This window comes from Curtobacterium sp. MCSS17_006, from assembly GCF_003234215.1.
GTDB lineage: Bacteria > Actinomycetota > Actinomycetes > Actinomycetales > Microbacteriaceae > Curtobacterium > Curtobacterium flaccumfaciens.
Genome location: NZ_QKSO01000021.1, coordinates 1 through 42,373, shown reverse-complemented (window position 1 = coordinate 42,373; position 42,373 = coordinate 1). Strand labels below are relative to the sequence as shown.

40 protein-coding genes are annotated in these 42,373 nt (G+C 71.2%); 21 read left to right on the top strand and 19 right to left on the bottom strand.

From position 1 onward, the window contains the following. The 3 genes from DEJ21_RS16940 to DEJ21_RS16930 form a co-directional block, all read right to left on the bottom strand. Positions 1-953, bottom strand: a 953-nt coding sequence (locus tag DEJ21_RS16940) for an acyl-CoA desaturase (RefSeq protein ID WP_111225395.1), incomplete at its 3' end; no start/stop codon positions are given. Between the two features lie 134 nt (positions 954-1,087). Further along, a complete protein-coding gene (locus DEJ21_RS16935; RefSeq protein WP_111225394.1) occupies positions 1,088-2,131 on the bottom strand; it encodes an AraC family transcriptional regulator in 1,044 nt (347 codons plus the stop codon). After that, positions 2,125-2,457 carry a hypothetical protein gene (locus tag DEJ21_RS16930; RefSeq protein WP_111225393.1) on the bottom strand — a complete coding sequence of 111 codons (333 nt, stop codon included), beginning with the start codon at positions 2,455-2,457 and terminating at the stop codon, positions 2,125-2,127. Before DEJ21_RS16930 ends, DEJ21_RS16935 begins: the two co-directional genes overlap by 7 nt. Positions 2,458-2,639: 182 nt before the next feature. Between DEJ21_RS16930 and DEJ21_RS16925 the strand changes: the two genes are divergently transcribed. From DEJ21_RS16925 to DEJ21_RS16910, 4 genes are read left to right on the top strand one after another with little or no spacing between them, the layout of a single operon-like run. Further along, positions 2,640-3,428: a helix-turn-helix domain-containing protein gene (locus DEJ21_RS16925; RefSeq protein WP_111225392.1), complete on the top strand. Its 789-nt coding sequence runs from the start codon at positions 2,640-2,642 to the stop codon at positions 3,426-3,428. Beyond that, entirely contained in the window at positions 3,421-4,134 is a 714-nt protein-coding gene (locus DEJ21_RS16920) for a GAF and ANTAR domain-containing protein (protein ID WP_111092393.1), read from the top strand. The genes DEJ21_RS16925 and DEJ21_RS16920 overlap by 8 nt, the downstream gene beginning before the upstream one ends. Further along, positions 4,131-4,844: a GAF and ANTAR domain-containing protein gene (locus DEJ21_RS16915; protein ID WP_111225391.1), complete on the top strand. Its 714-nt coding sequence runs from the start codon at positions 4,131-4,133 to the stop codon at positions 4,842-4,844. Before DEJ21_RS16920 ends, DEJ21_RS16915 begins: the two co-directional genes overlap by 4 nt. A gap of 54 nt (positions 4,845-4,898) precedes the next feature. Further along, complete coding sequence (locus DEJ21_RS16910) at positions 4,899-5,945, top strand: LacI family DNA-binding transcriptional regulator (RefSeq protein WP_111225390.1); 1,047 nt, start codon at positions 4,899-4,901, stop codon at positions 5,943-5,945. Between the two features lie 69 nt (positions 5,946-6,014). Here the strand turns inward: DEJ21_RS16910 and DEJ21_RS16905 are convergent, their stop codons facing one another. The 4 genes from DEJ21_RS16905 to DEJ21_RS16890 are packed head-to-tail and all read right to left on the bottom strand — an operon-like array spanning position 6,015 to position 11,697. Next, positions 6,015-8,510, bottom strand: a complete 2,496-nt coding sequence (locus DEJ21_RS16905) for a TIM-barrel domain-containing protein (protein ID WP_111225389.1) — start codon at positions 8,508-8,510, stop codon at positions 6,015-6,017. 10 nt (positions 8,511-8,520) lie between these two features. Further along, complete coding sequence (locus DEJ21_RS16900; protein ID WP_111225388.1) at positions 8,521-9,432, bottom strand: carbohydrate ABC transporter permease; 912 nt, start codon at positions 9,430-9,432, stop codon at positions 8,521-8,523. Beyond that, positions 9,429-10,400, bottom strand: a complete 972-nt coding sequence (locus DEJ21_RS16895) for a carbohydrate ABC transporter permease (protein WP_111225387.1) — start codon at positions 10,398-10,400, stop codon at positions 9,429-9,431. Before DEJ21_RS16895 ends, DEJ21_RS16900 begins: the two co-directional genes overlap by 4 nt. 25 nt (positions 10,401-10,425) lie before the next feature. Continuing rightward, positions 10,426-11,697: an ABC transporter substrate-binding protein gene (locus DEJ21_RS16890; protein ID WP_111225386.1), complete on the bottom strand. Its 1,272-nt coding sequence runs from the start codon at positions 11,695-11,697 to the stop codon at positions 10,426-10,428. Between the two features lie 367 nt (positions 11,698-12,064). Here DEJ21_RS16890 and DEJ21_RS16885 point away from each other — a divergent pair, with 367 nt between their 5' ends. Together DEJ21_RS16885 and DEJ21_RS16880 are read left to right on the top strand one after the other, a co-directional pair. Beyond that, complete coding sequence (locus DEJ21_RS16885) at positions 12,065-12,349, top strand: YrhK family protein (RefSeq protein ID WP_111225385.1); 285 nt, start codon at positions 12,065-12,067, stop codon at positions 12,347-12,349. A 54-nt stretch (positions 12,350-12,403) separates the two neighbouring features. Beyond that, complete coding sequence (locus DEJ21_RS16880; protein ID WP_258375129.1) at positions 12,404-14,233, top strand: BCCT family transporter; 1,830 nt, start codon at positions 12,404-12,406, stop codon at positions 14,231-14,233. 160 nt (positions 14,234-14,393) lie between these two features. On the opposite strand, the gene DEJ21_RS16875 is transcribed toward DEJ21_RS16880, so the two are convergent. Then, positions 14,394-15,548, bottom strand: a complete 1,155-nt coding sequence (locus DEJ21_RS16875) for a low temperature requirement protein A (protein WP_181435946.1) — start codon at positions 15,546-15,548, stop codon at positions 14,394-14,396. A 151-nt stretch (positions 15,549-15,699) separates the two neighbouring features. Between DEJ21_RS16875 and DEJ21_RS16870 the strand changes: the two genes are divergently transcribed. From DEJ21_RS16870 to DEJ21_RS16855, 4 genes are all read left to right on the top strand, one after another. Continuing rightward, on the top strand, positions 15,700-21,171 hold the full coding sequence (locus DEJ21_RS16870) for a discoidin domain-containing protein (RefSeq protein WP_111225383.1): 5,472 nt from the start codon (positions 15,700-15,702) through the stop codon (positions 21,169-21,171). Between the two features lie 59 nt (positions 21,172-21,230). After that, positions 21,231-21,587 (top strand): nuclear transport factor 2 family protein, encoded by a 357-nt coding sequence (locus tag DEJ21_RS16865; protein WP_071252423.1) that lies wholly within the window; start codon positions 21,231-21,233, stop codon positions 21,585-21,587. 177 nt (positions 21,588-21,764) lie between these two features. Then, a complete protein-coding gene (locus DEJ21_RS16860; protein WP_146247829.1) occupies positions 21,765-22,034 on the top strand; it encodes a hypothetical protein in 270 nt (89 codons plus the stop codon). Continuing rightward, positions 22,031-22,345: a hypothetical protein gene (locus DEJ21_RS16855; RefSeq protein ID WP_111225381.1), complete on the top strand. Its 315-nt coding sequence runs from the start codon at positions 22,031-22,033 to the stop codon at positions 22,343-22,345. Before DEJ21_RS16860 ends, DEJ21_RS16855 begins: the two co-directional genes overlap by 4 nt. On the opposite strand, the gene DEJ21_RS16850 is transcribed toward DEJ21_RS16855, so the two are convergent. Both DEJ21_RS16850 and DEJ21_RS16845 read right to left on the bottom strand, forming a co-directional pair. After that, positions 22,314-23,234 carry an NmrA family NAD(P)-binding protein gene (locus DEJ21_RS16850; RefSeq protein WP_111225380.1) on the bottom strand — a complete coding sequence of 307 codons (921 nt, stop codon included), beginning with the start codon at positions 23,232-23,234 and terminating at the stop codon, positions 22,314-22,316. The genes DEJ21_RS16855 and DEJ21_RS16850 overlap by 32 nt on opposite strands. Continuing rightward, the gene (locus DEJ21_RS16845; RefSeq protein ID WP_111225379.1) at positions 23,231-23,824 is read right to left on the bottom strand and encodes a MarR family winged helix-turn-helix transcriptional regulator; all 594 of its coding nucleotides are present in this window, start codon (positions 23,822-23,824) and stop codon (positions 23,231-23,233) included. Before DEJ21_RS16845 ends, DEJ21_RS16850 begins: the two co-directional genes overlap by 4 nt. A gap of 93 nt (positions 23,825-23,917) precedes the next feature. On the opposite strand from DEJ21_RS16845, the gene DEJ21_RS16840 reads away from it, so the two are divergent. Next, complete coding sequence (locus tag DEJ21_RS16840) at positions 23,918-25,099, top strand: epoxide hydrolase family protein (RefSeq protein ID WP_111225378.1); 1,182 nt, start codon at positions 23,918-23,920, stop codon at positions 25,097-25,099. A 4-nt stretch (positions 25,100-25,103) separates the two neighbouring features. On the opposite strand, the gene DEJ21_RS16835 is transcribed toward DEJ21_RS16840, so the two are convergent. Then, the gene (locus tag DEJ21_RS16835) at positions 25,104-25,670 is read right to left on the bottom strand and encodes a TetR/AcrR family transcriptional regulator (RefSeq protein ID WP_111225377.1); all 567 of its coding nucleotides are present in this window, start codon (positions 25,668-25,670) and stop codon (positions 25,104-25,106) included. A 78-nt stretch (positions 25,671-25,748) separates the two neighbouring features. Between DEJ21_RS16835 and DEJ21_RS16830 the strand changes: the two genes are divergently transcribed. The 8 genes from DEJ21_RS16830 to DEJ21_RS16795 all read left to right on the top strand — a co-directional run bounded on the left by DEJ21_RS16830 (position 25,749) and on the right by DEJ21_RS16795 (position 32,862). Further along, positions 25,749-26,684, top strand: a complete 936-nt coding sequence (locus DEJ21_RS16830) for a ketopantoate reductase family protein (protein WP_111225376.1) — start codon at positions 25,749-25,751, stop codon at positions 26,682-26,684. A gap of 116 nt (positions 26,685-26,800) precedes the next feature. Next, on the top strand, positions 26,801-27,973 hold the full coding sequence (locus DEJ21_RS16825; RefSeq protein WP_111046552.1) for an ROK family transcriptional regulator: 1,173 nt from the start codon (positions 26,801-26,803) through the stop codon (positions 27,971-27,973). A 206-nt stretch (positions 27,974-28,179) separates the two neighbouring features. Then, positions 28,180-29,295 (top strand): sugar ABC transporter substrate-binding protein, encoded by a 1,116-nt coding sequence (locus DEJ21_RS16820; RefSeq protein WP_111033134.1) that lies wholly within the window; start codon positions 28,180-28,182, stop codon positions 29,293-29,295. Between the two features lie 129 nt (positions 29,296-29,424). Next, positions 29,425-30,189 (top strand): ATP-binding cassette domain-containing protein, encoded by a 765-nt coding sequence (locus tag DEJ21_RS16815; RefSeq protein ID WP_111038920.1) that lies wholly within the window; start codon positions 29,425-29,427, stop codon positions 30,187-30,189. Further along, positions 30,186-31,454, top strand: a complete 1,269-nt coding sequence (locus tag DEJ21_RS16810; RefSeq protein ID WP_071404281.1) for a sugar ABC transporter permease — start codon at positions 30,186-30,188, stop codon at positions 31,452-31,454. The genes DEJ21_RS16815 and DEJ21_RS16810 overlap by 4 nt, the downstream gene beginning before the upstream one ends. 135 nt (positions 31,455-31,589) lie before the next feature. After that, positions 31,590-32,204, top strand: a complete 615-nt coding sequence (locus DEJ21_RS16805) for a TetR/AcrR family transcriptional regulator (protein ID WP_111225375.1) — start codon at positions 31,590-31,592, stop codon at positions 32,202-32,204. Next, positions 32,201-32,548 carry a multidrug efflux SMR transporter gene (locus tag DEJ21_RS16800; RefSeq protein WP_111225374.1) on the top strand — a complete coding sequence of 116 codons (348 nt, stop codon included), beginning with the start codon at positions 32,201-32,203 and terminating at the stop codon, positions 32,546-32,548. The genes DEJ21_RS16805 and DEJ21_RS16800 overlap by 4 nt, the downstream gene beginning before the upstream one ends. Further along, positions 32,548-32,862, top strand: coding sequence for a multidrug efflux SMR transporter (locus DEJ21_RS16795; RefSeq protein WP_111225373.1), 315 nt, complete (start codon positions 32,548-32,550; stop codon positions 32,860-32,862). Before DEJ21_RS16800 ends, DEJ21_RS16795 begins: the two co-directional genes overlap by 1 nt. 24 nt (positions 32,863-32,886) lie before the next feature. On the opposite strand, the gene DEJ21_RS16790 is transcribed toward DEJ21_RS16795, so the two are convergent. The 5 genes from DEJ21_RS16790 to DEJ21_RS16770 all read right to left on the bottom strand — a co-directional run bounded on the left by DEJ21_RS16790 (position 32,887) and on the right by DEJ21_RS16770 (position 36,852). Further along, positions 32,887-33,894, bottom strand: a complete 1,008-nt coding sequence (locus DEJ21_RS16790) for an SPFH domain-containing protein (protein WP_152377666.1) — start codon at positions 33,892-33,894, stop codon at positions 32,887-32,889. A 217-nt stretch (positions 33,895-34,111) separates the two neighbouring features. Then, positions 34,112-34,945 carry an acyl-CoA thioester hydrolase/BAAT C-terminal domain-containing protein gene (locus DEJ21_RS16785; RefSeq protein ID WP_181435945.1) on the bottom strand — a complete coding sequence of 278 codons (834 nt, stop codon included), beginning with the start codon at positions 34,943-34,945 and terminating at the stop codon, positions 34,112-34,114. Positions 34,946-34,967: 22 nt separating this feature from the next. Next, positions 34,968-35,336 carry an SdpI family protein gene (locus tag DEJ21_RS16780; RefSeq protein WP_111225370.1) on the bottom strand — a complete coding sequence of 123 codons (369 nt, stop codon included), beginning with the start codon at positions 35,334-35,336 and terminating at the stop codon, positions 34,968-34,970. A gap of 50 nt (positions 35,337-35,386) precedes the next feature. Next, entirely contained in the window at positions 35,387-35,989 is a 603-nt protein-coding gene (locus DEJ21_RS16775) for a hypothetical protein (RefSeq protein WP_146247828.1), read from the bottom strand. Next, a complete protein-coding gene (locus DEJ21_RS16770; protein WP_181435944.1) occupies positions 35,986-36,852 on the bottom strand; it encodes an SMP-30/gluconolactonase/LRE family protein in 867 nt (288 codons plus the stop codon). Before DEJ21_RS16770 ends, DEJ21_RS16775 begins: the two co-directional genes overlap by 4 nt. A gap of 57 nt (positions 36,853-36,909) precedes the next feature. Between DEJ21_RS16770 and DEJ21_RS16765 the strand changes: the two genes are divergently transcribed. After that, entirely contained in the window at positions 36,910-37,941 is a 1,032-nt protein-coding gene (locus DEJ21_RS16765; protein WP_111225367.1) for an LLM class flavin-dependent oxidoreductase, read from the top strand. Between the two features lie 101 nt (positions 37,942-38,042). On the opposite strand, the gene DEJ21_RS16760 is transcribed toward DEJ21_RS16765, so the two are convergent. The 3 genes from DEJ21_RS16760 to DEJ21_RS16750 all read right to left on the bottom strand — a co-directional run bounded on the left by DEJ21_RS16760 (position 38,043) and on the right by DEJ21_RS16750 (position 40,623). Then, positions 38,043-39,257, bottom strand: coding sequence for a glycosyl transferase (locus DEJ21_RS16760; protein WP_027464806.1), 1,215 nt, complete (start codon positions 39,255-39,257; stop codon positions 38,043-38,045). After that, on the bottom strand, positions 39,254-40,066 hold the full coding sequence (locus DEJ21_RS16755) for a mannosyl-3-phosphoglycerate phosphatase (RefSeq protein ID WP_111225396.1): 813 nt from the start codon (positions 40,064-40,066) through the stop codon (positions 39,254-39,256). Before DEJ21_RS16755 ends, DEJ21_RS16760 begins: the two co-directional genes overlap by 4 nt. A gap of 170 nt (positions 40,067-40,236) precedes the next feature. After that, positions 40,237-40,623 carry a MerR family transcriptional regulator gene (locus DEJ21_RS16750; RefSeq protein ID WP_111024475.1) on the bottom strand — a complete coding sequence of 129 codons (387 nt, stop codon included), beginning with the start codon at positions 40,621-40,623 and terminating at the stop codon, positions 40,237-40,239. Positions 40,624-40,835: 212 nt separating this feature from the next. Here DEJ21_RS16750 and DEJ21_RS16745 point away from each other — a divergent pair, with 212 nt between their 5' ends. Beyond that, positions 40,836-42,353: a SulP family inorganic anion transporter gene (locus DEJ21_RS16745; protein WP_111225366.1), complete on the top strand. Its 1,518-nt coding sequence runs from the start codon at positions 40,836-40,838 to the stop codon at positions 42,351-42,353. The last annotated feature ends 20 nt before the right edge of the window (positions 42,354-42,373 follow it).

Below are 42,373 nucleotides of genomic sequence, written 5' to 3'. Positions count from 1 at the left end.
AGGCGGGCCTGCTTCAGCGCCGGACGCGGCATCGACGGGAACAGGTGGTGCTCGACCTGGTAGTTCAGGCCACCCATCAGGAACGACACCCACCAGCCGCCACGGATGTTGCGCGAGGTGCGCACCTGGCGGGAGAAGAAGTCGACCTTCGCGTCGTGGGCGATGGTCGGCATGCCCTTGTGGTTCGGGGCGAACGAGGCGCCCATCATCACGCCGAACACGGCCAGCTGCACCCCGAGGAACGCACACGCCATCCCGAACGGCAGGAACCAGAACACCACCGTCAGGTAGATCGCGAACCGCGCCACGAGCAGGGCGCCTTCGATGAGGCGGTGCTTCTTGTCGGCCTTGGTGCCGTTGCCGGTGACGATGGACATCACGGCGTAGCGGTGCAGGTTCAGACCCTCGAGCGTGAGGAGGGGGAAGAACAGCCACCCCTGGAAGCGCATGAAGGTCTTCATCGCGCCACCCTTGACGGCGGCGGCGTCCTCCGGCAGGAACCGGATGCCGTCGGGGGCGATGTCGGGGTCCTTGCCGACGGTGTTCGGGTTGCCGTGGTGGCGGGTGTGCTTGTTCATCCACCACGAGTAGCTGAGGCCCACGAGGAACGTGCCGAGCCAGCGGCCCGCCCGGTCGTTCCACTTCTGGGACTCGAACACCTGACGGTGCGCGGCCTCGTGCGACAGGAACGCGAACTGCGTGAACAGCACGCCCAGCGCACCGGCCACGATCAGCTGGAACCACGAGTCACCCAGGAACGCGAACGCGACCCAGGTGAGGGCGAGGCTGCCGACGAGTGCGCCGAACAGTGCCCAGTAGAAACCGGTACGACGGCGCAGCAGGCCGTTCTCCTTCACCTGCGCCAGGAGCGCGGAGTAGGTCGAGGTGCCCTTGCGGGCCCCCGTAGCGGGACGAGTGCGGGTGTAACCCGGAGCGAGCGGAGTGGTGGTCATGTGGACCGCCTTCCGGTACGGATCGGTCCTTCAACCGGTTCGAGGGAGTTCACGCGATTGCGCTTGCGGCGACCCTAGGGGCCGAACTTGCGTGTTCACCGTGGTGTCCGGAACACGTTGCGCACCGCACGAACTCAGCCCGCGTGGCGCTCCGGACCGTCTGCGCACCGGCCGGACGATGCACGCAACGTCTGCCCCGGGTACTCCCCGAACCGGCGGAAGTACGTGCCCGAGAACCGCCCCAGGTGCCGGAACCCCCAGGCCATCGCGGCCTCGCTCACACTCGTCTCGTGCCGGCTGCTGGACTCCAGTGCCGCGCGCACCCGATCGAGCCGCATCCGCAGCAGGAACGTCATCGGCGAGACCCCGTGTTCCCGCATGAACGCCGTCTGCAGGGTCCGCGGACTCACGCCCACGGCGTCGCAGATGTCGGCGAGGCACAGCGTCCGATCGCAGTGTCCGTCGAGGTAGGCCTCGGCGAGCTCGACCGTCGACGGCGTCACGGCACGGCGGAGGACCGCGGCCGTCCGCACCCCGAAGGCTCCGAGCACGGCCTCGACCAGCGCGACCTGGGCGGCGCTCCGAGTGCCCGAGGTGAACCCGTCGCGAGTCGCCGTGACCGCCACCTGCTCGACGCACCGGCGCAGGTGTTCGAGGGCCGCGACGGCGGGCTCGGCACCCCGGGTCGGCAGCCCCGGCGCTGCTGCTCCCAGCGACGAGCACACCTGGTCGAGGAGCGTCCGGTCGATGCTCACGAGCTGCAGCGTGCCCTTCGGGGCGTGCACGGAGAACTCCCCCGAGGTCGGCATCAGGACGGGCGTGCCGGGTCGGGTCTCGAGGACGACGCCGTCCTCGACGGCGATGCGGACGCCGCCGGTACTCGACCACCCGACGACGATGCGGTCGAGGGGCTCGAAGACCCCGGAGAAGCCGGAGGTCGCCGACGCCGTGACGAGGCTCACGCAACCGTCGCGGCGGGTCCGGTAGCGGAACCGGAACGGCAGCCGGAAGGCGTCGTCCTCGACGTCGAAGCGCACGTCACGACCGTGCCCAGCCTGGGCGAGCACGCGCGCGGCGAAGGTGCGGTCGGTCCCGGATCGTTCGGTGCGCCGGCGCCGGTCGTCGATCCGCGCGGTGACGGTCCGGGCAGCGTCGGTCCCGTGGACCGCGGTCAGCACGGTGCCTCGTCGACGGGCTGCCCGCAGCGGTGTTCGAACCAGGCGCGGGCGTCCTGCAGGCTCGCGCGCCGGTCGTGCTCGTGCAGCGTCGCCATGAGCGTGCAGTCGAAACCGTCCACCGTGCGCTCGATGAAGCCGAGGAGCATGTCGGGGTCACCCCAGGCGGCCGCGGCGTCGACGACGCGCCAGCACCCGGCGTCGACCGGCTGCACCCGGATGTCGGTCGGGTCCGTTGCGGCGAGCGCACGGATCCGGTCTGTGTGGACGACCTGCTGCCAGACGGCGGAGTCGGTCATCGTGGTCGAGGTTCCCTGTGCGTGTCCCATCGCGCCTCCCTGTCGGTTCGATGTGGTGCACTGCTCCGCAGCAGTGCACGAGACACTTTCAGTATTGGCAGGACAGTTCCCGTCACGTCAGGGGTTGACAACAGACCGCGTAAGGCGGATCATCCGTGCCCCGTTCGGCGGCGCTGGGAGTGTGTGCCGCGACGGTCCCGTACGGTCGGCGCATGAGCGACGGGAGCAGCGCGACCCAGGACGGCCCGCCCCGACTCTCGCGTGCGGTCCGGGATGCGATGCGGTTCGTCCACGAGCAGGCTGCGACCCACGTCACCGTCGCCGACGTCGCCGCCGCCGTGCAGCTGTCGCCGCGGAGCCTGCAGAAGCGGTTCCAGGCCGAGATCGGGCAGTCCCCCGGAACCTTCCTGCGCGCCGTGCGCCTGGAGGGTGTCCGTCGCGACCTGCAGGCAGCGTCGGGTGCGCCGGACCGGCGGACCATCGCGGAGATCGCCGAGCGCTGGCAGTTCAGCAACGCGGGCCGGATGGCTGCTGCGTTCCGCGCGGCGTACGGCATCGCGCCCTCGTCGGCGCTGCGGTCCTTCGTGCCCGAGGACGACGAGGACGGCGCACCGAGCCTGTCGGACCGGAACCAGCGGCGCTTCCGCCTGGTGCTCGACTGTGAGGTGGACGTCGACGACGCGAAGGCGGTACTCGCCGGTGCGCTGCAGCGAGCGGGGGCCGGTCCCTGGCGGGACTACCGGCCGGACGGCGGGAGCGAGGACCTGATGGCGTTCCTGCTCGGCAACGCGGTGCGGACGGTGGTGCGCGAGACCTCCGGCGTGACGCTGGTGGCCCTGGACGCGATGCTCCGGGTGCAGGACGAGCACGGGTCGTACCCGCCCGCCGAGCTCCCGGCCTGGCGCGCCGGCCCCCCGCCGGACGTGTCTGCGCCGTCCGGATCGCCCGACACCGCCCAGCGCGTAGGATCGAGAGACGGCAGGGAAGGCGCCCATGGATGACGCATTCGAGCGTGCACTCCGTGCGCTCCGGTCGGCGGACGTCGCCGACCACGAACTCAGTCGGCCGTTCGCGCTCGCACTGCCGATGGGCGGCGTGTCGATCTCGACGTTCGGCGAACTGTGCCCGAGCGAGACCGTGTCCGCGACCGACGAGGTCGCCACCCGGGTCGACGAGATCCAGTTCGACCTGTCCGAAGGACCCTGCTGGACCGCGCTGGCGAACGACGCCCCCGTCCTGGAGACCGACGTCGTCCGTCGACCGAACGCCGCGTGGCCAGCCTTCAACGAAGCCGTCCGGAGCGAACCCGTCGGTGCGGTCTTCGCGTTCCCGGTCGCGTTCGGGCCGTTCCCGCTCGGCGCCGTCGACGTGTACGTGCCGCAGCCCGCCACGATCGAGGACGACACCGTGCGGCAGGCCATGACCCTCGCCTCAGCCGTCAGCCGCCGGGTCCTGCGCCGGGCGCTCCGCTCCATCGCGGACGAGGACGACGCCCTGCTCGACCGCAGCCCGTCGTCGCGACGCGTGGTGCACCAGGCCACCGGGGTCGTGCTCGCGCAGCTCGACATCAGCCCCGAGGACGCCTACCTGCTGTTGCAGGGCCACGCCTTCGCCCGTCGGACGACGATGCGGCGGGTGGCGGAGGAGATCCTCGACGGCACGGTCCGGTTCGAGAAGCGAGGCGACCTGATCGAGGAGGTCCAGTGACGACGGCAGGCCGAGAAGCCCGGATCCTCGAGACGTTCACGTCACTCGCCGACACCCTGGTGGACGCCTACGACGTCGTGGAACTGCTGCAGACCCTGGTCGAGACGTGCGCCGACGTGCTCGGCATCGACGCTGCGGGCATCCTGCTGGCGAACGACGACCAGGAGCTCGAGGTCGTCGCCTCGACCTCCGAGGCGACCCGGCTCGTCGAGGTCCTGCAGCTCGACGCCGAGGCCGGCCCCTGCATGACCTCGTTCGCGATCGGACGGGTCGTGACGTGCCCGGACATCGAGGTCGCGCCGGCCGAGTGGGCGACGTTCCGCACGGGAGCGCTCGCGCTCGGGTTCCGGTCGGTGCACGCCGTCCCGCTCCGGCTGGGGAGCAACGTCATCGGCACGCTCAACCTGTTCGGGGCCGGCGTCGGTGCCCTCGCGGAGTCGGACCTGCGCGTCGCCCGGGCCCTGGCGGACGTGGCCACGATCGGCATCCTGCACGAACGGTCGCTGCGCGAGCACGAGGTCGTCCGCGCGCAGCTGCAGCGGACCATCGGGTCGCGCGAGGTCATCGAGCAGGCCAAGGGCGTCGTGTCGTACCTGCGCGGTGTCTCGATCGAGGACGCCTTCGCGGTGATCCGTGGGTACGCGCTCGAGCACAACGAGCCGCTCTCCGAGGTCGCCCGCGCGATCGTGCAGCGCCGACTCGTCCCCTGACGAGCCCGGCCGGTCCGCCGGGTCCGGTGACCGTCCGCCCGCTACGGTGAGCGGATGGGCAAGGTCACGCTGCAGGACGTCGCCGCGCACGCCGGCGTCTCGATGAAGACCGTGTCCAACGTCGTCCGTGGCTACCAGCACGTCAGCGACCCGATGCGCAGCCGGGTGCAGGCCGCCATCGACGAGCTCGGGTACCGCCCGAACGTCTCGGGCCGGTCCCTGGCGACCGGACGCTCGAACATGCTCGCCTTCGCGTTCCCCGACCTGCGGCGTCCGTACTTCGCCGAACTGGCCCACGTGTTCTCGCGGGTGTGCGCCGACCGCGGCTACCAGCTCCTGCTCGAGGAGACCGGCGGCGACCCCGACGGTGAACGCTCGGCGGTGCGGGGACGCGAGGCCGGTGTGGTCGACGGGGTCGTGATCCACCCGCAGGTGCTCACGCCCGAGGCGATCGACCGGATCCGCGGGGACACCGCCGTGGTGTTCCTCGGCGAGGACGTCCGGCCCCCGCACGCCGACCAGGTCGTCATCGACAACGCCGGGGCCGCCACCGAGGCCGTCGCGCACCTCGTGGCGCTCGGCTGCCGCCGCATCGGGTTCTTCGGGCACGAGACCGGCCCGTCGTCGCGCACGTCCGGACTGCGTCTGGACGGCTACCGCGCCGGACTCGTCGCCGCGGGCCTGCCGCTCGACGACGCGCTGCTGGTCCCCCGCGAGGTCGGTGACGCCGCCGGTGCCGAGGTCGCCTTCGGCGCCGCGCTCGACGCCGGACTCCGCGTCGACGGGCTGCTCTGCCGCGACGACCTGGCCGCGCTCGGGGCGCTCCGGGCGATGCGCCTGCGCGGCCTGGGTGCCCCCGGTGACGTCGCCGTCGTCGGGTGGGACGCGGTCGGCCTCGGGTCGAGCCTGGTGCCGAGCCTGACCTCCGTCGCGCCCGACACGGTCGCCCTCGCCGACACCGCGCTCGACCTGCTGGTCGAGCGGATGGACGGCTCCGACGTGCCCGGCCGACTGGTCACGGTCGGCCACCGCCTGCTCGTCGGCGAGAGCGCGCCGTACGCGGACGGCACGTCCGACCGGGCGGCGCACCAGGGCGCCTGACGACGGACGGGAGGCCCGTGGCGGTGCCGCCACGGGCCTCCCGTCCGCCTTTCCCCCCGTCGCGTGCCGTCAGCGGCCTGCGGGAGCCGACTCCCCCGGGTGCACGCTGCCGAGCAGCTCGACGACGACGTCCCGCACGGCGTCGGGCAGCCCGACGGTGCCGAGCTCGACGATGCGGTCCGCACGCGGCAGGTCCTTCGCCACGACCTCCCACGCCTCGAGCTTCTCCGGGTTGCCGGCCTGCGCGCCCTCGAGGACCCGCCGCACGGCCTCCCGCGCGTCGACACCGACGACCGGAGCGCCGACCAGCGTGACCGATCCGCCCGACGCCGAGTCGACGGACACGTCGACCGAGAACCGGTCGGCCGAGCGTGCCGACGTCGGTTGCCCGTCGGCCGGCGCGGCGAGGAACGTGACCCGCCAGTCGCGGTGGGCGGGGACGACGTCGAGGGCCCCGGTGGTGGCGTGCACCCGGAACTCGGCGTGCTCGGGATCCCAGGTCAGACGGGTCCGGGCGGTGCGGCTGCCCTCGCCCTCGTGGTCCTCGACCAGGGTGAACTCACCCGCCGCACCCGGTGCGACGAGGACCTCGAACGCCGTCGGGTTGACGGTGGCGTCGAGCTGGTCCTCCGCGGCGAGCGGCAGGATCCCACCGGCGCGCAGCAGGACCGGCACCGTGTCGAGCGTGCGGTGCAGGTCGACGAACCGGTCACCCGCGTACACCGTGCCGGTGAAGACGTCGGTCCAGGTGCCCGGCGGCAGCCAGCCCCGGGCGACCCCGTGCCGGCTGACCGGGTCGCACGGTGCCACGATCGGGGCGACGAGCAGCTCCGAGCCGAACGTGTAGGTGTTCGGCACCCGGTACGCCTCGTCGCGGCGCGGCTCCAGGTGGTAGAGCGGCCGGACCAGCGCGGTGCCCTCGGCGGTGCCGTGGTTCATCGTGTGCAGGTACGGCACCAGGCGGTGGCGGAAGCGGAGTGCCTCGCCCATCGCGGCGCGCGCCTCGGCGGGGAACGCCCACGGCTCCTTGCGGATGAAGGGGTTGTTCGCGGAGTGCAGGCGCATGATCGGCGAGAACACCCCGAACTGCACCCAGCGGGTGGCGAGCTCGTCGTCGCGGACGCCCCGGGTGTGGCCGCCGATGTCGTGGCTCCACCAGGGGTAGCCGATGTTCGCGGCGGTGGCGGTGAACTCGGGCTGGAACGCCAGGGACGCCCACGACACGACGGCGTCGCCGGAGAACCCGACGGCGTACCGGTGGCTGCCGGGCCCGGCGTAGCGCGAGAAGGTCATGCCGTCGACGGGGGCCGGGACCGCGGTTGTGTCTGTGTTGGTGTCCGCGGTCGTGTCGGCGGTTGCGTCGCCGGACGCCGCGTGTCGCGCCGAGTCGAGCAGGTGGAAGTGGTTGAGCAGCCACAGCGGGTCCACACCGGGCAGCCCGGTCTCACGACCCTGCTGCCAGTCGATCCACCAGAAGTCGACGCCCTGCTCCTCGAGTGGGCGGTGCAGCTGTTCGAAGTAGGCCTGCAGGAACCGCCGGTCCGTCGGGTCGAACGCGATCGGCTGCTCGGTCTCCGGGTCGACGCCCATCGCCCGCGCCACCGCGGGGTAGGCGTCCTCGAACGCCCGCACGCCGTCGGCCGGGTGCAGGTTCAGCGTCGTGCGCATCCCCCGGCGGTGGAGTTCGGCGAGGAAGGCCTCGGGGTCCGGGAACAGCGACGGCTCCCAGGAGTACCCCGTCCAGCCGTTGCCGAAGCGCGGCGGGACCGAGTCCACCCGGTGCCAGTCCATGTCGATGACGGCGACCGAGAACGGCAGGTGTTCGGCGGCGAAGCGGTCCAGCAGCTCGAGGTACGAGGTGTCGCTGTACGGGTGGTACCGGCTCCACCAGTTGCCGAGTGCCCACCGCGGCATCCGCGAGGGCGGTCCGGAGACGGCGTGGTACGTGCGGAGCGCGGCGTCGTAGTCGCGGCCGTACGCGAAGACCGTGACGTCGCGGCGCTCGGGGACCCGTGTGCCGATCCAGCCGTCGTCGGCGAACAGGAACGACTCGCTGTCGTCGAGCGCGGTGATGCCGTCGCGGGCCAGGATCCCCGGCTCGAGCGGCATCCGGCCGTCGACGTCGTCGAGGGTGCGGCCGGTGCCGCCGAGGTCGCGCGGCTCCTGCCCCCAGCGCCAGCGGTTGGCGTCCGGACCGGTGGTCTCGACGACCAGGCCGCTCGGGCTGAAGGGACGGCCGTCGTAGCGCAGGCGGGCGCGGTCCGTGGTGACGACGACGCCGGCGCCGGTGCCGGTGCCGTCGGCGGCGGCAGTCCGCTCCAGGGTGAACGCCGGCACCGGCAGGCGGCGGCGCATCGCGAAGGTCGACGCGCGGTCCTCGAACCCGCCGTCGTCGCTCCACTCGATGCGGAACGCCCCGGCGTCGAGCACGGTGATGCGCCAGTGGTCGCCGGTGACGACGGCCGCGGGGTCGGCGACCGGGTCCGACCCCGGGAACGGACGGATGGTGGGGAGGACGGCGCCGGCGGTGCCGGTGGTGCTGCTGCCGGTGGTGCTGCTGCTCACGTGGTGCCTCTCAGCTCTTGACCGCGCCCTGCGTCACGCCGCTGATGACCCAGCGCTGCGCGAACAGGTAGACGATGATCGTGGGCGCCATCGCCATCAGGTACGAGGCGAAGGCGACGTTGTAGTTGGTGCCGAACTGACTCTGGAAGATGTTCTGCACCACGGGCAGGGTCTGCAACCCCGGATCCGCCGTGATGAGCGACGGCATCATGAAGTCGTTCCACGATGCCAGGAACGCGAAGATGCCGACCGTCGCGTTCATCGGGCCGAGGAGCGGCAGGATGATCCGCCAGAAGATCTGCCACGTGGACGCCCCGTCGATGCGGGCGCTCTCCTCGAGTTCGACCGGGATCGACCGCAGGTACGCCGAGTAGAGCAGCACGCTGAAGGACAGTTGGAACATGGCGTGCAGGATCCCGACGCCGATCGGGTTGTCGAGGCCGATCTCGGCGGTCAGCTTGATCTGCGGCAGCGCCACCACCGGGAACGGCAGAAACATCGCCGCGAGCAGGTAGACGAACGAGTACCGGAAGAACCGCTTGTGCCAGTTCCGGACGATCGCGTACGAGGCGAACGAGCTGAGCAGCAGCGTGGCGACGACGGTGAGCGCCGCGACGCCCAGGGACACCGAGAAGGACACCGGGAACCGGGTCAGCTGCCAGGCCTCGGCAAACGAGGCCGGGTTGAACGGGAACGGCAGCGAGAGTGCATTGCCGTCGACGGACTGCTCGGTCGTCTTGAACGCCATCGAGAGCGTCACGTACAGCGGGATGAGCACGGTCAGCGACGCGAGGCCGAGGACCACGGTCAGCGTCCAGTTCGTGCCGCCCAGTCGTCGGCGGGGGCCGCGGCCGGAGCGACCGGTGCCGCCGGTGGTCACGGCGCGGGTGTCGGTCGGGGGTCGTGTGTCGATGGCGGTCATGCGAGTCGCAGGTTCCTTCCGCGGGTCGCCGCGAGCTGCAGCACGGAGATGAGGACGGTGATGATGAAGAACACGGTCGCGTTCGCCATCTGGTAGGCGTAGTCGCCGCCGGTGAAGCCGCCGAAGATGGTCATCGCGACGCTGCTCGTCGCGCTGCCGGGGCCGCCGTTGGTCAGACCGACGATCACGTCGTAGGCGCCGAGGTACCCCTTCACGCCGAGCACGGTGTTGATGACGATGAAGCCACCGAGCAGCGGGAGCGTGATCGAGCGGAGCTGCTTCCAGCCGGTCGCACCGTCGAGCGCACTCGCCTCGTACAGCTCCTCGGGGATGGACGTCAGTCCCGCCGTGTAGATGAGGAGCGCGCCCGGCACGGTCTGCCAGGCGGACACGATCACGATCGCGAGCCAGGCGAGGTTCGGGTCGCCGAGGATGCTCTGCTCGAGCGGGCCGAAGCCGACGCTCGTGGCCAGGGCCGGCACGGTGTTCGAGAACAGGAAGTTGAACACGTAGGCGACGATGATCCCCGAGATCACCATCGGGATGACGAACACCGACCGCAGCCCGGCGGCGAACCGGATCTTCTTCGCCAGGGCGATCGCCAGGGACAGCGCGACGACCTGCGTCACGACGACGGTGACGGCCGCGAAGCCGAGCGTGAAGCCGTACGACGCCAGGACCGCCGGGTCGGAGACGAGCGCCTTGTAGTTCTCGACGCCGATGAAGTCCCACTGCCCGAACCCGAGGTAGTCGGTGAAGCTGTAGAAGACGCCGACGCAGGCGGGGGCGACGACGAACGCCGTGAACAGCACGAGGGCCGGCACGAGGAACAGGTAGTACATGCCCTCGGTGCGGCTGAGTGAACCGACACCGCGGGAACCCACACGCCGGTGCGTGCGGGCTGCGTCGGTCGCCGGTCCGGAGGTCTCCGGGTCGGTGTCGCGGGAGAGCGGGGTCTGCATGGTCATGGTGACTCCTGTGTCCTGGTCCGGCTCAGACCGTCGCGGAACGGCCGGCGAGCCGCCGCCAGTCCGAGTCGAGCCGCTGCAGCATCGAGGTGAAGTCCCCGCTCCGGATCGCCGACTGCAGGTAGTTGCCGAGCGGGATCGACGTGGGGATGAAGGTGCCGGCGCCCTGGTAGAACGCGGCGTCGTCGACGTACTGCTGCAGACCGGCGAGCCGCTCGTCCTGCTGCGGCGGTGCGTCGATGCGGGGCGAGTACGCCAGGTTGTCGCGGTTGTAGGCGTCGATGACCTCGGGCTGCATGAGGAACTCGACGAGCTCCTTCGCCTGCTCCGGGTGCTCGGACGCCGTGGGGATCCAGAGCCCGAGGTCGATGTTGACCCGCGCTTTGCGGTCGGCCGGGTCGTTCGACACCGGCAGGGCGAAGGTGCCGACCGGCAGCTTCTCGTCGATCAGCGCGATCTGCCCGAGCGCCCACGGGCCCTGCAGGTACATCGCGGCCTCGCCCTTGCCGAACGCCAAGTTGCCGTCGGCGTAGGCCCGGGTGGCGTGGTCGCGGTTGAAGAACGACGAGATGGTCTTCGCGCGCTCCATCGGCACCGCGAAGTCCTTCTCGAACGACACCTCGGAGTCCGGGCCGACGTCGGCGCCGAGGGCCTTCATCTTCCGGAAGAACGAGCCGGTGTCGACGAGGCTGCCCACGGAGTAGTCGAACAGGCCCTGCCAGAGCGTCCAGGTGTCCCGGTCGGTGGCGTAGATCGGCGTGATGCCGGCCTTCTGCAGCGTCCGGCAGACCTCGACGAACTCGTCCCACGTCGTCGGGACCGGCAGGTCGTGTTCGGCGAAGATCCGCTTGTTGTAGATCACCCCGGCCGCCGCGAGCGAGTACGGCAGCACGCTCGTTCGGTCCTCGAACTTCGCGTACTGGTTCGTCAGGGTGTCGATGTCCGGTCGGACCCGCGCTGCCGACGGCAGGTCGCTGAGGTCGCTGAGCACCCCGCGCGAGATGTACCGGGCGAGCTCGAGGTTGTCGTTGAAGCAGCCGACGTCCGCCGGTTCACCGCGCACGAACTGCGGGGCGATGGCCGCCGTGCTGTCGTGCACCACCGACAAGCCGGTGTGCTCCCCCTCGAACTTCCGCAGCAGCTTGTCGAAGTAGGCGATGACCTCCTGCTTCTGCTCGTAGAAGCGGAGCGTCGTGGCACCACCGGCGGCACGCCCCGGGGTCGCGCACCCGGCGAGCGCCATCGTGCCGAGTGCGATGCCACCGGCCGCGCCCGCGAGGAACCCCCGCCGGCTCACCGCCGCCTGGAGTGTTGCGGTCCTGCTTCCCACCATCGGGTCTCTCCCTCGTCGCGCATCGTCGCGCAGGCTCCTGTTTACAGCGCTGTAAAGCGTACGTCAACGTTGTAATCGCATGTGGCAGTGGTCGGTGCGCCCCACGGACGGGAGGCACGGCGCCAGCCCGCCCCGCGCCTCCCGGCCGCCGCGCCGCGCGTCCACCGCCGCGCGCCGCCGCCTGGTGCGAGGTTGCGCACTCCGTGCGCGGGCCGGAGCGCCGCACCGAGTGCGGAACCTCGCACGGAGCGTGCCGCACGCATGACGCGAGCACGGCCGCGCGCCGCCGCCCACCGGGACGGACACGGCACGGAGCTGGCAGGATCGTCTGATGGCTGAGGACGAACGGGACATCGCACTCCGGGTGGGGCACGAAGAGCTCCGCATCCGCGGGGTCTACGAGACGATCAGCATCATCAACGACGTGATGGTGGCGCTCTGGTTCATCGTCGGTAGCGTCCTCTTCTTCTCCGAGAGCACCACGACGGCCGGCACCTGGCTGTTCCTGATCGGGAGCGTCCAGCTGCTCATCCGTCCCGTGATCCGGCTGTCGCGGAGGCTCCACCTCGGTCGGGTCGGCCGGGGGAACCCCACGGAGTCCGCGCGCGATTTCTGAACCACGACACGCCTGGGCGAACACACAGGAACGCGAGCAGGCACCATGGACTGCATGGCAAGCACCACTCCTCCCCTGCCCGGACCCGTGACCACGACACCGCAGTTGCGGCGGTGGGTGTTCTGGCCCGCCGCCGTCATCGTGCTGGGGTTCGTGGCGTTCACCCTGATCTCCCCCTCGACCGCCGAGGCGCTGTTCCTCGGTCTGCAGGACGGGATCGTCAAGAACTTCAGCTGGTACTACGTGCTGATCGCCGCGTTCTTCGTCGGCTTCTCGCTGTTCGTCGGCTTCAGCCGCTTCGGTGACATCAAGCTCGGCAAGGACCAGGACGAGCCCGAGTTCTCGACCGGTTCGTGGTTCGCGCTGCTCTTCGCCGCCGGCATGGGCATCGGCCTCGTCTTCTACGGCGTCTCCGAGCCGCTCAGCCACTTCGCCTCCCCGCGCCCCGGCGTCACCGGGAACGAGAAGGAACTCGCGCAGCAGGCGCTGACCCAGACGTTCCTGCACTGGGGCCTGCACGCGTGGGCGATCTACGTCGTCCTCGGCCTGGCCCTGGCGTACGCGATCCACCGCCGGGGTCGCCCGGTGTCGATCCGCTGGGCCCTCGAACCGCTGCTCGGCAACCGCGTCCGCGGTGGCTGGGGCAACCTGATCGACGTCATCGCCCTGGTCGGCACGCTGTTCGGTGTCGCGACCTCGCTCGGCCTCGGCGTCATCCAGATCGGTGCCGGACTCGAGAGCGCTGGCATCGCCGACAGCAGCATCGTCAGCCAGATCGCGATCATCGCGGTGATCACCGCCGTCACGATCGTCTCGCTCGTCACCGGCGTGACCAAGGGCATGAAGATCCTGTCGAACTTCAACCTGCTGCTCGCCGCCGCACTGCTGCTGTTCGTGCTCATCGTCGGCCCGACGCAGTTCCTGCTGCGTGACTTCGTGCAGTCGATCGGCTCCTACCTGCAGAACATCGTCGGCCTGTCGTTCAACGTCACCGCACAGCAGGGCGCCGAGGGCGAGGCATGGCAGGGCGCCTGGACCACCTTCTACTGGGGCTGGTGGATGTCGTGGGCGCCGTTCGTCGGGGTCTTCATCGCCCGCATCTCCAAGGGCCGCACGGTCCGCCAGTTCGTGTTCGGCGTCCTCCTGGTGCCGACCGCGCTCACGTTCCTGTGGTTCGCCGTCCTCGGTGGCACCGCGATCCACCGCCAGACCGACGGCTCGGGCGGCCTGATCGGCTCGGACGGGTCGGTCGACATCGAGGGCTCGCTGTTCGCGGTCCTCGGCGACCTGCCCGCCGGCATGGTCCTGACCTACGGCGCGATCCTGCTCATCGGCGTGTTCTTCGTGACCTCGTCCGACTCCGGGTCGCTCGTGATGGCGATGATCGCGTCGGGCGGTGACATCGAGCCGAAGAACTGGCTGCGGGTCTTCTTCGCCGGTGTCGCTGCGCTGCTCGCCGTCGCCCTGCTGCTCAGCGGTGGACTGAACGCCCTGAAGACGGCGGCGATCACGACCGCGTTGCCGTTCAGCATCGTCCTGCTGCTCACCTGTTGGTCGACGATCATCGCCTTCACCCGTGAGCGCCGTGCCTACGACAAGGCCGAGCGCGAGGTGCTGCTCGAGCACGTCGGTGCCTACTACGGCCTCGAGGTCGAGGCGCCGACCGAGCGTCCGGCACGGTCCGGCCTCGGCCGTCCGTGGGCCGCGGTGAAGAACCGTGTGCGCGGCGGCCGCGGAACCACCTCCCCAACGGTGGGCGCCGGTGCGCTCGACGACTTCCCGGTGCGGCCCGAGTCGATCTCGGCCGACCCTGCGGTCGACCCGAGCCTCGACGCGCGACCGGCAGCGGACGACGGGCCCGCGACGGAGCAGCCGGAGCGCTGACGGGCCGTCGACGCGCGCGGTGTGGTGCGAGGTTCCGTAGTCGGTGCGACGAACGTGCCCTCGCACCAGAGACGGAACCGCGCACGGGCCGTCGACGCGACCACCTGACGGACGGGAGGCACGGTGCCAGCTGGCACCGTGCCTCCCGTCCGTCAGTGCGTCAGGTGTCGGTCCGTGCGGACGCGACCTCGAGGGTCACGACGACCGCCACCACGGCGAGCGCCGTGACCGGCAGCGACACCGCCGGTACCGCGATCGACGCGAGGACCACGAGCACCAGGGCCACCACGACGGCGTTGGCCCGTGCCGACAGCGACGGCCGGATCGCGAGCGCCCAGATCGACAGCACGAACACCGCGACCGGCACCGCGACGGTCGCGGCGACCGAGGCGGACGACAGCGCGACGTGTCCGGCGTCGGCGCTGACCGCGACCTCGATGCCGGCGGGCAGGGCACCGGCGGCGGCGAAGACGAAGTAGTGGCCGTAGCCGAACACGAGCGCGGTGGGCAGCGAGCGGATGTGCGCGTGCTGCTCGCGGGAGAAGTAGATCCACCACATGCCGACGGTGATCACCAGCCCGCACCCGGCGAGCGCCAGCAGGGCCCCGAGGTGCTCGGTGTGCGCAAGAGCGTCGATCACCGCGCCGGCCGAGGCCACCAGCCCCTCGCCCAGGACGATGAGGGTGAACAGGGAGAACCGCTCGGCCAGGTGCCGGGTGTGCCACGGGGCCGTCCCCGTCGAGGTCTGCGCCCAGATCGGCACCGACAGCTCGGCGAGCACGAGGAACGGCGCGGCGTACCCCCAGACGTCGTCGGGCAGGGCGAGTGAGACCACCCAGAGCACCTGCACGACCGTGATGCCGACGGCGTGCAGGGTGGCGGTCCGCCGGTACCGGGTGGAGGACGCGGCGGCGCGGATCCACTGCCCGACCAGGGCCAGCCGCATGACGACGTAGCCGATGACGCCGATCGTGAAGTCGTTCTCGACCATGGCCGCGTGCACCCCGGCGGCGAGGACGAGCACCCCGGCCATCTGCACGAAGGTCATCACCCGGTAGAGCCAGTCGTCGGTGTCGAACGACGTGGCGAACCAGGTGAAGTTCATCCACGCCCACCAGATCGAGAAGAACACCAGCCCGTAGGCCAGGACGGCGGAGGCGACGTGTCCCTCGAGCTCGATCTCGTGCAGGTTCGTCGCGGCGAAGCCGACCGCGACGACGAACACCAGGTCGAACAGGAGCTCCAGCGGGCTCGCGGCCCGGTGTCGCTGGTCGGGGTCGCGCGGCACCATCCGGCGCAGTCCGATGGTCGGCATGGGGCCAACGGTAGGGCATCCCGAGAACGCGGACTGCTGACGGCGGGACCGGTGCGGCCGATCTGTCCGTGTGCAGGCCCCGCACCACCAGACCCCGCCGTCCACGGCCGTGCACGTCGTGCGCGGCCGAACCGTTCCGACAGGAGTCCCGGTGACCTCACCGCGTCCCGCCGTCCGTCCCAGGTCGTTCCGCCGAGCGGCCGTCAGCGCCGCCGCCGGCGCACTGACCGCCGCCACGCTGCTGGCGTTCGCCGTCACCCCGGCGCACGCCGCGACCCCGGACACCCCGCGCTCACCGGCCGATCCGACCGCTGCGGTGGCCGCACCGCAGGAACAGCCTGGAGGCTCGTCCCGCGTCGGTCCGGCAGCGGACGGCGTGCAGGTGGGTTCCGGCTCCTACGCGCCGGCCCCGCCGGACGAGATCACGGACATCGCCGACGTGCGGAAGACGCTGGACCAGCGGTTGTACATCGACCCATCGAAGGCCGGCGAGCCGGTGCCGACGAACCAGTGGTGGACGGACCTGCTGGTCAGCAAGTACTCCGGCGACATGTGGGCGTACCCGTTCGTCTCGTCGAACAGTGCCGCGGGCACGAAGCTCACGATCCCGACGCGGTGGAACAGCGACGGCACGGCGATGCGCCTGGAGTCCCCCGTGACGGTGGGCGGGACGGTGGAGCCGACCCCCGACGCGAGCGACCGCACCCTCGCCGACTTCGAGGACGGCCTGCCCGACGGCTGGACCACGACCGGTGACGCGTTCACCGGCACGGCCACGGGGACGGCCGCCGGGCAGAGCGCGGTCTCCGGGTGGCTCGGCGGACGCTTCCTGAACTCGTTCAGCGACGAGGACGGCGACGGCGCGACCGGCACGCTCACCTCGCCGGCGTTCACGATCGACCGTTCGACCCTGGCGTTCCTGGTCGGCGGTGGCCGGCACCCCGACCACGAAGCCGTGCAGCTCCTGGTCGGCGGCGACGTCGTGGCGAGCAGCACCGGGACGGACAGCGAGCAGCTGCGCTGGGACAGCTGGGACGTCTCCGCCCACCGAGGGCAGTCCGCGCAGCTGCGGATCGTCGACGACCTGCGGGCCGGGTGGGCACACGTGCTGGTCGACCAGGTCCTGCTCACCGACGCCCCGGACGGCCTCGCCGAGCGCTTCGCGACCACGTTCCGGGCGAAGCAGGCCGACGCGCTCCGCTGGGGCGACTGGAACGTCAGCTGGCGGATGCCGCAGGACGGCCCGGGCGGGCAGTACATGGACGTCACGAGCGTGCAGGGTTCGCCGTACGAGTGGTTCGAGTTCCACGGTATGACCCCGCGCCTCACCCTGCAGGACGGTGCCGAGATCACCGACGGAGACGGCGAACCGCTCGACCTGCCGGTGACGACGGACCGGTTCGAGATCCGCCAGGACGGCCACGTCTTCGGCGTGCACGCCCCCGACGGGACGACCTTCACCCGGGTCGGCAACGCGCTGGAGGCCTCGTCGGGCACGCCCTACCTGGTGCTCAGCGCGGTGCCCGAGCAGGGGCTGTCCCTCGACGACCTGCACCGCACCGCGTTCGCGGTCCCCCGCGACACGACGATGACGTACTCGTACGACCCGGCGGCGGCGAACGTCCGCCAGCAGTGGTCGATCCGCACCGACACGCTGCAGGGCGACGACCACGACACCGTGCAGGGCTGGCTGCAGCACCAGTACGCCGACGCCACCACGAACCTGCGCTTCACCGGCGCCACCTACGAGACCCCGCGCGGCACCATGCGGACCACCGTCGGCCACGACGGCTGGACCCTGGACTACGCGTTCACGGGCATCACGCCGATCGGTGCCACGCCCGAGGCGGTCGGCGACGACCCGTACTCCGAGGAGGTCATGCGCGAGTACCTGCACGAGTACGCCGCGAAGACGACGTACGGCGGGGACACCTACTGGGGCGGCAAGGACGTCCTGCAGCTCGCCGAGTACATGACGATCGCGCGGCAGATCGGTGCCACCGAGGACGCCCGGACGCTGCAGGACACCCTCGAGCGCGCCCTGACCGACTGGTACACGTACACGGACGGCGAAGCGGAGCACTTCTTCGCGATGTACCCGACGTGGAAGGCCCTGATCGGGTTCGTCGACTCGTACGGCTCGGCCCAGTTCAACGACAACCACTTCCACTACGGGTACTTCGCCGTCGCGACGGCCATGCTCGGCCGGGTCGACCACGAGTGGGCCGCGAAGTACCAGGGCATGGCGACGCTCGTCGCGAAGCAGTACGCGAACTGGGACCGCGACGACGCCCGGTTCCCGCACATGCGCACCTTCGGCGTCTGGGAGGGCCGGTCGAACGCCGGTGGTGTGTCGTCACCCGGCGGCAACAACCAGGAGTCGTCGTCCGAGGCGATCCAGTCCGAGGCGGGGCTCTTCCTGCTCGGCTCGGTCCTCGGCGACGACGAGATGCAGGCCGCCGGTGCCGTGCAGTACGTCACCGAGCGGGCCGCCGTCCGCGACTACTGGCAGAACGTCCGCGGCAACCCCGCCTCGGCGTCGTACGACGGCAACGGCGCGTTCCCGGACGAGTACGAGCACGGGCAGGCGGGGATCCTGTTCGACTCCGGGCAGGCCCACGCCACGTACTTCTCCGGCGACCCGGCCTGGATCTCCGGCATCCAGTGGATGCCGATCGCCCCGTGGTTCGACTACTTCGGCTGGGACCCGGGCTTCTCGAAGGCCCTGATGCGCGAGATGATGGCCGCCCGCCCGGAGTCCATCGGGCAGGCCGGCGTCACCGACGGCAACGCGGCACGCATCCAGATGCTCACGAAGAAGTGGTGGGGCGTCGGCAGCTACGGCGACGTGAAGATCACCCGCGACCGCCCGGCCGCGATCGGTGAGCTGCAGGACGCGATCCGTGCGGTCGAGACGAACCACCCCGGGTACGTCACCCGGCGAACCGCGGCGAACCCCCTGTACGACCCGGCCACCGACACCCTGCTGGTGAGCGTGGACGACGACGGACGGGTGGTGTTCCCCGACCGGTACTGGACCCCGGAGAACCTGCCCGACTCGCTGGTGCCCTCCGAGCTCGACGGTCCCACCGCCGACCGGAAGCCCCAGGACTGGCCGACGCCGTCCCCGCTGATGCCGTTCCTGGTGGACGACTTCCGCGCCGACACCGCGACCATCGACCAGCTGTACGGCGTCGACCTCACCGACCACACCCCGGGCGAGGACACCGAGCACGCCGCGCGGGTGTTCAGCGGCATGGGTGATGCCCTCGGCAACGTCGTCCTCGGGTTCCTCGGGCAGTACGACCCGGACACCTACGCCGACGTGCACGCCGCACTGTGGGCGGCCGACGACCCGGCCGTGACCGGACAGTCGATGGCCGGCCTCGTCTACCACCAGGCGATGTCGAACCGGACCGTCGGCACCGAGGTCACCGACCGGCACACCTCGGACCCGCTCAGCCAGGTGTTCCGCGCACCGGACGGCACGATCAGCTACGTGCTCGACAACCCCGACACCGTGCAGCACACGTACGACGTCTACGAGGGCACCGAGGTGATCGGCCAGATCGCGGTCCCGGCGCAGACGCAGATCACGTCGCACCTGGACGCGCGACTCACCGAGGTGGTCGTCAGCACCGAGGGTGCCCCGAAGACGATCGTCCCCGGCGCGACCACGACCTTCACCGCCACCGGCTACGACCAGTACGGCGCCACCGTCGCCCTGGACGACGTCACCTGGTCGACCGACACCGGCACGATCAGCGCCGAGGGCGTCCACCGCGCATCGGAGCGTGCCGAGCAGGCGACGGTCACCGCCACGATCGGCCGCGTGCACGGGTCGTACGCCTTCCGGGTCGCACCGGCACCGGTCCTCACCGGGTTCGACGTCACGCCCGGCTTCGACCGGCTCGTCGTCGGGACGCCACAGCGGTTCCGTGCCGCCGGCCACGACCAGTACGGCGACCCGGCGGCCCTGCCTGCCGACGTCGCCTGGTCGTACACCGGTGCCGGAAGCGCCGGGAACGACGGCACCGTGACGACCACCGCCGCGGGCTCCGGGTACGTCGTCGCGACCGGTGGCGGTGTCGAGGGCTCGGCGGTCGTCGCCTCGGTGACGTCGATCCCCGACGCCGCAGCGGGTGCCGACGTCGACGCGAGCTCCTCGGACGGCGGGAACGTCGCCGGGAAGGCCGTCGACGGGGATCGCAGCACCCGGTGGGAGAGCGCGCACGGTGTGGACGAGGTCGACTACACGATCGACCTCGGGCAGCTGACCGACGTCGACACCGTGCGGGTGGACTGGGAGAACGCGGCCGCCGCACGGTACGTGCTGCAGGTCCGGGACACCGCCGACGACCCCTGGCGCGACGTGCGGACCGTCGACAAGACCACCGCCGACGCGGACACGGTGGCCGTGGGCGAGACCGCCCGGTTCGTGCGCCTGCACCTGACCGATCGCCTCACCGGGTACGGGTACTCCATCTGGGAGGTGCACGTGTCCGGCACCCCGGCGGCCTCGACCGTCGACGTCGAGGACGTGCTCGTCGCACCGCGCAGCGCGACCGTCCGCACCGGTGACACGGTCCGGATGGCGGCCTACGGGTTCGACCACGACGGGTTCGGCGGGCGGCTCGCCGCGGACCGTCCGGAGTGGACCGTCGACGGCGGCGGCGGGGTCGACCCGGACGGTGTCGTCACCGCAGCGGCCGAGGGCGGTGTGACCGCGACGGTCACGGCCACCGTGCCGGGAGCATCCGGGACGGCCACCATCACGACCCTCGACGAGGCGACCGACGGTGACGACGACGGCGGAACGGCACCCGCCCGCGCTCGCGACGTGGCCGCCGGCAAGCCCGTCACCACCTCGTCGGACGAGCGCGGCGACCTGTCCGGCGGCAATGCGGTGGACGGCGACGCCCGGACCCGGTGGGCGAGCGCAGCACGCGACGGTGAGTGGTTGGCGGTCGACCTCGGGCAGGTCGTGCCGATCGACCAGGTGCAGCTCGACTGGGAGGCCGCGTGGGCCGAGGCCTACCGCGTCCAGGTCCGCGACGACGAAGACGCCCCCTGGCGGACCGTCGCGGAAGAAGCCCACGGGACCGGCGGCGAGGTGATCCACCGGTTGGAGGGCGACGACGTCACCGGCCGCTGGGTCCGGGTCGTCGCAGACCGCCGGCACACCGCGTTCGGTGTCTCCCTCTGGGACCTCCGCGTCACCTCGACGCAGGGCGAACCGACGCCGGACCTGGCACGACGGGCGACCGTGTCGTCATCGGCCGACGAGGGCGACGGCGTCCCCGCACGGAACGCCGTGGACGGCGACCCGGGATCGCGCTGGGCGAGCGGGCACGCCGACGACCAGTGGCTCGCCGTCGACCTCGGCGCACCGCACCGCCTGCACGGCGCGGTGCTCCGGTGGGAGGACGCCTTCGGACGCTCCTACCGGATCGAGGCGCGGAACGCGGGCGACGACGGGTGGACGACGCTCGCCACCGAGACCGACGGTGACGGCGGGACCGACCGGCACGCCCTGGACGGCTCGTGGCGGTACGTCCGCGTGCACGGTGTCGAACGGGCGACCCCGTACGGCTACTCGCTGTACGACCTCGAGATCCGGTAGCGCCGACGCCCCCGCTTCACGCACACTCGACCGAACAGCCGACAACCGACGGAGACACGATGTCGCAACCGCTCGAATCGCTCATGCACGCCAACCTGTTCGAGGTGTTCGGGGAACGGGACCCCGAGCGTCGCCGCGCCGCGATCGAGCGGACGTACGCCCCGGACGTCGAGTTCCTGGACCCCGACGAGGTCGTCACCGGCCACGACGCACTGCACGCCAAGGCGCAGCGCCTGCTCGACGAGGCGCCCGGGTTCGTGTTCTCGCCGGCAGGCCCGGTCTACGAGAACCACGGGATGGGGTACCTCGCCTGGCACTTCGGCCCCGAGGGAGCACCGCCCGTCGTGTCCGGCATGGACATCTGCTTCATCGAGGGCGACGTCATCGCGAAGGTCTACACGCTGCTGACCGCTTGACCACCGCCCGCAGGCGGTGGCGATCGGGCGTGAGCGATGCAGTCACCGCGAGCGGCTGACGGACGGGAGGCCCGGTGCCAGCTGGCACCGGGCCTCCCGTCCGCCTGTCGGTGCGGTCGAGTCGTTGCCGGATCGAGACACCGGTCCGGTCCGTCGTACGGCATGGTTGACCCACCGATGGCAGGCAGAACGGAGCGCACGGTGGAACGAGTGGTGGGGTGGGCCACGGTCGCGGTGGTCGTCGTCGTGACGATGTCGATGCTGACGCTGATCCCGACGACCACCTGCGCCGATGCCGTTCCCGGAGAAGCGACGAGCTACTGCACGACCGAGCCGATGATCGGTGTCGCCGGCACGTGGGTGGCGGCTGTCACCGGTGTCGTCGTGCTCGCGGTCTGCGTGTGGCAGATCGTCCGGGCGGCCCGGTCGGACGGGGCCGTCCGATGACGCGCACGGGCCCTGCGGCGAGTCCGCGGGCGTGGACACTGATCGCCGTCGCGGTGCTGGTCGGCTGGGCGGTCGTGACGGCGCTGCTGTTCCCGGTCACGGGGATGGACGAGCACGAGGGGCCCGGCGACCAGGTCTGGCGGACCTCGTCGAGCGCGCTCGGCGTGCCGCTCTCGCCGGAGTGGGACGTCCTCGTCTGGCTCGCCGCGCTCGCGCTGGTGCCGGTCGTCGTCGGGCTCGCGTTCCTGCTCCGCCGCCGACGACCGCACACCGCGCCCGTCAGTCCGTCGCCGGGTGGCCCTGTCCGCTGAGGTGTGCCCGGAGCACGTCACGGACGCTCGTCCACGACTGCACGCCGTAGCGGTCGTTGTCGACGTGGTGCAGCTGCGCCTGCCCGCTGAACATGCTGACGAAGTACTGCATCCCCTGCCATGCCGGGAACGTCTCGTCGGGGTTCTTCGACAGGCGCCTGCCGACGGCGCTCATCGCGGACAGGGTCCCGGTCGTGCCGGCCCACTGCAGCCGGAACCGCTCCCCCGTCAGCTCGCCCATGGTGCGTGCGACGTCGCGTGCGGTGACCTGGTCGCCCGCCATCTCGATCACCCGCGGAGCGTCGTCGTCCAGGGCGGCGAGCGCCGTGACCCGGGCGACGTCGTCCTTCGTGGTGAAGTCGAGCACCTGGTCCGCCGACGACCAGAACAGGACGAGCCGACGGCCGAACAGGATCATCGGGGCTTCGCCGGTCAGCAGGTCGGTGAACATGCCGGTCAGGATCGAGGTCGCCTGCACCGGGGCCGCGTCGAGGTCGGCGGCGAACTCGCGCCGCAGCTCGAAGTTGCGGTTGGTTCCGGGTGCGATCCGCCGGTAGTCAGCCGAGTAGTCGGACGGGATGAACCGCCGGACTCCCGCCGCCACGGTCGCCGCGAGCAGCGCGCGCTGGGCGTCGACGATCACCGGGCGGGTCCCGCTCACGGCGGAGACCACGACGTCGGCGCCGCTCACGGCCCGGGTCAGGGCGTCGTGGTCGCCGTACTCGGCGGCGACGACGTCGACACGGGCGTCGTCGCCGAAGCGCTCTGCGGCGGTCCTGCTGCCGGGCCGGGTGAGGACCCGTACCCGCACGTCGTGCTGGGTGAGCTCGCGGACGATGCGGTGCCCGAGGTCGCCGGTGGCGCCGGCGACGAGGATGGTGGTGGTCATGGGCGGGGCCTCACTGCAGTGGTGATCGACGTGGTCGTCGCGGTGCGCCGTCGGGATCGCTCCGGGACGGCGAGGGGGTGCTGGAACGTGGGGTCCGCCTGGTCCGGTCCGGCGGTGCCGAGCCCGGCGGTGAGCGCGACGCGGGCCAGCAGCCGGCGCAGTGTCGTCTGCTCGTCGTCGTCGAGGTGCCGCATGAGCACGCCCTCGGCGCCGCGAAGGGCGGACCGCGTCCGGGCGAGCAAGGCACGCCCGGCGTCGGTGGGGTGGACCTGCCGCACCCGCCGGTCCGTCGGGGCCGGGCGGCGTTCGACGAACCCGCCCGCCTCGAGCGCGTCGACGATGTAGGTCATCTGGGTCTTGTCGATCCCGAGGCGCTGCGCGAGTCCGAGTTGCGACGACGGCTCCTCGGTGGTGGTCGCGACGAGCACCTGGTAGCCACGGGGGCCTCCTGGCACGTCGGCGACCGCCTCGCTGCCCAGCCGTGTGAAGCCCTGGAGCGCCAGCGGCAGCGCCCACCCGAGTTCGGATTCGATGCCCTCGGCACCCCAGTCGATCTCGGGGAGTGCGTCGGTCGGCGTCGGACTGTCCATACCGGAGACCGTACCGGAACAAGATCGTCTTGTGCAAAGATCATCTGCGATCAAGACGGACAGCCGCCCTGACGCTGAGCAGCCGAGGACCCCATGTCGGACACCGCAGCCATCACCCCGTTCACCCTCGACGTCCCCCAGGCGGAACTCGACGACCTGCGCCGCCGTCTCCTGACCACCCGCTGGCCCGATGCCGAGACCGTCGACGACACCTCGCAGGGGCCCCGGCTCGAGAAGGTCCGCGCCCTCGTCGAACACTGGACGACGGAGTACGACTGGCGCCGGACCGAGGCGCTGCTGAACGACTGGGGCCAGTACACGACCCACATCGACGGGCTCGAGGTCCACTTCCTGCACGTCCGGTCCGCCGTCCCCGGCGCCCGCCCGCTCCTGCTCACCCACGGCTGGCCCGGTTCCGTCCTGGAGTTCCGCCACGCGATCGGTCCGCTCACCGACCCGGTGGCGCACGGCGGCGACGCGGGGGACGCCTTCCACGTCGTGATCCCGAGCCTGCCCGGGTTCGGCTTCTCCGGGAAGCCGACGACGACCGGGTGGAACACCGCCCGGACCGCAAGGGCATGGTCGGTGCTGATGTCCCGGCTCGGGTACACGGACTGGTTCGCCCAGGGCGGTGACCTCGGCGCCACCGTCACCGCGGAGCTCGCGGCACTGCAGGCCGCCGGGGACATCGGGCTCGCCGGGATCCACCTCAACATGGCGCTGTTCATGCCGACCGACGACGAAGCCCGGAACGCCTCCCCCGACGAGCAGGTCATGCTGCAGGAGAGCGGCCACTACTGGCGGGAGCTGTCGGCCTACTCGCAGCAGATGTCGACCCGCCCGCAGACCATCGGGTACTCGTTGGCGGACTCCCCCGTCGGGCTGGCGTCGTGGATCTACGCGATGTTCCAGGACGTCGGCGGCTCCCACGACGAACACGGCGACGCCGAACGGCTCTTCCCGCTCGACGAGATCATCGACGACGTCATGCTGTACTGGCTACCGAACACCGCCGCGTCCGCGGCGCGCATCTACTGGGAGGCGACCCGGACCGGCTGGGCCACTCCTGGCACCGTCGAGGAACCACTGACCCTGCCCGTCGGCCTGAGCATCATGCCCGGCGAGTACGTCCGCCGGTCGCGCCGCTGGGCAGCGCGCCGGTACACCGACCTGGTGTTCTTCAACGAGGTCGCGCGCGGCGGGCACTTCGCGATGCTCGAACAGCCGGAGCTGCTCGTCGACGACGTCCGTGCGACGTTCCGCGGGCTCCGGTGACGGATCAGCCGGCCCGGAGTCCTCGGGAGATCAGGTCGGCGGCAGCACGGGCTTCCGTCGCCCACCCGGGGCGATCGATCCCGGCCCCGATGCCGTGCAGCAGCATGAGCACCGTCCCGGGGGCGACGTCGGACCGGATGGTCCCGTCAGCGGCCGCGCGCGCCAGCAGCTCGGCGAGCGTCCGCTTCAGGTCTCCCCCGCCCTCGGCCTGCGTGGTGGCGTCGACGACGGCGGCGAGGGTGCGCGCGAGCCCCGCGTGGTCGACCACGTACTCCACGAACCCGTGCAGGAAGTCGTCGAGGCTCTCGGCCGCGGGTCGCGTCGAGTCACGAGCACGGCGGCAGAGGACGTCGACCTCACCCCGGTAGACCGCAGCCGCCAGCGCTTCGCGTGTCGGGAAGTGTCGGTAGAGGGTGCCGACGCCGACTCCCGCGCGTGCGGCGAAGTCGTCGAACCGGAGCTGCTCGTCACGCTCGAACGCCGTTCGGGCAGCGGCCACGATCGCGTCGCGCTTCCGACGAGCATCGGCGCGCATCGGCTTCTCGGCAGGCAGGGGTTCCTCGACCGGCACGGGCGCTCCTTGACAAGTGGAAACAATCTCCATATCTTCCAAGTGGAGATCGTCTCCAGACTAGCGGACAGGTGCCTGATGCGGATCCTCATGCTCGGACGGGGCGTCATCGCCACGATCTACGGCCAGGCCTTCCAGCACTCCGGGCACCAGGTTGACCACCTGGTGCGGCCGGGGCGTGCTGCCGAGTACGGCGACAGCGTGCAGACCGACGTCATCGACGGCCGCCGCGGACCCCTGGGGCAGCGGACCCGATCGACGTCGCCGACGAGACTGGTCGAGTCGATCGACACGGACGACGCCTACGACCTCGTCGTCCTCAGCGTCGGCCACCACCGACTGCAGGAGGCCGTCGCCACCCTGGCACCCCACATCGGCGACGCCACGGTGCTGGTCCTCGGCAACGTGTGGGACGAACCCCTCGCCGCGGTCGCACCGCTCGCCGCGGACCGGGTGCTGTTCGGGTTCCCGGGAGCCGGCGGCGGGTTCGACGCCGACGGGGTCCTGCACGGTGCCGTCCTCCGTTCGGTCCGGCTCGGGACGACCGGCACGGCTCCGGACCGGCGGGAGCTGGTGCGGTCGGTGTTCCAGCGGGCGGGGTTCACCGTGCAGGACGAGGACGACATCCGCGGATGGCTGTGGCTGCACTTCGTGCTCGACGCCGGCATGTTCGCACAGGCCCTGCAGAGCGGTGGCCTGGCGACGATGGTCGGGGATCGGCAGGCGCTCCGCGAGGCGTTCCTGATCGGTCGGGAACTCCTGCCGGTCCTGGAGGCACGGGGCGTCGACCTCTCCCGACACCGCTCCACGACCCTGCCCGTCCGACTGCCGGGGACGACGGCAACGCTCGTCGCCGCGGCCACGGCGCTCGTCCCGATCGCGCGGGCGAGCCTCGCCGCGCACGACGACCCGACCGCCGCCGAACCCCTGGCGGTCCTCGAGGACGTCCGGCGCACCGCCGCCACCCTGGGCATCCCGACCCCGCGCCTCGACCGGGCGGCGCGACGCGTCTGACGACCGGTGCGGGCCGTGGACGCGACCACCCACGGACTGGAGGCACGGTGCCAGCTGGCACCGTGCCTCCAGTCCGTCACGGCGAGCGTTCCGGACCCGCCCGTTACGCTGTCCCCGTGTCAGAGCCGCGCCGCAGTCCGGGGAACCAAGCTTCACTGCGTGAAGCCAACCGGGGCCGGGTCGTCAGCGCGGTGAAGCGGCACGGCGGTCTGACGCAGGTCGAGCTCGCCGGGGTGACCGGGCTCTCCCCCGCGACCGTCTCGAACATCGTCAAGGAACTCGTCGCGACCGGTGCCCTGCACGCGACGCCGAGCACCTCGAGCGGCCGGCGGGCGCTCCGCGTGACCCTGCCGCACGGCCTCGGGCTGGTCGCCGGGGTGCACGTCTCGCCGCGGCACCTGCGGCTCGCACTGTCGGACCTGAACGGCGCCGTCCTCGCCGAGCGGCACATGCCCCTGGCCCGTGACCACCGCGCCGACGCCGAGCTCGACAAGACCGCGCTGCTCGTGCTGGACATGGTGGAGTCGATCGAGTCGTCGATGGACGAGGTGCTCGCCGTCGGCTTGGCCGTGGCCGCCCCGATCGACGCCCGCACGGGGATGACGGCGCGTGGCGGGATCCTGCGTGGTTGGGACGGCATCGCGCTCGGCCAGTCGCTCGCCCGGCGGATGGACAAGCCCGTGCAGGTCGACAACTCGGCCAACCTCGCCGCCCTGGCCGAACACCGGAGCGGGGCGGCCCGCGGCCGCGACACCGTGGTGACGCTCGACGTCGGCAACGGCATCGGTGCCGGACTCGTGCTGGGCGGGCACCTGTTCCGTGGGCACCACGGCATCGCCGGCGAGTTCGGGCACACCCCCGTCCTGCCGAACGGGCCCCTGTGCCGGTGCGGCAACCGCGGGTGCCTCGAGGCGATCGCCGGCGCACCCGCCGTGCTCGAGGGCGTCCGCGACGAGGTCGGCACCCTGAAGCTGGCGGACCTGATCCTGCGCGCGATGGGCGGCGACCAGGTCTGCATGCGCGCCGTGGCCGACGCCGGGCGGGCGATCGGCTCGGCGGCGGTGGGCCTGTGCAACGTCCTCGACCCCGAGCGGGTGGTGGTCACGGGCGAGTTCGCGCGTGCCGGGGAACTCCTGCTCGGCCCGATGCGGCAGGCCCTCGAGTCGTCGTTGATCGTCGACGTGGACGGCACGCCGGACGTGGTGCAGGGGCAGCTCGGCGAGAAGGCCTCGGTGACCGGCGCGCTGGCCCTGGCGATCGAAGCCGTGGACGTGACGCGCGCACGCTAGGCGGAGACGCGCCGGGCCGTGCCGGCCGGGGCGCCCCGTGCAGGCCGGGGCGCTCCGCGCTGCGCCGGCCGTGCCGCTCCGCGCCCTCCGGATAACGTTTTCGTCACGGCGCGCGGTCCTTGCGTTCAACTCTTGCAGCCAAGAACGCTCGCTGTCACACTCAGGGCACCGCCGATGGGGGCGGTCCACTGTTGGAGGACGTTTCAATGAAGAAATCCACCACACGAGCGATGCTGGGCGTCAGCGCCCTGCTGCTCGCGATCACCACCCTGGCGGGCTGTTCCAACGGCGCGGACGCCGGGACCGGTTCCGGCGGAGGCGGCGGCGACGCGTCGAAAGCCAAGATCGGCCTGCTCCTGCCCGACTCCGTCACCGCCCGCTACGCCAGCGCCGACCGTCCGCTCTTCACCGCCGAGGTGAAGAAGCAGTGCAGCGGCTGCTCGGTCATCTACGCGAACGCCGACGGCGACGCGTCGAAGCAGCTGCAGCAGGCCCAGTCGATGCTCACGCAGGGCGTCAAGGTCCTGGTCCTCGACCCGTTCGACGGCGAGGCCGCAGCGTCCATCGTCCAGCAGGCGAAGGCCAAGAAGGTGCCGGTGATCTCCTACGACCGGCTCATCAACAGCCCCGACCTGAGCTACTACATCTCGTTCGACAACGAGAAGGTCGGTGAGCTGCAGGGCCAGGCACTCGTCGACGCCCTCAAGGCGAAGAAGGTCCCGGAGGGCTCGGGCATCATCATGGTGAACGGCTCCCCCACCGACAACAACGCCTCGCAGTTCAAGAAGGGCGCCCACTCGGTCATCGACGACAGCGGCTACAAGGTGCTCGCCGAGTACGACACCCCCGGATGGGACCCCGCGAAGGCGCAGGACTGGGCAGCCGGCCAGATCAGCAAGCTCGGCAAGGACAAGATCACCGGCGTCTACGCGGCGAACGACGACACCGGCGGCGGCGTCATCGCGGCCCTGAAGTCGGCCGGCGTCACCGAGCTCCCGCCCGTCACCGGGCAGGACGCCTCGCTCGCGGGCATCCAGCGGATCCTCGCCGGCGAGCAGTACATGACCGTCTACAAGGCCTTCAAGCCCGAGGCGTCGAAGGCCGCCGACCTGGCGATCCAGTTCGCCAAGGGTGAGACCCCGAAGGGCGACACCACCGTCGACACCGCCGGCGGCGCCAGCGTCCAGTCGACCCTGCTCGACCCGGTCGCCGTCACCACGGACAACGTCCAGTCGACGGTGGTCAAAGACGGCCTGTACGAGGTGTCGAAGATCTGCACCGCGCAGTACAAGGCAGCCTGCGACAGCGCCGGCATCAAGTAGGTCCGACCCCCTCTGCCCGCCCGGTCCGACTGCGGACCGGGCGGGCCTCACCGATCGAGGACGACACCCGTGAGCACGACACCCGTGAGCAACGCGTCACCAGCAGCACACCCCTCCGCCGACCCGGTGATGTCCCTGCGCGGGATCACCAAGCGGTTCGGCGCCGTCCAGGCCCTCAGCGACATCGACTTCGACGTCTACCCGGGCGAGGTGGTCGCCATCGTCGGCGACAACGGCGCCGGCAAGTCGACGTTCGTCAAGATCCTCGCCGGGGTCTACACGCCGGACGGCGGCACGATCACCTTCGGCGGCGACGAGGTCACCGTCCCGAACCCCGCCGCGGCCCAGACCCTCGGCATCGCCACGGTGTTCCAGGACCTCGCCCTCGCCGACAACCTCGACGTGGTCTCGAACCTGTTCCTCGGGCGCGAGATCGCCCACCCGTTCCTCGACGAGGAGGAGATGGAGCGCCGATCGTGGGAGCTCCTCCAGCAGCTCGCCGCCCGGATCCCCTCGGTGCGGATCCCGATCGCGTCGCTGTCCGGTGGCCAGCGACAGACCGTGGCGATCGCCCGCTCGCTGATCGGTGACCCGCAGGTGGTCGTCCTCGACGAGCCCACCGCAGCACTCGGCGTCGCACAGACCGCCGAGGTCCTGAACCTCGTCGAACGCCTGCGCGAGCGCGGACTCGGCGTCGTCCTCATCAGCCACAACCTCGCGGACGTGCAGGCCGTCGCCGACCGGGTCGCGGTCCTTCGGCTGGGGCGGAACAACGGCACGTTCCGCATCGACGACGTCTCCTACGAGGAGATCATCGCGGCCATCACCGGCGCCACCGACAACGCCGTCACCCGTCGCGCCGCCGCCCGCACCGAGCAGGAGACCAGCGCATGAGCAAGACCGACGAGACCCTCACCGCAGCGACCCCGACCCCCTCGGCGGCGGACCTGCAGGACGAGCGGCTCCTGCGCGACCAGGGGATCGGCGGCGCGGCGAAGGCGTTCGTCCGCCGGGTGCGCGGCGGTGACATCGGCTCGCTGCCGGTGGTCGTCGGGCTCATCGTCATCTGGGCGGTGTTCCAGGCGCTCTCCCCCGACTTCCTGTCCCCGGGCAACCTGGTCAACCTCGCCCTGCAGTGCGCCGCGGTCGGCACCATCGCGATCGGCATCGTCCTCGTGCTGCTGCTCGGCGAGATCGACCTGTCCGTCGGCAGCGTCAGCGGGCTCTCCGCCGCGATCCTCGGTCAGGGCCTCACGACGCTCGGCTGGCCGCTGTGGCTCGTGCTCACCGTCGCCCTGGCCGTCGGTGCCGCCGCCGGGCTGCTCTACGGCCTGCTGTTCACTCGCTTCGGGGTGCCGAGCTTCGTCATCACGCTCGCCGGCCTGCTCGGGTTCCTCGGGCTGCAGCTGCTCATCCTCGGCCCGAACGGCTCGATCAACCTGCCGTACGACTCCCCGATCGTGCAGTTCGCGTCGGCGTCGTACCTGCCGCCGTGGCTCGCGTACCTGCTCGCCGTCCTGGCCGCCGGAGGACTCTTCTTCACCGAGATCCGACGCGCTGCCCGCCGCCGCCGTGCCGGGCTGTCGACCGGGGCGATGTCGCTGACCATCGTGAAGGCCGTCGCCCTGTTCCTCGGCCTCGCGCTCATGGTCTGGTACCTGTCGCGCGACTTCGGCACCGGCACCTCGTTCGTGTTCTTCATCGTGCTGGTCGTGCTGATGAACTTCGTGCTGAAGCGCACCCGCTGGGGGCGCTCGGTCTTCGCGGTCGGCGGCAACGTCGAGGCCGCACGGCGCTCCGGCATCCGGGTGAACCGCATCTACATCTCGGTGTTCATGCTGACCTCGCTCTTCGCCACCGTCGGCGGCATCCTCGCCGCCGCCCGCCTCAACTCGGCGAGCCTGTCGTCCGGCGCCGGTGACACGAACCTCAACGCGATCGCCGCAGCCGTCATCGGCGGGACCAGCCTGTTCGGTGGCCGTGGCAGCGCCTGGTCGGCACTGCTCGGCATCATCGTGATCCAGTCGATCTCGAACGGGCTCACCCTGCTGAGCCTCGACTCGTCGATCCGCTACATGATCACCGGCGCGGTCCTGCTGCTGGCCGTCATCATCGACTCGCTCTCGCGGCGCAGCCGCGCCAGTCACGGCGCGGCCTGAGCGGGGCCCTGGACCCCGCAACGCGGACGGACGGGAGGCACAGTGCCAGCTGGCACCGTGCCTCCCGTCCGTCTGTCCCTGACAGTTCACTGCTCGACTTGGCCAGATGGCCAAGTCGAGCAGTACGGTCGATCCATGACCCTCCACCAAGAGCACCGCAGCATCGAGGAGCGGCGGCAGCAACTCGTCGACGCCGCGATCACCGTCCTGCGCGACGGCGGGATCGCCGCGCTCACGACGCGCGCCGTCACCACGGCCGCCGGACTGCCGCACGGCGCGTTCCACTACTGCTTCGCATCGAAGTCGGCGCTGTTCCGGGCGGTGCTCGAACGGCAGCTGCGCGGTGCCATGGCGGCCGCGTTCGCGACGCCGAGCACACGGCTCGACCCACGGGCGCGGATCGCCGCCGGCCTGACGGCGCACCTCGGACGGACCCGGAGCGACCCGGCGACCGCGCTCGCCCTCGTCGAACTCGTCACGCACTCCCGTCGCGATGCCGACCTGGCAGAGCTCGCCGCGTGGGAACAAGGTGCGTACCTCGAGGCCGTCCGCGTCCACGTCGACGCTTGGTCGGACGAGGACGGGATCACGTGGGTGGTACCCGTCGAGCAGGTCGCACGTCTGCTCATCGCGACCGCCGACGGCGTCAGCGGGTCGTGGCTCGCGGACCGCGACGACACCGCCGCTTCCGAGACCGTCGCCACGGCGGCTCGGGCGATCGCCAGCCTCGTCGGCGGAGGTGCCTCGTGAAGTGGCTCTTCCTCGGGATCGCGATCGTCGCCGAGGTCACGGGTGCCCTGTCGATGCAGGCGGCCGTCGAGCAACCCGCCTGGTACGCCGTCGTCGCTGTCGGGTACGTCACCGCCTTCGTCATGCTCATCCGGGTGCTCCGGAGCGGCATGGCCGTCGGGGTCGCCTACGGCATCTGGGGAGCGTCCGGGGTCGCGCTGACCGCGGTGCTGGCCGCCGTCCTGTTCGGGCAGGCCCTGACCCTCACGATGATCGTCGGGATCGCGCTCATCGCGGTGGGCGTGCTCCTGGTCGAGATCGGGTCCCAGCGGGCGCTCGCACGTCGCGAGCAGGAGGCCCGCTGATGGGGTGGGTCCTGCTCGCGATCGCGATCGTCACCGAGGTCGGCGCGACGATCAGCCTCAAGCTCGCGACGGACGGGAAACGCGTCTGGTACGTCGCCGTCGTCGCCGGGTACCTCATCGCCTTCAGCCTGCTCGCCGTGGCGTTGACGCTCGGCCTGCCGATCGGGGTCGCCTACGGCATCTGGGCCGCGACGGGCGTCGCCCTGACCGCGATCCTCGGACGGGTGCTCTTCCGCGAACCGCTCACGGCGCTCATGCTCGGCGGGATCGCGCTGATCATCGTCGGCGTGTTCCTGGTCGAACTCGGGCACTGAGCGCCGTGCAGGGGCCCGACGCCGTCACTTGCTCTTCGAACCCGAGGTCCCCGGCAGGCTGAGGATGTTGTCGGTGCCCTGCGGCACGACGATCAGCGAGCCGTTGTCGCCGGCGCTCTTGAGCGCCTCGATCTCGCGCTGCTTGAGCGCGGCGTCGGACAGCGGGTGCTCGTTGAGGACCTCGTTGGCGTCGGCCTGACCCTGCGCCTCGGCGACCTGCTGCTGCGCCTGCACCTTCTTCGCATCCAGGAGCGCGCGCTCCTTCGTGACCTGGATCTGCGCCTGCTGCGCCGTGGCGTACGCGTCGATGACCGACTTCGGCGGGGTGATCTCCTGCAGCGCGAAGTTGTCGACGTGCACGCCCGAGCCCTTCCACCGCGTCTCGAGCGCCTGGATCATCGCCTTCTCGACGGTGCCGCGCTTGGTGATGAGCTCGATGGTGGTGAAGTCGTTCGGCACCTGGCGGACGACGCTGCGCACTGAGTTGCCGATGAACTGCGTCTTGAAGTTCTCCTCGGTCTTGTACGACCGGTAGATGTCGGTGACCGACTTCGCGTCGATGCTGTACTGCAGGTTCAGACTGACGTTCGACGAGACGCCGTCCTGGTCCTGCACCGTGACGTACGGGCCGGAGCGGACGTTGCCGTTGTTGTCCGAGTCGGAGCCGTTCACCGCGTTGATGTAGGTGACGGTCTGGTTCCGGATGTTGAACGTGTGGAGCGTGGCCCACGGTGCCTTGAAGTGGAACCCGGAGTCCGTGGTCTGCCCGACGATGTTGCCGGAGATGTCCACCTGCACCTTCGACTCGCCCGTGTCCTGCGCGTACAAGGTGCTGCCGAGCGTGAGCCCGACGAACAGGACGCCCGCGGCTGCTGCCGTCCACGTCGCGATGAGGTTCGGGCGGCGGGTCGGGACGGCGGGACGTGCCTCGCGGCCGGGTGTGGCCGGGCGTGCGGGGGTGGAGTAGGTGCGTGTTCGGAAGAAGAGCGCGACGAGCGCGATGACGAGGAAGACGATGGCGGCGACGAACATGACGATCACTCCTGGATGCTTGTCCGTTGAGTCTGCCGTACCGGGAGGGGTGCGGGTGACGCGGGTGCGCGTGGTGGCGGGCGGTGCGTGCGGCCGTGTCGCCCCGGTCGCTTGGCGCCGGTTCCGTCTGGTGCGAGGTTGCACACGTGGTGCGAGCTCGGATGCCTCGCACCACGTGTGCAACCTCGCACCGCGCGGCGACGAAGAGCCCCTTCGGTCAGCTCGATGAACGGATGCGGTCCTGGACGAGGGCACCACGGATCGCCTCGAGTGCCACCACTCCGAGCGCAGCATCGGCGGCGGCGGTACCGCCGCGCACCATCGCGGTCCCTCCGGCCACGACCGGCTCGGTGGGCAGAGCTGCCCGGTGCCCTGCGTCCCGATGGATGACCACGGTCGTGGTGTGCCCGGCCGCGGTCCGCCGAGCTGCGATGCGGCGAGCGCTCTGGGCGCTCGGCCAGACCTGGTCGTCCTCTCCGGCGATCAGGACGAGCTGCGGTATCCGCTCGACGGGTACCGCCGCTGCCCGAACCCGGTCCGGGGCAGCTTCGTACGAGTGTTCGTAGAGCGATCGGAAGCGCGGCGGTTCTTCCCGCCGCCAGGTGTCCCACGCCAACGGCACGTGCGGCAGTGGCGAGCCGTCGAGGGTCCAGTGCGATCGTTCCACGCCCTCGTCGTCCGGCCAGGGCCACACCACGTCGGTGGGCGCGAACGCGATGACACCCGCGACCGAGGGGCGGAGGGCGCCGAGGACCAGCGCGGCCTCGGCCCCGAGGGACGTCCCGACGAGCCAGACCCGATCGCAGGTCCGCTCGAGATCGTCGATACGGGCGAGGAACAGCTCGAGGGGGACGGACCACGGTCCCGGTTGCTGGCCGGATCCCCCGAACCACCGGATCGATTCAGCGACGTGCCCGAGTTCCGCGAAGACCCGCGCGCGGTCCTCGTCGATCCGCCCGCTCGACCCCGCGAGCACCAGGACGCCGGTCCCCGATCCGCGGGAAGGGACGAACCGAACACCTTCTGGGTCGCTGAGCCCGATTCGCTGCACGGGACCAGCATGGCCGCTCCGATCAATCGTCGCGAGGAACGCTGTTCGCAGCACGGGACGCCGACACCGCACCGACGACGAGCGCCGCCAGCGTGGTCGCCAGGGACAGCCCGAGCAGCACCACGGAGAGCACCGGGATGAGCTGAGCCGGAACGGACACGATCGCCACGACCGCGGCGCCGATGAGCAACGGCCGCATGACCCGGCGGGCGGCCCGGTGTCCGGCGTGCCAGGCCGCGTCGCTCCGCATGAGCGACGGCAGTCGGATACCCGCTGCGCGGTTCCGTCCCAGGCCGTCTGCAGCGATCGACGCGATGCCCCAGATCGCCGCGTCGACGATGAGCAGGAGCACGGCGCAGCCGATCGCGGACCACCAGCCCGGACTGTCCATCACGGCCTCCCCGCACCACGCTAACGCGCGTGGAGGCGGCGCGCGCGAGGTCAGGAGACGGGCGCGCCTGCCGAATCGATCTCGGCCAGGATCCGGTCGCGCCGCCGCTTCTCGATCATCGACAAGACGGTGACGAACGCTGCAGCGCAGACGATGAGCACGACGAACAGCCAGCGCCACGGACCCAGCGTGGCGAGTGCGGACCCCGCCAGGCCGAGGAGGCCGAGGCCCATACCGATGAGCGCCGGGATCGCCATCCGCGTCGACCGTCGCTGCCACGCGAGCAGCGCCCGCACGAGCGGCATGGTCTCGGGCGTCATCGCGGCCCGCCCACTGAACTGCCGGGTCACGGACTTGCGGTCCGCAGGGCTGAGCGCGCCGAGCGGCCGTTCGGGCGTGTCGACGAGGTAGGGCAGCAGCCTGCGGTGCCCTCGAGCGCGGACCCAGGCGGTCACCGCCACGACCGCTCCGGCGACGGCGAGGAGGAACCAGACCAGCATGCTGAGCCGCAAGGCGGCGGGGGCAGTGGCGGCCACCCAGAGGACCGACAGCGCGGCGAGTCCCGCCTGCTGCGACATGACGACCACCGTCGGCCCGTGCTCGACCAGGTACTCGGCACGACGCGTCGCCTCGGCGAGGTCGCTCGGGTTCACCACCCGGGAACCTCGACCCGGACCGAGCTGATCCGACCGGCGCGCGTCGTCGCCGTCACGGCCGGGTCGTAGCTGTCGGCGGTCGCCAGGTAGAGGGTGCGACCATCCTCGCCACCGAGCGCACAGTCGATCGCGCAGTCCCCGGGTGCATCGATACGGTCCGTCACCTCGCCCCCCTCGACGACCCGCAGGAACTCCCCCGTGTCGACCGAGCAGACCCAGACCGCGCCGTCACGGTCGACGGTGCTGCCGTCCGGGGTCACACCGCCGGGCAGGGCTGCCCACTCGCGACGCCCGGTCAGCGAACCGTCGTCCTCGATGTCGAACGCGGTGAGCCGGCCGCCCCACGTCTCGCTGACGACCAGGGTCCGGGTGCCGGGTAGGATGTTGGCGCTGTTCGGGAACACCAGGCCTTCCGCGGCGAGCCGGACGGAGCCGTCGGGGTCGATCACGTAGAGCGGGCCGGGGCGTAGTTCCTCGCCCGCGTACAGGTCGTAGCCGAAGGCGCCGATGTAGGTCCGGCCGGTCTGGGCATCGACGACCAGGTCGTTCACGAGCGACGACTCGATCGTGGACAGGTCGGCGAACACCGAGGTGCTGCCGTCCGGCTCGACGGCGACGACCCTGCGGGACTCCATCGAGCTGATGATCAACCGCCCGTCGGCGAGCCACCCGAGCCCCGACGACTGCCCGTCGACGGTGGCCTCGAGCCTGGGGCCGTCCGCCGAGGTCGGGTCGACCGAGAACACCTGGCCGGTGTGCATGTCCGAGTACCAGAGCCGCCCGTCGTGCCAGCGGTTCCCCTCCGGGAAACGGATGCCGGAGATGACGATGTCGGTCGCGGAGTCCAGGGTGATGTGCACGGATCCAGCCTGCCATCCGGACCCCCGCACCGCCCGATGGTCTGGCACGATCGACCCATGCCCCACGACGGAACTCCCCTGCACCGGCTCGGCTTCCTGACGATCGGGTCGTTCGACCCCGCCCGACCGTCCGAGGGCCACGAGGACACCCTGCGTGTGATCGAGCGCGCCGAGGCCCTGGGCTTCGACAGCGCCTGGCTGCGCCACCGGCACCTGCAGCACGGCATCTCCTCCCCCGTCGCGGTGCTGGCCGCCGCCTCGCAGCGCACCTCGCGCATCGACCTCGGCACCGCCGTCACCCCGATCGGCGCGGAGAACCCGTTCCGCCTGGCGGAGGACCTCGGCACGGTCGACGTCCTGCTCGGTGGCCGCCTCAACCCGGGGTTCTCGGTCGGCACCCCGATGAACTTCGACCTGTACCGCGACGCGATCTACCCCGACACCCTGGAGCACGAGGACCTCGGCAACGACCGGCTCCTGCGCTTCCGCGACCTGGTGCGCGGTGACCCGGTGACGGCGACCGAGACCGTCGAACGTCGTGGCATCGAGGAGTTCGCGAGCACCGTCCAGCCGCACAGCGCCGGCCTGGCCGACCGGATCTGGTACGGCACCGGCAGCACGAAGTCGGCCGTGTGGGCGGGCGAGAACGGCTTCCACCTGCTCACCTCGAGCGTCACCCGCAGCGAGAACGGCACCGACTTCGCCACGAACCAGCGCGCCCAGATCGACGCCTACCTCGACGTCCACCCCGACCCCGCTGCCGCCCGCGTCTCGCAGGGCCTGGTCGTCATCCCGACCGACACCGCGACGGCCGAGCAAGCGGCCCGCTACCGCGCCTACGTCGACAGCCGCTCGGGTCGCGTCGGCGTGCCGCAGGGCCCTGCCGGGATGCTCTTCGCCGCCGACCTGGTGGGCACGTCCGCCGAGATCGCCGACCGGCTCCGTGCCGACGTCGGCTACCAGGCGGTCACCGAGGTCGCCTTCGCACTCCCGTTCTCGTTCGAGCCCGACGACTACGCGCAGATCATCACGGACATCGCCGAGCGGCTGGGTCCGGAACTCGGTTGGGCGCCGCAGGGCGCAGCCTGAGAACGGCGCCAGACCGACGGACGGGAGGCACGGGGCCAGCTGGCACCGTGCCTCCCGTCCGCCGTTGACTCGCGCCCAGGGCGCGCGCTCTGGGCGCCGGATCAGTCCTGCTGGTCCGCCTCCACCGCGTCACGCAGCCGGTCGAGCACGTCCGGCACCGCTGAGCGCACCCGGCTCCAGCTCGGGATGAACGGCTTGTCGTTCGGCCGCGCCGTGAAGGCGCCGCCGGCGTCGAGGATCGCCTTGGTGAAGAGCTCCACGGCGGCTTCCTCGGCGTGCTGGTCGAACGCGAGCCCGCTCATCTCGGCTTCGTGCCGGTAGACCTCGACGATGTCGAGTGCGTTCCGGTAGTACGTCGCCTTGAGCACCCGGAACGAGTCGGACGTGAGCGGGACGCCCATCGTCGCGAGCTTCCGGAGCAGCGACTGCACGATGTCGTTGCCCATCCGGGCGAGGCCGCCGGTGCCGTCGGCCTCGGCGAGGGGCTGGTGCTTGTGGTCGTACGCGTCGGCGATCTCCACCTGGCACACCTGCCGGGTCGCGTAGTCGCGGTAGACCTCGGAGAGCATGCCGATCTCGAGTCCCCAGTCGCCGGGGATCTTCAGGCCGTTCAGCACGTGGGCGCGCATCGCGAACTCGCCGGACAGCGGGTACCGGAAGCTGCTGAGGTACTCCAGGTACTCGGACTCCCCGTAGACCTGGCGGAGCGAGCGGAGCAGGGGCCCGACGAGCAGCCGTGCGGCGCGGCCGTTGATGCGACCGTCGGCGACGCGGGCGTAGTAGCCCTTCGAGAACTCGTAGTCGAACGCGGGGTTCGCGACCGGGTAGAACAGCCGCGCGAGCATGCCCCGCTCGTAGGTGGTGATGTCGCAGTCGTGCAGGGCGATGCAGTCTGCCCGCTCCGACGCCAGGGCGTACCCGGTGCAGTACCAGACGTTCCGGCCCTTGCCGGGCTCCCCCGGCGCCAGACCAGCACGCTCCAGTTCGGCGTCGAGCTCGCGCAGTCGCGGCCCGTCGTTCCACAGGATCCGGTGCCGCTGCGGCAGCCGCGAGAAGAACTCGCGGGCGTGCTCGAACTGCGAGCGGTCGGCGCGGTCGAGCCCGATCACGATCTCGCTGAGCCAGTCGGCCTCGGCCAGCTCGTCGACGATCCGCGACAGGGCCGGACGCTCGAGCTCGGAGTACAGCGCCGGCAGGATCAGGCTCATCGGGCGCTTCTCGGCGAAGCCCCGCAGGTCCTCTTCGAGACTCGCGGTGCTGCGGCGACCGAGGTCGTGGAACGTCGTGATGACGCCGTTCTGGTGGAAGTCGCTCATCGGTGGCTCCTGACGGACGGGGTGGTGAACCGGGTGAGGCCCTCGGTCCAGCCCTGCGGGCCGGGGGCGGTCGTGCGGTGGACGCGCTCGGGGCGGTCGTCGGCGAGCGGTCCGGGTGCCGGGCCGTGTCCGCGGACCACGACGGCGAAGTCGACGGCGTCGAGCAGCGCGGTGTCGTTCGGGCCGTCACCGAGTCCGATCGTGCGCGGGACCGTGCCCGTCCGGCGATCGTGGTCGGCGATCAACGTCCGGACCGCCGCGCCCTTGTCGCGGCCGGCCGGCAGCACGTGCCAGAACCGGCCGCCGCGCACCAGGTCGAGGCCGACCGCGGCGAGCGCCGCGCGGAACGCGTCCGCCCGGTCGTCGTCCTCGGCGTGCCAGAGCAGGACCTCGGACGCCTCGCGCTGCTGTGCTCGTCCGGCCGCTTCGAGGTCGAGGCCGGTCCACGCGGCGACGACCGCGTCGGTCACGCCGCCGAAGGTCTCGAAGTGCAGCTCCAGTGCCCGACGGACGCGGTCGAGTTCCGCGTGCAGCCGCTCGAGCTCACCGTCGACCGGTCCGACCAGCACGTCGCCCGCCGGCCCGACGACGACCGCGCCGTTCTCCGCCACGAACGCGTGTCCGTCGAGCCCGGTGACTGCCTGCAGCGCCGTGATCTCGGCACGCGTCTTGCTGCTGCAGAACACGACGGGGACGTCGTCCGCCCGCAGCTGTTCCAGCATCGGCAGGGCCGCGTCGAACGAGTAGTCGTGGTGGTCGAGGAACGTCCCGTCGAGGTCCGTGACGATCATCAGGTCGGGTGTTGGCATCGTGCTCCGCTGGCGGCTGGCTGGGCTGCGGGCGACGATGCCCCGGACCACCCTGCCACGCGCATGCGTCGGTTGGGTGAACAAGCCGGCGTCGGTCGCGCGACGCGACCAGCGGACGGACAGGAGGCACGGTGCCAGCTGGCACCGCGCCTCCAGTCCGTCACGGCGTGTCAGTGCGCGCGCAGGATGCCGAGGAACTCGTCGGCCCACTCGAGGTTGCGAGCGAGCTTCGCCCGGCGTTCCTCGGTGTCGACGACGTACGCGTCGAGCTGCGCCTGCAGCCGGTCGCGCTCGGCGCCGTCCGCCACCTGCAGCCCGTCGAGGATGCCGAGGAGCTCGGCCATCTGCTCGAGGGAGTAGCCGAGGGGCTTCATCCGGCGGATGACGAGCAGGCGTTGCAGGTCGTCGTCGGAGTACAGCCGGAAGCCGCCCTCGGTCCGTCCGGTGGGGTGGAGCAGCCCGACGTCGTCGTAGTGCCGCACGGTCCGGATGGAGAGCCCGGTCCGGTCGGCGAGTTCACCGATCCGCATCGTCGATGCTCCTGCCGCGTCCGTCACTGCTGACCCCTTCCGCCCGGTTGCCCGGTCCCGACCGATCGTACCGATGCTTGCGCAGCAACCCTTCCGTTGCGTTAGAGTCGAACACGACCAACTCTTCCGTCGCGGAAGGTTCGGGTCCCTGGCCGCACTCGGTCAGTGCGCGCGATGAAGCGCCCCACGACATTCCCCCGCGGACGCCGAGCGTCCGCATCCCTCACCGAAGGAGAACCGTGACGACCGTCACGCCCGCACCGGCTCCGGTGCACGCAAGCCCCACCGTCCTGTCCGCCCTGCGGAACCCGAAGATCCTGCTCCGCGAGGTCCTCGCCGGCCTCGTCGTGGCCCTCGCACTGATCCCGGAAGCGATCTCGTTCTCGATCATCGCGGGCGTCGATCCCCGCGTCGGGCTGTTCTCGGCGTTCGTGATGGCCGTGGTCATCTCGTTCGTCGGCGGACGTGCCGCGATGATCACCGGCGCCACCGGAGCCATCGCGCTCGTCGTCGCCCCCGTGGTCAAGGAGCACGGCTTGGACTACCTGATCGCCACCGTCATCCTCGGCGGCGTCTTCCAGCTCGTCCTCGGTGGGCTCGGCGCGGCCAAGCTGATGCGCTTCGTGCCGAGGTCGGTGATGGTGGGGTTCGTCAACGCCCTCGCGATCCTGATCTTCACCGCGCAGCTGCCGAACATCATCGGCGTCGACTGGCTCGTCTGGCCGATCGGCGCCGTCGGCATCGCGATCATCGTGCTGCTGCCCCGTGTCACCAAGGCCATCCCGGCACCGCTCGTGGCGATCGTCGTCCTGACGCTCGTCACCGTGCTGGCGTCCATCGCGATCCCCACCGTGGGCGACGAGGGCAAGCTCCCGGACAGCCTCCCGACCCTGTTCATCCCGAACGTCCCGCTGACGCTCGAGACGCTGACGATCATCGCCCCCTACGCCCTCGCCATGGCCCTGGTCGGACTCCTCGAGTCGCTCATGACGGCGAAGCTCGTCGACGAGGTCACCGACACCGGTTCCCGCAAGACCCGCGAAGCCCTCGGGCAGGGGGTGGCGAACATCGCCTCCGGCCTGTTCGGCGGCATGGGCGGCTGCGCGATGATCGGCCAGACGATGATCAACGTCAAGGCCTCCGGCGCCCGTACCCGGATCTCGACGTTCCTGTCCGGGGTCTTCCTGCTGGTCCTCGTCGTCGGGCTCGGCGACGTCGTCGCGATCATCCCGATGGCCGCACTCGTCGCCGTGATGGTCATGGTCTCCGTCGGCACCTTCGACTGGCACAGCATCAAGCCGTCCACACTGCGGCGTATGCCGGTCGGCGAGACCATCGTCATGGTCCTCACCGTCGTGATCGTCGTCGCCACGGACAACCTGGCCATCGGCGTGATCATCGGTGTCATCGCCGCGATGATCGTCTTCGCACGCCGCGTTTCCCACTTCACCACCGTGTCGCGGAGCATCGAGACCCTCCCCACCGGCGAGCAGCACGCGCTCTACACGGTCGAGGGCGAACTCTTCTTCGCGTCGAGCAACGACCTCACCACGCAGTTCGACTACGTCGACGACCCCGACCTGGTCGTCATCGACATGACCGGGTCGCACATCTGGGACGCCTCCACCGTCGCCGCACTCGACGCCATCGAGACGAAGTACCACCAGCACGGCAAGCGCGTCGAGATCGCCGGGCTGAACGACGCCAGCCGTGCCTTCCACGGCCGCCTCGCCGGGAACCTCGGCGCCGGCCACTGACCTCCTGACCCTCCCCCCCC

Coding starts and splice junctions, on each gene's coding strand:
- DEJ21_RS16930 (WP_111225393.1), bottom strand. CDS start 2,457: ATGGGACACGCACAGGGAACCTCGACCACGATGACCGACTCCGCCGTC.
- DEJ21_RS16925 (WP_111225392.1), top strand. CDS start 2,640: ATGAGCGACGGGAGCAGCGCGACCCAGGACGGCCCGCCCCGACTCTCG.
- DEJ21_RS16920 (WP_111092393.1), top strand. CDS start 3,421: ATGGATGACGCATTCGAGCGTGCACTCCGTGCGCTCCGGTCGGCGGAC.
- DEJ21_RS16910 (WP_111225390.1), top strand. CDS start 4,899: ATGGGCAAGGTCACGCTGCAGGACGTCGCCGCGCACGCCGGCGTCTCG.
- DEJ21_RS16900 (WP_111225388.1), bottom strand. CDS start 9,432: ATGACCGCCATCGACACACGACCCCCGACCGACACCCGCGCCGTGACC.
- DEJ21_RS16895 (WP_111225387.1), bottom strand. CDS start 10,400: ATGACCATGCAGACCCCGCTCTCCCGCGACACCGACCCGGAGACCTCC.
- DEJ21_RS16885 (WP_111225385.1), top strand. CDS start 12,065: ATGGCTGAGGACGAACGGGACATCGCACTCCGGGTGGGGCACGAAGAG.
- DEJ21_RS16880 (WP_258375129.1), top strand. CDS start 12,404: ATGGCAAGCACCACTCCTCCCCTGCCCGGACCCGTGACCACGACACCG.
- DEJ21_RS16875 (WP_181435946.1), bottom strand. CDS start 15,548: ATGCCGACCATCGGACTGCGCCGGATGGTGCCGCGCGACCCCGACCAG.
- DEJ21_RS16865 (WP_071252423.1), top strand. CDS start 21,231: ATGTCGCAACCGCTCGAATCGCTCATGCACGCCAACCTGTTCGAGGTG.
- DEJ21_RS16860 (WP_146247829.1), top strand. CDS start 21,765: ATGGCAGGCAGAACGGAGCGCACGGTGGAACGAGTGGTGGGGTGGGCC.
- DEJ21_RS16855 (WP_111225381.1), top strand. CDS start 22,031: ATGACGCGCACGGGCCCTGCGGCGAGTCCGCGGGCGTGGACACTGATC.
- DEJ21_RS16850 (WP_111225380.1), bottom strand. CDS start 23,234: ATGACCACCACCATCCTCGTCGCCGGCGCCACCGGCGACCTCGGGCAC.
- DEJ21_RS16845 (WP_111225379.1), bottom strand. CDS start 23,824: ATGGACAGTCCGACGCCGACCGACGCACTCCCCGAGATCGACTGGGGT.
- DEJ21_RS16840 (WP_111225378.1), top strand. CDS start 23,918: ATGTCGGACACCGCAGCCATCACCCCGTTCACCCTCGACGTCCCCCAG.
- DEJ21_RS16830 (WP_111225376.1), top strand. CDS start 25,749: ATGCGGATCCTCATGCTCGGACGGGGCGTCATCGCCACGATCTACGGC.
- DEJ21_RS16820 (WP_111033134.1), top strand. CDS start 28,180: ATGAAGAAATCCACCACACGAGCGATGCTGGGCGTCAGCGCCCTGCTG.
- DEJ21_RS16815 (WP_111038920.1), top strand. CDS start 29,425: ATGTCCCTGCGCGGGATCACCAAGCGGTTCGGCGCCGTCCAGGCCCTC.
- DEJ21_RS16810 (WP_071404281.1), top strand. CDS start 30,186: ATGAGCAAGACCGACGAGACCCTCACCGCAGCGACCCCGACCCCCTCG.
- DEJ21_RS16805 (WP_111225375.1), top strand. CDS start 31,590: ATGACCCTCCACCAAGAGCACCGCAGCATCGAGGAGCGGCGGCAGCAA.
- DEJ21_RS16795 (WP_111225373.1), top strand. CDS start 32,548: ATGGGGTGGGTCCTGCTCGCGATCGCGATCGTCACCGAGGTCGGCGCG.
- DEJ21_RS16790 (WP_152377666.1), bottom strand. CDS start 33,894: ATGTTCGTCGCCGCCATCGTCTTCCTCGTCATCGCGCTCGTCGCGCTC.
- DEJ21_RS16780 (WP_111225370.1), bottom strand. CDS start 35,336: ATGGACAGTCCGGGCTGGTGGTCCGCGATCGGCTGCGCCGTGCTCCTG.
- DEJ21_RS16765 (WP_111225367.1), top strand. CDS start 36,910: ATGCCCCACGACGGAACTCCCCTGCACCGGCTCGGCTTCCTGACGATC.
- DEJ21_RS16760 (WP_027464806.1), bottom strand. CDS start 39,257: ATGAGCGACTTCCACCAGAACGGCGTCATCACGACGTTCCACGACCTC.
- DEJ21_RS16755 (WP_111225396.1), bottom strand. CDS start 40,066: ATGCCAACACCCGACCTGATGATCGTCACGGACCTCGACGGGACGTTC.